The sequence below is a fragment of the Manganibacter manganicus genome, from assembly GCF_002075885.1.
GTDB lineage: Bacteria > Pseudomonadota > Alphaproteobacteria > Rhizobiales > Rhizobiaceae > Mesorhizobium > Mesorhizobium manganicum.
This window is the reverse complement of sequence record NZ_MDET01000004.1, coordinates 55,800-111,259: the sequence shown is the minus strand read 5'-3', so window position 1 is coordinate 111,259 and position 55,460 is coordinate 55,800. Positions and strand designations below refer to the sequence as shown.

General features: G+C 60.8%; 57 protein-coding genes (2 of these 57 cut by a window edge). 32 read left to right on the top strand and 25 right to left on the bottom strand.

Annotation, left to right across the window (positions count from 1 at the left end; all coding sequences use genetic code 11):
* Both BFN67_RS04165 and BFN67_RS04160 read left to right on the top strand, forming a co-directional pair.
* Nucleotides 1–915: the 3' portion of a Na/Pi cotransporter family protein gene (locus BFN67_RS04165; protein ID WP_080918346.1), read on the top strand. The gene continues 750 nt to the left of window position 1, outside the view; the window shows 915 of its 1,665 coding nt (coding positions 751–1,665); the start codon falls outside the window, past its left edge; the stop codon is at nt 913–915.
* Between the two features lie 41 nt (nt 916–956).
* On the top strand, nt 957–1,472 hold the full coding sequence (locus BFN67_RS04160) for a DUF1801 domain-containing protein (RefSeq protein ID WP_080918344.1): 516 nt from the start codon (nt 957–959) through the stop codon (nt 1,470–1,472).
* A 24-nt stretch (nt 1,473–1,496) separates the two neighbouring features.
* Here the strand turns inward: BFN67_RS04160 and BFN67_RS04155 are convergent, their stop codons facing one another.
* Nucleotides 1,497–1,946: a GatB/YqeY domain-containing protein gene (locus BFN67_RS04155; RefSeq protein ID WP_080918343.1), complete on the bottom strand. Its 450-nt coding sequence runs from the start codon at nt 1,944–1,946 to the stop codon at nt 1,497–1,499.
* A 218-nt stretch (nt 1,947–2,164) separates the two neighbouring features.
* Between BFN67_RS04155 and carA the strand changes: the two genes are divergently transcribed.
* Entirely contained in the window at nt 2,165–3,367 is a 1,203-nt protein-coding gene (carA, locus tag BFN67_RS04150; protein WP_080918342.1) for a glutamine-hydrolyzing carbamoyl-phosphate synthase small subunit, read from the top strand.
* Between the two features lie 120 nt (nt 3,368–3,487).
* Here carA and BFN67_RS04145 read toward each other — a convergent pair whose 3' ends face one another.
* Nucleotides 3,488–4,738: a TCR/Tet family MFS transporter gene (locus BFN67_RS04145; protein ID WP_080918341.1), complete on the bottom strand. Its 1,251-nt coding sequence runs from the start codon at nt 4,736–4,738 to the stop codon at nt 3,488–3,490.
* A 127-nt stretch (nt 4,739–4,865) separates the two neighbouring features.
* Entirely contained in the window at nt 4,866–5,768 is a 903-nt protein-coding gene (locus tag BFN67_RS04140) for a LysR family transcriptional regulator (protein WP_080918340.1), read from the bottom strand.
* A 90-nt stretch (nt 5,769–5,858) separates the two neighbouring features.
* Here BFN67_RS04140 and BFN67_RS04135 point away from each other — a divergent pair, with 90 nt between their 5' ends.
* Complete coding sequence (locus BFN67_RS04135; protein WP_080918339.1) at nt 5,859–6,428, top strand: NAD(P)H-dependent oxidoreductase; 570 nt, start codon at nt 5,859–5,861, stop codon at nt 6,426–6,428.
* Nucleotides 6,429–6,442: 14 nt separating this feature from the next.
* On the opposite strand, the gene ypfJ is transcribed toward BFN67_RS04135, so the two are convergent.
* The 3 genes from ypfJ to mntR all read right to left on the bottom strand — a co-directional run bounded on the left by ypfJ (nt 6,443) and on the right by mntR (nt 8,252).
* Nucleotides 6,443–7,357, bottom strand: coding sequence for a KPN_02809 family neutral zinc metallopeptidase (ypfJ, locus tag BFN67_RS04130; protein WP_080918338.1), 915 nt, complete (start codon nt 7,355–7,357; stop codon nt 6,443–6,445).
* A gap of 163 nt (nt 7,358–7,520) precedes the next feature.
* Nucleotides 7,521–7,709 carry a hypothetical protein gene (locus tag BFN67_RS04125; protein ID WP_080918337.1) on the bottom strand — a complete coding sequence of 63 codons (189 nt, stop codon included), beginning with the start codon at nt 7,707–7,709 and terminating at the stop codon, nt 7,521–7,523.
* Nucleotides 7,710–7,802: 93 nt separating this feature from the next.
* A complete protein-coding gene (mntR, locus tag BFN67_RS04120; protein ID WP_080918404.1) occupies nt 7,803–8,252 on the bottom strand; it encodes a manganese-binding transcriptional regulator MntR in 450 nt (149 codons plus the stop codon).
* Nucleotides 8,253–8,467: 215 nt separating this feature from the next.
* Between mntR and BFN67_RS04115 the strand changes: the two genes are divergently transcribed.
* The 3 genes from BFN67_RS04115 to BFN67_RS04105 all read left to right on the top strand — a co-directional run bounded on the left by BFN67_RS04115 (nt 8,468) and on the right by BFN67_RS04105 (nt 11,494).
* Nucleotides 8,468–9,832 (top strand): Nramp family divalent metal transporter, encoded by a 1,365-nt coding sequence (locus BFN67_RS04115; protein WP_080918336.1) that lies wholly within the window; start codon nt 8,468–8,470, stop codon nt 9,830–9,832.
* 50 nt (nt 9,833–9,882) lie between these two features.
* Nucleotides 9,883–10,716 carry a protein-L-isoaspartate O-methyltransferase family protein gene (locus BFN67_RS04110; RefSeq protein ID WP_080918335.1) on the top strand — a complete coding sequence of 278 codons (834 nt, stop codon included), beginning with the start codon at nt 9,883–9,885 and terminating at the stop codon, nt 10,714–10,716.
* 91 nt (nt 10,717–10,807) lie between these two features.
* Nucleotides 10,808–11,494 carry a dihydrofolate reductase family protein gene (locus tag BFN67_RS04105; RefSeq protein WP_080918334.1) on the top strand — a complete coding sequence of 229 codons (687 nt, stop codon included), beginning with the start codon at nt 10,808–10,810 and terminating at the stop codon, nt 11,492–11,494.
* Between the two features lie 63 nt (nt 11,495–11,557).
* On the opposite strand, the gene BFN67_RS04100 is transcribed toward BFN67_RS04105, so the two are convergent.
* Nucleotides 11,558–12,733, bottom strand: a complete 1,176-nt coding sequence (locus BFN67_RS04100) for an MFS transporter (RefSeq protein WP_080918333.1) — start codon at nt 12,731–12,733, stop codon at nt 11,558–11,560.
* A gap of 196 nt (nt 12,734–12,929) precedes the next feature.
* Here BFN67_RS04100 and BFN67_RS04095 point away from each other — a divergent pair, with 196 nt between their 5' ends.
* From BFN67_RS04095 to BFN67_RS04075, 5 genes are all read left to right on the top strand, one after another.
* Nucleotides 12,930–13,268, top strand: a complete 339-nt coding sequence (locus BFN67_RS04095) for an ArsR/SmtB family transcription factor (protein WP_080918403.1) — start codon at nt 12,930–12,932, stop codon at nt 13,266–13,268.
* Between the two features lie 235 nt (nt 13,269–13,503).
* Nucleotides 13,504–17,004 (top strand): carbamoyl-phosphate synthase large subunit, encoded by a 3,501-nt coding sequence (gene carB, locus BFN67_RS04090; protein ID WP_080918402.1) that lies wholly within the window; start codon nt 13,504–13,506, stop codon nt 17,002–17,004.
* Between the two features lie 10 nt (nt 17,005–17,014).
* Nucleotides 17,015–17,176, top strand: coding sequence for a type II toxin-antitoxin system HicA family toxin (locus BFN67_RS04085; RefSeq protein ID WP_080918332.1), 162 nt, complete (start codon nt 17,015–17,017; stop codon nt 17,174–17,176).
* A 29-nt stretch (nt 17,177–17,205) separates the two neighbouring features.
* A complete protein-coding gene (locus BFN67_RS04080; protein ID WP_080918331.1) occupies nt 17,206–17,415 on the top strand; it encodes a type II toxin-antitoxin system HicB family antitoxin in 210 nt (69 codons plus the stop codon).
* A 381-nt stretch (nt 17,416–17,796) separates the two neighbouring features.
* Entirely contained in the window at nt 17,797–18,213 is a 417-nt protein-coding gene (locus BFN67_RS04075) for a hypothetical protein (RefSeq protein ID WP_139789022.1), read from the top strand.
* Nucleotides 18,214–18,270: 57 nt separating this feature from the next.
* On the opposite strand, the gene BFN67_RS04070 is transcribed toward BFN67_RS04075, so the two are convergent.
* On the bottom strand, nt 18,271–19,104 hold the full coding sequence (locus BFN67_RS04070; protein WP_245295147.1) for a lytic transglycosylase domain-containing protein: 834 nt from the start codon (nt 19,102–19,104) through the stop codon (nt 18,271–18,273).
* Nucleotides 19,105–19,271: 167 nt separating this feature from the next.
* Between BFN67_RS04070 and BFN67_RS04065 the strand changes: the two genes are divergently transcribed.
* On the top strand, nt 19,272–19,853 hold the full coding sequence (locus tag BFN67_RS04065) for a methylated-DNA--[protein]-cysteine S-methyltransferase (protein ID WP_080918329.1): 582 nt from the start codon (nt 19,272–19,274) through the stop codon (nt 19,851–19,853).
* A 12-nt stretch (nt 19,854–19,865) separates the two neighbouring features.
* Here BFN67_RS04065 and BFN67_RS04060 read toward each other — a convergent pair whose 3' ends face one another.
* Entirely contained in the window at nt 19,866–20,306 is a 441-nt protein-coding gene (locus BFN67_RS04060) for a hypothetical protein (RefSeq protein ID WP_342587434.1), read from the bottom strand.
* 143 nt (nt 20,307–20,449) lie between these two features.
* Here BFN67_RS04060 and BFN67_RS04055 point away from each other — a divergent pair, with 143 nt between their 5' ends.
* On the top strand, nt 20,450–20,662 hold the full coding sequence (locus BFN67_RS04055) for a cold-shock protein (RefSeq protein ID WP_080918328.1): 213 nt from the start codon (nt 20,450–20,452) through the stop codon (nt 20,660–20,662).
* A 222-nt stretch (nt 20,663–20,884) separates the two neighbouring features.
* Here BFN67_RS04055 and BFN67_RS04050 read toward each other — a convergent pair whose 3' ends face one another.
* Nucleotides 20,885–21,496: a glutathione S-transferase family protein gene (locus BFN67_RS04050; protein WP_080918327.1), complete on the bottom strand. Its 612-nt coding sequence runs from the start codon at nt 21,494–21,496 to the stop codon at nt 20,885–20,887.
* Nucleotides 21,497–21,571: 75 nt separating this feature from the next.
* Nucleotides 21,572–22,441, bottom strand: coding sequence for an EAL domain-containing protein (locus BFN67_RS04045; RefSeq protein WP_080918326.1), 870 nt, complete (start codon nt 22,439–22,441; stop codon nt 21,572–21,574).
* A gap of 227 nt (nt 22,442–22,668) precedes the next feature.
* Between BFN67_RS04045 and BFN67_RS04040 the strand changes: the two genes are divergently transcribed.
* Nucleotides 22,669–23,871 carry a pyridoxal phosphate-dependent aminotransferase gene (locus tag BFN67_RS04040; protein WP_080918325.1) on the top strand — a complete coding sequence of 401 codons (1,203 nt, stop codon included), beginning with the start codon at nt 22,669–22,671 and terminating at the stop codon, nt 23,869–23,871.
* Nucleotides 23,872–23,925: 54 nt separating this feature from the next.
* On the opposite strand, the gene BFN67_RS04035 is transcribed toward BFN67_RS04040, so the two are convergent.
* Together BFN67_RS04035 and BFN67_RS04030 are read right to left on the bottom strand one after the other, a co-directional pair.
* Nucleotides 23,926–24,321, bottom strand: coding sequence for a (R)-mandelonitrile lyase (locus BFN67_RS04035; protein WP_080918324.1), 396 nt, complete (start codon nt 24,319–24,321; stop codon nt 23,926–23,928).
* Between the two features lie 64 nt (nt 24,322–24,385).
* Nucleotides 24,386–25,972 carry an ABC transporter substrate-binding protein gene (locus BFN67_RS04030; RefSeq protein WP_080918323.1) on the bottom strand — a complete coding sequence of 529 codons (1,587 nt, stop codon included), beginning with the start codon at nt 25,970–25,972 and terminating at the stop codon, nt 24,386–24,388.
* A 250-nt stretch (nt 25,973–26,222) separates the two neighbouring features.
* On the opposite strand from BFN67_RS04030, the gene BFN67_RS04025 reads away from it, so the two are divergent.
* On the top strand, nt 26,223–28,274 hold the full coding sequence (locus tag BFN67_RS04025) for an elongation factor G (RefSeq protein ID WP_080918322.1): 2,052 nt from the start codon (nt 26,223–26,225) through the stop codon (nt 28,272–28,274).
* An 899-nt stretch (nt 28,275–29,173) separates the two neighbouring features.
* On the opposite strand, the gene BFN67_RS04020 is transcribed toward BFN67_RS04025, so the two are convergent.
* Nucleotides 29,174–30,064, bottom strand: coding sequence for a LysR family transcriptional regulator (locus BFN67_RS04020; RefSeq protein ID WP_080918321.1), 891 nt, complete (start codon nt 30,062–30,064; stop codon nt 29,174–29,176).
* Nucleotides 30,065–30,129: 65 nt separating this feature from the next.
* A complete protein-coding gene (gene trxB / locus BFN67_RS04015) occupies nt 30,130–31,104 on the bottom strand; it encodes a thioredoxin-disulfide reductase (RefSeq protein WP_080918399.1) in 975 nt (324 codons plus the stop codon).
* A gap of 259 nt (nt 31,105–31,363) precedes the next feature.
* On the opposite strand from trxB, the gene BFN67_RS04010 reads away from it, so the two are divergent.
* Complete coding sequence (locus BFN67_RS04010; protein ID WP_080918320.1) at nt 31,364–31,843, top strand: Lrp/AsnC family transcriptional regulator; 480 nt, start codon at nt 31,364–31,366, stop codon at nt 31,841–31,843.
* 62 nt (nt 31,844–31,905) lie between these two features.
* Here BFN67_RS04010 and BFN67_RS04005 read toward each other — a convergent pair whose 3' ends face one another.
* A complete protein-coding gene (locus BFN67_RS04005) occupies nt 31,906–32,475 on the bottom strand; it encodes a D-sedoheptulose-7-phosphate isomerase (RefSeq protein ID WP_080918319.1) in 570 nt (189 codons plus the stop codon).
* A gap of 13 nt (nt 32,476–32,488) precedes the next feature.
* Nucleotides 32,489–33,982 (bottom strand): D-glycero-beta-D-manno-heptose-7-phosphate kinase, encoded by a 1,494-nt coding sequence (gene rfaE1 / locus BFN67_RS04000; protein ID WP_080918398.1) that lies wholly within the window; start codon nt 33,980–33,982, stop codon nt 32,489–32,491.
* Nucleotides 33,983–34,139: 157 nt separating this feature from the next.
* Here rfaE1 and waaC point away from each other — a divergent pair, with 157 nt between their 5' ends.
* On the top strand, nt 34,140–35,126 hold the full coding sequence (gene waaC / locus BFN67_RS03995) for a lipopolysaccharide heptosyltransferase I (protein ID WP_080918318.1): 987 nt from the start codon (nt 34,140–34,142) through the stop codon (nt 35,124–35,126).
* A 22-nt stretch (nt 35,127–35,148) separates the two neighbouring features.
* On the opposite strand, the gene greA is transcribed toward waaC, so the two are convergent.
* Together greA and BFN67_RS03985 are read right to left on the bottom strand one after the other, a co-directional pair.
* Nucleotides 35,149–35,622, bottom strand: coding sequence for a transcription elongation factor GreA (gene greA / locus BFN67_RS03990; RefSeq protein ID WP_080918317.1), 474 nt, complete (start codon nt 35,620–35,622; stop codon nt 35,149–35,151).
* Between the two features lie 183 nt (nt 35,623–35,805).
* A complete protein-coding gene (locus BFN67_RS03985) occupies nt 35,806–36,156 on the bottom strand; it encodes a DMT family protein (RefSeq protein ID WP_192856760.1) in 351 nt (116 codons plus the stop codon).
* A gap of 163 nt (nt 36,157–36,319) precedes the next feature.
* Here BFN67_RS03985 and BFN67_RS03980 point away from each other — a divergent pair, with 163 nt between their 5' ends.
* The 4 genes from BFN67_RS03980 to BFN67_RS03965 all read left to right on the top strand — a co-directional run bounded on the left by BFN67_RS03980 (nt 36,320) and on the right by BFN67_RS03965 (nt 40,126).
* Nucleotides 36,320–36,745, top strand: a complete 426-nt coding sequence (locus BFN67_RS03980) for a DUF3775 domain-containing protein (protein WP_080918316.1) — start codon at nt 36,320–36,322, stop codon at nt 36,743–36,745.
* Nucleotides 36,746–36,843: 98 nt separating this feature from the next.
* The gene (locus tag BFN67_RS03975) at nt 36,844–37,743 is read left to right on the top strand and encodes an extensin-like domain-containing protein (protein ID WP_139789021.1); all 900 of its coding nucleotides are present in this window, start codon (nt 36,844–36,846) and stop codon (nt 37,741–37,743) included.
* Between the two features lie 96 nt (nt 37,744–37,839).
* Nucleotides 37,840–38,751 carry an extensin-like domain-containing protein gene (locus BFN67_RS03970; RefSeq protein WP_080918315.1) on the top strand — a complete coding sequence of 304 codons (912 nt, stop codon included), beginning with the start codon at nt 37,840–37,842 and terminating at the stop codon, nt 38,749–38,751.
* 61 nt (nt 38,752–38,812) lie between these two features.
* On the top strand, nt 38,813–40,126 hold the full coding sequence (locus tag BFN67_RS03965) for a hemolysin family protein (RefSeq protein ID WP_080918314.1): 1,314 nt from the start codon (nt 38,813–38,815) through the stop codon (nt 40,124–40,126).
* Between the two features lie 72 nt (nt 40,127–40,198).
* On the opposite strand, the gene BFN67_RS03960 is transcribed toward BFN67_RS03965, so the two are convergent.
* The gene (locus BFN67_RS03960; RefSeq protein WP_080918313.1) at nt 40,199–40,804 is read right to left on the bottom strand and encodes an NADPH-dependent FMN reductase; all 606 of its coding nucleotides are present in this window, start codon (nt 40,802–40,804) and stop codon (nt 40,199–40,201) included.
* A gap of 87 nt (nt 40,805–40,891) precedes the next feature.
* Here BFN67_RS03960 and BFN67_RS03955 point away from each other — a divergent pair, with 87 nt between their 5' ends.
* Complete coding sequence (locus BFN67_RS03955; protein WP_080918312.1) at nt 40,892–41,263, top strand: winged helix-turn-helix transcriptional regulator; 372 nt, start codon at nt 40,892–40,894, stop codon at nt 41,261–41,263.
* A gap of 12 nt (nt 41,264–41,275) precedes the next feature.
* On the opposite strand, the gene BFN67_RS03950 is transcribed toward BFN67_RS03955, so the two are convergent.
* A complete protein-coding gene (locus BFN67_RS03950) occupies nt 41,276–41,671 on the bottom strand; it encodes an acyl-CoA thioesterase (protein WP_080918311.1) in 396 nt (131 codons plus the stop codon).
* 180 nt (nt 41,672–41,851) lie between these two features.
* Here BFN67_RS03950 and BFN67_RS03945 point away from each other — a divergent pair, with 180 nt between their 5' ends.
* The 3 genes from BFN67_RS03945 (at nt 41,852) to BFN67_RS03935 (ending at nt 45,168) form a co-directional block, all read left to right on the top strand.
* Complete coding sequence (locus BFN67_RS03945) at nt 41,852–43,468, top strand: GMC family oxidoreductase (RefSeq protein WP_080918310.1); 1,617 nt, start codon at nt 41,852–41,854, stop codon at nt 43,466–43,468.
* Nucleotides 43,465–44,676 (top strand): mandelate racemase/muconate lactonizing enzyme family protein, encoded by a 1,212-nt coding sequence (locus tag BFN67_RS03940; protein ID WP_080918309.1) that lies wholly within the window; start codon nt 43,465–43,467, stop codon nt 44,674–44,676. Before BFN67_RS03945 ends, BFN67_RS03940 begins: the two co-directional genes overlap by 4 nt.
* Before the next feature lie 234 nt (nt 44,677–44,910).
* Nucleotides 44,911–45,168: a SemiSWEET family sugar transporter gene (locus BFN67_RS03935; RefSeq protein WP_080918308.1), complete on the top strand. Its 258-nt coding sequence runs from the start codon at nt 44,911–44,913 to the stop codon at nt 45,166–45,168.
* Here the strand turns inward: BFN67_RS03935 and BFN67_RS03930 are convergent.
* Nucleotides 45,088–46,200: a CapA family protein gene (locus BFN67_RS03930; RefSeq protein ID WP_080918307.1), complete on the bottom strand. Its 1,113-nt coding sequence runs from the start codon at nt 46,198–46,200 to the stop codon at nt 45,088–45,090. The two genes, BFN67_RS03935 and BFN67_RS03930, sit on opposite strands and share 81 nt — an antisense overlap.
* Nucleotides 46,201–46,371: 171 nt before the next feature.
* Here BFN67_RS03930 and uvrB point away from each other — a divergent pair, with 171 nt between their 5' ends.
* From uvrB to BFN67_RS03915, 3 genes are all read left to right on the top strand, one after another.
* Nucleotides 46,372–49,425, top strand: coding sequence for an excinuclease ABC subunit UvrB (uvrB, locus tag BFN67_RS03925; protein WP_080918306.1), 3,054 nt, complete (start codon nt 46,372–46,374; stop codon nt 49,423–49,425).
* Nucleotides 49,426–49,526: 101 nt separating this feature from the next.
* The gene (locus tag BFN67_RS03920; protein WP_080918305.1) at nt 49,527–49,955 is read left to right on the top strand and encodes a VOC family protein; all 429 of its coding nucleotides are present in this window, start codon (nt 49,527–49,529) and stop codon (nt 49,953–49,955) included.
* A gap of 9 nt (nt 49,956–49,964) precedes the next feature.
* Entirely contained in the window at nt 49,965–50,318 is a 354-nt protein-coding gene (locus BFN67_RS03915) for a DUF1428 domain-containing protein (RefSeq protein WP_080918304.1), read from the top strand.
* Between the two features lie 33 nt (nt 50,319–50,351).
* Here the strand turns inward: BFN67_RS03915 and BFN67_RS03910 are convergent, their stop codons facing one another.
* Nucleotides 50,352–51,986, bottom strand: a complete 1,635-nt coding sequence (locus tag BFN67_RS03910; protein ID WP_080918393.1) for a tetratricopeptide repeat-containing sulfotransferase family protein — start codon at nt 51,984–51,986, stop codon at nt 50,352–50,354.
* A gap of 1,154 nt (nt 51,987–53,140) precedes the next feature.
* Here BFN67_RS03910 and BFN67_RS03900 point away from each other — a divergent pair.
* The 3 genes from BFN67_RS03900 (at nt 53,141) to BFN67_RS03890 (ending at nt 54,587) form a co-directional block, all read left to right on the top strand.
* On the top strand, nt 53,141–53,353 hold the full coding sequence (locus tag BFN67_RS03900; RefSeq protein ID WP_080918303.1) for a cold-shock protein: 213 nt from the start codon (nt 53,141–53,143) through the stop codon (nt 53,351–53,353).
* A gap of 358 nt (nt 53,354–53,711) precedes the next feature.
* Nucleotides 53,712–53,924: a cold-shock protein gene (locus BFN67_RS03895; RefSeq protein WP_006202521.1), complete on the top strand. Its 213-nt coding sequence runs from the start codon at nt 53,712–53,714 to the stop codon at nt 53,922–53,924.
* Nucleotides 53,925–54,185: 261 nt separating this feature from the next.
* Complete coding sequence (locus BFN67_RS03890) at nt 54,186–54,587, top strand: BA14K family protein (protein WP_080918391.1); 402 nt, start codon at nt 54,186–54,188, stop codon at nt 54,585–54,587.
* An 88-nt stretch (nt 54,588–54,675) separates the two neighbouring features.
* On the opposite strand, the gene BFN67_RS03885 is transcribed toward BFN67_RS03890, so the two are convergent.
* Together BFN67_RS03885 and BFN67_RS03880 are read right to left on the bottom strand one after the other, a co-directional pair.
* The gene (locus BFN67_RS03885; RefSeq protein ID WP_080918302.1) at nt 54,676–55,320 is read right to left on the bottom strand and encodes an MBL fold metallo-hydrolase; all 645 of its coding nucleotides are present in this window, start codon (nt 55,318–55,320) and stop codon (nt 54,676–54,678) included.
* A 118-nt stretch (nt 55,321–55,438) separates the two neighbouring features.
* Nucleotides 55,439–55,460, bottom strand: the 3' portion of a protein-coding gene (locus BFN67_RS03880; protein WP_080918301.1) for a hypothetical protein. It continues 290 nt past the right edge of the window; only the last 22 of its 312 coding nucleotides appear in the window; its start codon lies beyond the right edge, outside the window — the gene reads right to left on this strand; its stop codon occupies nt 55,439–55,441.

The following is a 55,460-nucleotide window of genomic DNA, read 5'->3' as shown; positions in this document are numbered from 1 at the left end:
ATGGGCTCGATCGTCATGCTTGTCTTGTTCATGGTCTTCCGGCCGCATATCGGCTTTCTCGGCGCTACAGCATCGGACCAGATCGTCAACGCTCATATCCTGTTCAATGTCATCATCCTGATCGCTGGCCTGCCGCTGGCCGGTGTCGTCTACAAGGCGTCAGAAAAGATCGTGGCGCTGGGCACCAGGCCGGAACCCGCCGAATCTCTGCAGGCGGTCGAACTTTCGGCACTCAACGAGGCAGCGCTCGACAATCCCGCCCAGGCGCTCGCCAACGCCACCCGCGAAGTGGTGCGCGTATGCGAGACGGTCGAGATCATGCTCAAGCGCATCATCGAGCTTTACGAGGATGCCGACGCGGAGAAGATCAAGGCGCTCGCCGCCCTCGACGACCGGGTGGACCGCCGGCATGCCGCCATCAAGATCTATCTCGCCAAGGTCACGCGCAATGTCATGACCGAGGACGAGGCGCTGCGTTGCCAGGAACTGATCGGCGCCTGCGTCAAGCTGGAACAGGTCGGCGACATCATCGTGCGCAACATGCTGGTGCATGTGAAGAAGAAACTCGACCAAGGACTTGAGTTCACGCCGGAAGGCTGGCGCGACCTGTCGGCCTTTCACGCCTCGGTGCTGGCCAATGCGCGGCTTGCCTTCAACGTGCTGGTGTCACGCGACCCGGCCGCCGCCCGCGAACTCGTGCTTGAAAAGGACCTCCTGCGCGACCGCGAGAAGGAGGCCAGCCACAGCCATTTCCTGCGGCTGCGCGACGGGACGTCGAAATCGATCGAGACCAGTTCGATCCATCTCGACACGATCCGCGACCTGAAGCAGGTCAACTCATTGCTGACCTCGATGGCCTATCCGGTTCTGGAGGAACGCGGCCTGCTGCGCGGCTCGCGGCTCAAGGCAGGCTGACCGGCTTGCGAAGCTCCGCCGGAGCAGCCACTATTCAAGCCATGTCTGAAAATATTGCCGTTGAACGTCCGGCAAAGATAGCAAGCGGGAACGCTGTGAAGAGCGCGCGAAACACGGCCAATTCAAAACCCCCGGAACAGGCTGGAGCGGCCAGCGAGCCCGTTCTGCTCTCAGGCGGCAATCCCCAGATCGCAAAAGGCTATGGCGATGCGCCTGTGCAGGCCTATATCGCCGCCATGCCGGGCTGGAAAAGGTCAGTCGGCGAGCGTCTGGACGCACTGATCGCCCACACTGTTCCAAACGTAAGCAAGGCCGTGAAGTGGAACTCGCCCTTTTACGGGCTTGATGGCCAAGGCTGGTTTCTCAGCTTTCACTGCTTCGACAAATACATCAAGGTAGCGTTCTTTCGCGGCGCCAGCCTGGACCCGCCACCGCCCGTCGCCTCCAAACAGCCGGAGGTGCGCTATCTCCATATCCAGCAGGGCGCAGAGATCGACGAGGCCGAATTTGCCCGCTGGGTGAAGCAGGCCAGCCAGTTGCCGGGCGAGAAAATGTAACACATGCGGGCCGGACTGGGATTCCTAGCCCAGCAGGCCCTTCACGACGCCGCTCGCTTTGCCGAAGTCCATCTCGCCGGCATGTTTTTCACGCAAAGCCGCCATCACCTTGCCCATGTCCCTGATGCTGGCCGCCCCCGTCTCGGCAATGACGGCGCGGATCGCCGCTTCGGCCTCGGCCGGTTCCATCTGCCTGGGCAGGAATTCGCGGATCGTCACGATCTCCTGGCGTTCCTTGGCCGCAAGTTCCGGCCGCCCGCCGTCCTCGAACGCCTTGGCCGATTCCTCGCGCTGTTTCACCATCTTGGCCAGCAACTGCACGATTTCGTCATCGGTGGCCGCTTCCTTTCCGGCGCCGCGATTGGCGATATCGCGGTCCTTGATCGCCGCCTGGATCAACCGGAGCGTCGAAAGGCGCGGCTTGTCGCCTGCCTTCATCGCGGTCTTGACTTGATCGGCAAATTTCTCGCGCATACCCGTGCTCCTGCTTGAATTCCGGCCGATAAATATCCTCTGAGCCCATCTACGGCAATTGACCATCGCCCGGCCATCCCCTATGTGCAGGCCTTGCATGCATTGAGTTCAGATCGTGCGCGGAGGCAGCGATTTCGCCGCACCGTGCCTTTTGCTGCGCAAACGCCACCGCATGCGGAACAACGCGTAGCTCGCGCTATGCAATATGGAGAGCCGCCATGGCCACGACCGCCCCCTGGTCCATCGAAAAGCCCACCGCCGTTCTGGTTCTGGCCGACGGTACCGTGGTCGAGGGACGCGGGCTTGGCGCAACCGGATCGGCTGTCGCCGAAGTGTGTTTCAACACGGCACTCACCGGCTATGAGGAAATCCTCACCGACCCCTCTTATTCCGGCCAGATCGTCACCTTCACCTTCCCGCATATCGGCAATATCGGCGCCAATGACGAAGACATCGAAGACCTCCACCCGGCCGCCCGCGCCGGTGCGGTGGGCGCCATTTTCAAGGCCGATGTCACCGACCCGTCCAGCTACCGCGCCAGTGAGCATCTCGACCACTGGCTGAAAAGCCGTGGTATCGTGGCGCTCTGCGGCATCGACACGCGCGCGCTGACCGCGCTGATCCGCGAAAAGGGATTGGCCAACGCCGTCATCGCCCATGCGCCGGACGGCAGGTTCGACATTGCCGATCTGAAGCGGCAGGCGGCGGAGTGGCCGGGTCTGGTCGACCTCGATCTCGCCAAGGACGTCACCTCCGGTCAGTCCTCGGTGTGGAAGGAAAAGCCCTGGGTGTGGAACGAAGGTTATCGCGAGCAGGACGAACCCACCATGCACGTCGTCGCCGTCGATTATGGCGTCAAACGCAACATATTGCGCCTGCTGGCCGGGCTAGGCGCCAAGGTCACGGTGGTGCCGGCCAAGACCAGTGCGGAAGACATCCTGGCCATGAAGCCGAATGGCGTCTTCCTGTCCAATGGCCCCGGCGATCCGGCCGCCACCGGCGAATATGCCGTGCCGGTGATCCGCGACCTGCTCAAGACCGAACTGCCGATCTTCGGCATCTGCCTCGGCCACCAGATGCTGGCGCTGGCCGTCGGCGGCAAGACGATGAAGATGCACCAGGGCCACCATGGCGCCAACCATCCGGTGAAGGACCACACCACCGGCAAGGTCGAGATCGTGTCGATGAACCACGGCTTCGCGGTGGACGCGAAATCGCTTCCGCAAGGGATTGAGGAGACTCATGTTTCTCTGTTCGACGGCTCGAATTGCGGCATCGCCATCACCGGCAAGCCGGTGTTTTCCGTGCAGCATCATCCCGAAGCCTCGCCCGGCCCGCAGGATTCGCACTACCTCTTCCGTCGCTTCGTCAATTTGATCCGCGAGCGTAAAGGCGAGCCGGCACTAGCTGAGCGGGCGTAGAGCATCGGACCGAAAAGTGGAACCCGGTTTTCGGGTTATTCCGATGCTCCATCAAAGTGTCAGAGCGTCCTTTGTGCGTTCAATTGAACGCACGGCGCTCTAACAGAGCGGCTCCGTCTCTTACGCCTCCTGCGCGACCGATGGCGGCTCGTCCTTGGCCGAACGCTTCACCTTGGCCACGAACACGCCGAGCGCCAGCGCCAGGAAGACGCCGCCCAGCACATAGGGCGCGCCGGCAAACACCACCGGCGCATCGGGCGCGGTAAACCAGGCGAAGACATTAGTATAAAGCAGCGGCGTGATGATCGAGGTGATCGAAAACACGCTGGTCATCGCGCCCTGCAATTCGCCCTGCGCCGAAGGCGGCACCTTGGCGGCGGCAAGGCTCCTGAGCGGCGGATCGGCCAGCGATTCCAGGCAAGTCGCGGCAATCACCACATAGACCATCCAGCCCTGCGAGGCGAACGCGAAACCGAAGGCGCCGGCGACCGTAAAGGCCAGGCCGATGACCACGGTGCGCCATTCACCCAGCCTGGGAATGATGCGCGGCAGGACCAGCCCCATCACGACCGCGCTGCCGAGGCCATAGGCACCCAGCGAAAGGCCGATCGCGGTCTGGTCCCAGCCATAGCGATAGGCGCCGACAAACGCCCAGACGGCCGGGTACATCATGTGGCCGAGCGTCATCAGGAAGAACACCAGCCCGATCCAGCCAATGCCGGGATAGTTGCGCATCTGCCTGAGCGCGCCGAGCGGATTGGCGCGTCGCCAGTCGAATCGGCGGCGATGCTGCTGCGCCAGCGTCTCCGGCAAAAGGAAGCAACCGACGAGGAAATTGCAGAAGGCCAGCCCCGCCGCGAAATAGAACGGCACGCGCGGCCCGAACTCACCCAGCAGGCCGCCGAGCACCGGGCCGATAATGAAGCCGACGCCGAAGGCGATGCCGATCAGGCCGAAATTCCTTGCCCGGTTCTCGTCCGTGCTGACATCGGCGATCAGGGCGGACGCCGTCGAATAGGACGCGCCGCTGATACCCGCCAGCACGCGGCCGATGAACAGCATCGGATAGGACCAGGCGATGGCGCAGATCAGATTGTCGATGGCGAAGGTGAAGACCGAGGCAAGCAGGATCGGCCTTCGCCCGAAACGGTCGGACAGATTGCCGATCAGCGGCGCGAACAGGAACTGCATGGCAGCATAGGCGAAGAACAGCCAGCCGCCCTCTATGGCCGCCTGGCTGACGCCGACGCCAGAAAGCTCCTCAAGATAGGCCGGCAGCACAGGCATGATGATGCCGAAACCGATAATGTCGAGCAGCAGCGTCGTGAAAACGAGCGCGAGTCCGCGCCTTGCGATAGCAGCGTCGATCATGGCGAATTGTCCTACCCGTGGCCGCCGACACCAGCGGGACGTCCTTATAGGGGAAGACATTCCGCAGAACAATCGCGGAACAGATCAAAAATCTTCATGCTGACAGGTGCTGCCAGGAATGGATCGTTCACTCACCGGACGACAAAAGCGCCCGCAGGTTCCCGGCGACATGCTGGACACCGGCATCACGGTCGCGCCTCGCGTGCCAGGCCAGATGCAGCGGAAACCCCTCCACAGCGATGGGCGGCTCGAACACGGCAAAGCGGCCGGCAGCGTCCGCCGGAATGCAGCGGCTGGGCAAAAGCGCGATCAGGTCGGATGCTTCGAGCAGCGGCGGCACGATAAGAAAGCTTGGCACGACCATGCCGACCCGCCGCGCGCGGCCAAGCACCGCGAGCGCCTCATCCAGCGCACCCCGGATCTGGCCGCGCCCCGATACCAGCACATGCGGAAAGGCAAGCCAGCTTTCGAGGTCGAAGTCGGCCGCCGCCGGATGGTTCCTGCGCATGGCGACTACATAGGTTTCATGCAGCAAGGTTTCCCGCCGAAACACCTCGCCGGGGTCTGGAAAAACCGAAACCGCAAGATCGGCCTCGCCTTTCTCCAGCGCCTCCTGCGCGGCCGCCGCGCCCACCCATGGTACAATGACGAGATCGATACCGGGCGCGGTCTGCGCCAGATGGCGGTGCATGGGGCCGGCAATCACCGCCGCGGGAAAATCCGACATGACGATGCGCACCGTCTGGCGAAGATCGGCAAGATCTATTACCGGCGGGTCGAGCAGTTTCACCGTATCGGCAAGCAATGTCTTCAAGGGGCCGCGTAACGCCTCTGCTTTCGGCGTCAGCCGCATGACGCCACGGCCACGCAGCAGCAGCGGATCGCCGAACAGGTGCCGGCAGCGTTCCAGCGCACTCGACGCCGCCGGTTGCGACAAAGCGAGCCGCTCGGCCGCGCGCGAGACATGCGCCTCATCAAGCAGCACGTCGAGCACCACCAGCAGGTTGAGATCGATCAACCTTAAATTCATGAAATCTATAATATCATATATCAACTATCGATTGTGATAATTTCATCGGCGCGCGCATGCTCGGGCATTCCAACCAAGGAGACATCCGCCATGAAGACCCTGATCCTTTCGTTCCATCCCGAGCCGCGGCACTCCGTCACCAACGCCGCGCTTGCGAGGGCCGCGAACGCGCTCGACGGCGTCGAGGTCATCGACATGCAGACGCTCTATCCCAGCGGCCATATCGACATGTTCACCGACGGCGCTGTCGAAGCCGAACGGTTGCTGTCGGCTGACCACATCGTGCTGCAATTCCCGGTGCAGTGGTACTCCGTCCCGACGCTCATGAAAGCCTGGATGGATGCCGTGCTGACCCGTATGTTCTACCTATTTCACGAAACCGAGGGCGCCCACCTCGAAGGCACGCCGGTCATGCTCGCGGCCACCGCCGGCAACGTGCCGGAAGCCTACACGCCGAAGGGACAGAACCTGATCCCGCTGGTCAATCTTCTCAACCCGCTGCGCGCCATGGCCTATCGCTGCAAGCTGCGATGGGAGGAGCCGTTTCTCGTCTATCGCGCCGGCAAACTCAGCGAGGCGGAACTGGCCGAAGCCGCGACCCGCTACGCCGAAACCTTGCGCGCATGGGCGGCAAGGCCGGTTGAGGCGCTGGCTGCATAGCAGCTAAAGCGACCTCAGAGCGGGTTGTTGAAGGTATCGCAATCGGAAAGCTTGCCGCTCTTGAAACCGGCGGCAAACCATTTCTGCCGCTGCGCCGATGTGCCATGGTTGAAGCTTTCCGGCACGACATAGCCTTGCGTCTTTCTTTGCAACGTATCGTCGCCGATCTGCTGGGCCGCATTCAGTGCCTCCTCGGCGTCGCCCTGCTCCAGAATGCCTTTCTGGGCAGTGTAGTGGCCCCACACCCCTGCGAAACAGTCGGCCTGCAATTCCACCTGCATCGACATATGGTTGGCGTCGGCCTGGCTCATCGACTGGCGCACCTGGTTGAACTTGGGCAGCACGCCGATCAGGTTCTGCACATGATGGCCGACCTCATGCGCGACGACATAGGCCTGCGCGAAATCGCCCGACGCGCCGAACTGCTGCGAAAGCTGCTGGAAGAAATCCATATCGAGATAGACCTTGTGGTCGTTCGGGCAATAGAACGGCCCGGACGCCGCGCTTGCAAAACCGCAGGCGGAGCGAATCTGGCCCGAAAACAGCACCAGCTTGGGGTCCTCATAGGTCATGCCGCTGGCCTTGAAGATACCGCTCCACACATCCTCGGTCTCGGCCAGAACCGTGGCCACGAACTGCTTCATCTCGTCATTGGCCGGCGCGCCATTGCCCTGGCTGCTGTCCTCGGTGATCTGGCCGCCTCCATCGCCCAGCATGCCCCCACCACCCAGAACCTGCATCGGGTCGATGCCGATCGCCTTCAGGACGAAGAACAGGACGACCAGGATGACGATGCCGGAAATGCCGCCGCCACCCATCCTGCCGCCGATCGGGATGCGGAACTGGCCCCGGCCGCCACCGAATCCACCGCCACCCTGGCCGCGCTGATCCTGAATGTTGTCACTCTGACGACGGCCTTTCCAGAGCATGGCGAATCCTCGTGCTTTCCTGCAATGCGCGCGAGCAGGATGGCGCCGCGCGGGCACCTGACAATTAACCTAATGGTTGCAGCGAGTCATCGGCATTTTTCATGGCTCGACGAAACCCGCCGCTCGAGAGCGGCGGTCGCCAGTGTGAAATGCCGATATGGTTTCAATCGCGCTGTTTGGCCCCGGCACTCTTGCCGTCGGAGCTTTTCGACAATTGCTCGAAACGCGCCGCCCCCTTTTTCAAGGGCTTGCCGGTTTCCGCCTCGGTCTTGCGTTCATTTTTCGCCGCTGCTGCCTTGAGTCCCTTGGCCGCCGCCTTACCTTTTACCGTTGGTGCCTGTTTGACGCCCATGACCTTTTCTCCCGAAGATCGCCCGCATGGCGCGGAGCAAGGCCGCAACGCCGCCGCCGCGACATGGTTCCCGGATGGGTGAGAGGCTGGGCTTTATTCCGCCATCGCCCGACGAAACGCCTCCAGCGTCTCGGCGCTGACATGGTGCTCGATGCCCTCGGCGTCGATGCGCGCCGTCTCGGCGCTGACGCCGAGTGAACGCAGGAAGGCTTCGACCGTCTGATGGCGGTCGCGGCTCTCACGCGCCATCTTGCGGCCTGCATCGGTCAGGAACACGCCGCGATAGGGTTTTCGCGACACCAGCCCATCCGCCGCCAGCCGGGCCAGCATCTTGGCCACCGTGGGCTGGGCGACGCCGAGCCTCGCCGCGATATCCACCTGCCGCGCCTCGTTGCCGTCCTCGATCAGATCGGCGATCAGTTCGACATAATCCTCCACCAGCGCGCTGCGCTGCGCCTCGCGCGTCTGCCTGAAACCCTGCGAATGCACATCGGCATCCGGCAGTGGTTCGTCACGCAAAATCGAGCGGTTTTTCGGTGCCACTACGCCCTTCTCCCCAAAATCGACCGCTTCCAGCGCGGCGAGTTTGAATCGCCGTGACACCTTATAGCACAGGCTTCGATTTTTCCGCCCGCTTTATGTTCCCTGTATTTCACACACCTTCATGCAAAGCTTACACAATGAAATATAGCCTATTGCATAATGTTGAGCCTTGGCATAAATAGCGACACGAAGCCATCTTCCAGCAGGAAATATCCATGCCAGAAGCCGAAGCCACATTGTCCGTTCGCCCCGCACGGCATTTTCTGCAGCATGAGAATGGCGAACGGCCGAGCCTGTCGGAAGTGCATGCCACCATCGCCGTGCCCACCACCGGAAGCTGGCTGAGGCGGCTGTTCGCCTTCATGGGGCCGGGCTACATGATCTCGGTCGGCTATATGGACCCCGGCAATTGGGCCACCGACCTCGCCGGCGGCGCACAGTTCGGCTACACGCTTTTGTTCGTCATCATGCTCTCCAACCTGATGGCAATTCTGTTGCAGGCGCTGTCTGCCCGGCTCGGCATCGCCACCGGCCGCGATCTGGCGCAAGCCTGCCGCGCCTACTACCCGCGCCCGGTCAATTACCTTCTGTGGTTTGCCTGCGAACTTGCCATCATCGCCTGCGACCTCGCCGAAGTGATCGGCACGGCCATCGCGCTCAATCTGCTATTCGGCATTCCGCTGATCGGCGGCGCTCTGCTCACCGCGCTCGACGCCTTCCTCGTGCTGCTGCTGATGAACAAGGGGTTTCGCTATCTCGAAGCCTTCGTCATCGCGCTGCTCATCATCATTTTCGGCTGTTTCGCCATCCAGGTCTTCGCCGCCGCCCCGCCGCCCGGCACCATCCTGCATTCTATGTTCGTGCCCTCTTCGCAGATCGTCACCAACCCGGCCATGCTCTACATCGCCATCGGCATTATCGGTGCGACGGTGATGCCGCATAATCTCTACCTGCATTCCTCCATCGTGCAGACCCGCGCCTATGAACGCACCGACGCCGGCAAGCGCGAGGCGATCAAATGGGCGACCACCGATTCCACCATCGCCCTGATCCTGGCGCTGTTCGTCAACGCCTCCATCCTGATCGTCGCCGCCGCCGCCTTCCACGGCACAGGCCATGAGGATGTCGCCGAAATCGGTCAGGCCTACGAACTGCTTTCGCCGCTGCTCGGCCTCGGCATCGCTTCAGTTCTGTTCGCTGTCGCCCTGCTGGCGTCGGGCCTCAACTCGACGGTGACGGCAACGCTCGCCGGCCAGATCGTTATGGAAGGCTTCCTGCACCTGCGCATGCCGCAATGGGCGCGACGTCTTCTCACGCGCGGCCTCGCCATCATTCCGGTGGTGGTGGTGACGGCAATCTACGGCGAAAAGGGCACCGCCGAATTGCTGGTCTTCAGCCAGGTGATCCTGTCGATGCAACTGCCCTTCGCGGTCGTTCCGCTGGTGATGTTCGTCTCCGACAGGAAGAAGATGGGCAGTTTCGCCATCTCGCGTGGCATCGTCGTGCTGGCATGGGTCGTCGCCCTGCTGATCCTCGTCCTCAATTTCAAGCTGCTCTACGACACCATTCTCGGCTTCTGATCCGCCAATCGGGCGAGACAAAAGCCGCCGCCGCACTATTTTCATGTCCCATGAGCACTCCTGCCGAAGCCCGTCGCGCTTACGCAAAACATTTGGCCGCGCTGGTCGGGCTGCCCGATCCGCGGATCGATGAGGCCTTCGCCACCGTACCGCGTGAAGCTTTCCTCGGCCCCGGTCCATGGACATTGATTGAAGACGGCGGGTTTGTCGCCACACCGGACGCCGACCCCATCCACATCTACCGCAATGTTCTGGTGGTGCTGGAAGCCGAAAAGGGCATCAACAATGGCGAGCCGCTGCTGCATGCCATGTGGATGGCCCGCATCGCACCGCAACCGGGCGAAACGGTGATCCATATCGGCGCCGGCAGCGGCTACTACACCGCTTTGCTTTCCCTGCTGGTGACGCCCGGCGGCCATGTCGCGGCCTATGAAATCAATGCCGGTCTTGCCGCCCGTGCTCGCGCCAATCTGCACTCATACGCCAGCGTCAGCGTTATTCACGGCGATGCGACAACCGCCGCCCTTCCCCGCGCCGACATCGTCTATGTCAATGCTGGTGTCACGGCACCGCCGCCCGGCTGGCTGGAGGTGCTGAAACCGGGCGGTCGTCTCATTTTCCCGTGGCGGCCGGCGGAGCGAGTCGGGTTGGCCGTCGCCGTCACGCGCACCGCTTATGGCTATGCCTGCGATCCTTTCATGCCGTCATGGTTCATCGCCTGTATCGGTGCTTCCGCCACCACCGCTGCAAACCTGATCCCCTCGCCCGAACAGGCGGCGCGCAGCCGCTCGATCTGGCTTGCCTGCGAGCGGCCGCCTGACGACACCGCCACAGCGATCTTTCCTGACTTATGGTTCTCGGATTGCCCGATTCCGCATAGCTGACGTGAACTCTCTACAAATTTTGTCACGCCTGTCGGAAAGGCCGGCGCTGGCGCGTCCTTGCGGCATAACCATCGATCACGGGAGACTGAAAATGCGAAAGATCGTTGTCACAGCCTTTGTCAGCCTTGACGGCGTCATACAGGCACCCGGCGGACCGGATGAAGACACGACCGGCGGGTTCGAATATGGCGGCTGGACCACGCCCTATGGAGACGAAATGCTCGGCGCGGCCATTAACGAAGGCATGTCGAAACCGTTCGACCTGCTGCTTGGCCGCAACACCTACGACATCTTCGCGGCCCACTGGCCCTATATCGCAACCGACCCGTCAGCCGACAATTACGATGAAGGCGACGCGGGCATCGCCCGGCTGTTCAACGGCACGACCAAATATGTCGCCACACATGAGCCCGATACGCTGAACTGGCAAAACAGCAAATGGCTCGGCAAGGACGTGGCCGCCGCGCTGCGTGACCTGAAAAACGAGGATGGCCCGGTTCTCCAGATCTGGGGTTCGAGCAAACTGATCCAGCAATTGCTCACCGCCGACCTGATCGACGAGTTCCGGTTGCTGATCTATCCGGTGGCCTTCGGCAAGGGCAAGCGCCTGTTCGGCGACGGCACCATGCCTGCCGCCTTCAAGCTGGAAAGCTCGCAAGCCACCACCAGCGGCGTCATCCTCGCCAACTATAAGCGCGACGGCGAGATCAGAACCGGCTCCTACGCGCTTGCCGAACCAAGCAAGGCGGAACTCGAGCGGCGCAAGAAGCTGAAATAAGCGCAGACTTACAGGCAAAGGGCGGCAGCGGGCCGCCCTTTGCCTATACATAATCCCACTTGCCTATTCCGCAGGGATCGCCGCCGAGCGGGTCGACAGCCGCGAGACGGCCAGCACGCCCAGTGCGGCCAGCGAAAACAGCGCGCTGGCAATGCCAAGGTCCGCGGCCGTGCCGAATTTCAGCACCAGTCCGCCAACCACTGCGCCCAGCGCCACGCCGAAATAGAGCGCCGAACCGTTGAGCGAGAGCACCAAAGGCGCGGCCTCCGGCGCCAGCCGCACGATGCGGCTTGCTTGTGCCGGCGGGAACGCCCAGCCGACCACGCCCCAAAGCGCGGTCAGCGCAAACAGGGCGGGCGCCGCCAGCACATGCGGCAAAAGCGGCACCGCCGAATAGAGCGCAAGGATCACGGCGAGCAGCCCCAGCGTCCAGCCAACGGTGCGAGCCGCACCAAAACGGTCGGCGGCCTGTCCGCCTGCAATGTTGCCGATCACCGCGCCGACGCCGAAGGCCAGCAGCAGGCCGGGCAGCGCCATTTCGCCGAGACCGGCCGTTTCAGCCGCCAGCGGTGCGATATAGGAGAAGATGGTGAAGGCGCCGGTCAGGCACAAAAGCGTCGTCGCCAGCATTGGCCGCACGCCGGGTCGCATGGCGGCGGCAAGGCGCGTCCTCAGCGACAGGCGGGTACCGGAAAGGCCGCGCGGCAGCCGCCACGCCAGCACTGCGCCGGCAAGCGCGCCGAAAATGGCGATGGCATAGAACGTGCCGCGCCAGCCGGCGAATGCCGCCACCAGCGCGCCGAGCGGCGCACCGGCCGCAACCGCAACTGTGGTGCCGCCCACCACAACCGCAATGGCGCGCGCCCGATGATGCTCGTCGACCAGCGCAACGGCGGTCGCCTGCGCAGTCGCGGCAAACAAGCCAGACGACAGCGCCATGACGATGCGGGCCAGCATCAGCATGGCAAAGGAAGACGAAAGCGCGGCCACCACATTGCCGAGCACGAAGAAGCCCAGCGTCCACAGGATGACACGGCGGCGATCCCATTCGCCGGTCAGCGTGGCCAGCACAGGCGCGCCGATGGCATAGGCAAGGGCAAAGACGGTGATAAGGCTGCCGGCGAGCGGCAGCGAAATGCCGGCATCGGCCGCAATATCGGGAAGCAGGCTGGAAATGACGAAGCCTTCGGTCGAAATGGTGAAGGATCCGACCGCCAGCCAGATGAGGCGCTTGTCCATGGGATTATCCTTAGTTCAAAATCAATTGAACAATTGGATATAAGGTGGCGGCAAGTCAATGCGCCGGGAGATAAATAATCCATGGCTCCTGACAGGCTCGTGTCAGCACGGCTTGCGGTCCGGCAGGGTGATGCAATCTTGCCGCGAAAGCCGTAACGTTGAAATCGAGGGGAATTGTGCTTAATTCGTGGGCATCATGTTCCTTCCGCACCCCCATGCCGACCAGATCGCACTGCCCAATGTGCTCGCGGTGCTGGGCGATCCGACACGGCTCGCCATTGTCGCCGAGCTTGCCCGCAAGAACGGCGGGCCGGTCCCTTGCGGCCATTTCATGGATTTGTGCTCGTCGAAAACCAATCTGAGCTACCACCTTGCCAAGCTGCGCGAGGCCGGCATCACCCGCACCGAGGCGGTCGGCACCAGCCGCTTCACCACGCTGCGCCGCGAGGAACTCGACCGGCTGTTTCCCGGCCTGCTCGACAGTGTCATCGCAGCCGCCGGCAAACCGGCGCTGGCGACCGAACCCGTCCGCTGACCCGGCCCCGTGAGCGGCCCCTTGAGCGGCCCCTCGACCGGCTTTGCACAGGCGGGGCAAATTGCCCCTATTTTCGGGGTTACATCGCGCCGCATCCTCCCCTATAAGGCGCGCTTAGCCTGACACTTTGAAACTCCCTGTGCACCGGCCGGACCTCCGCCGCGCATTTTGCGCGAAATGGAGATACCGCGCGCCGGAATTTTGCGTAGGGCCAATGACGACGAACGGACCCGCCATGCCAAAACGCACCGATATCAAATCCATCCTGATCATCGGCGCCGGCCCCATCGTCATCGGCCAGGCCTGCGAGTTCGACTATTCCGGCACCCAGGCCTGCAAGGCGCTGCGCGAGGAAGGTTTTCGCGTCATCCTGGTCAATTCCAACCCGGCCACCATCATGACCGATCCGGAACTGGCCGACGCCACCTATATCGAGCCGATCACGCCGGAAGTCGTGGCCAAGATCATCGCCCGCGAACGCCCCGACGCGCTCCTGCCCACCATGGGCGGGCAGACGGCGCTCAACACCGCGCTGTCGCTGCGCCGCATGGGCGTGCTGGAACGCTATGGCGTCGAGATGATCGGCGCCGATGCCCAGGCGATCGACAAGGCCGAGGACCGGGCGCTGTTTCGCGAGGCGATGAAGAAGATCGGACTGGAGACGCCGAAGTCGATGCTGGCCAACGCCACCGACGTCAAGGACGCCGACCGCAAGACGCATGAGGCCGAGCGCGCCGCGCTGAAGGCTTCCGGCGCCTCCGACACCGAACTCGACGCGCTGGAGACACGGTGGAATCTCGGCGAAGGCGACCGCAAGCAGCGTTATGTGACGCATGCCATGGGCGTGGCGGCCACCGCGCTCGACATTGTCGGCCTGCCGACCATCATCCGCCCCTCCTTCACGTTGGGCGGCACCGGCGGCGGCATCGCCTTCAACCGCGAGGAATTCTTCGCCATCGTGCAGTCGGGCCTCGACGCCTCGCCGACCACCGAAGTGCTGATCGAGGAGAGCGTGCTCGGGTGGAAAGAATACGAGATGGAGGTGGTGCGCGACAAGGCCGACAATTGCATCATCGTCTGCGCCATCGAGAATGTCGATCCGATGGGCGTACACACCGGCGATTCGATCACCGTCGCGCCGGCGCTGACCTTGACCGACAAGGAATATCAGATCATGCGCAACGCGAGCATCGCGGTGCTGCGCGAGATCGGCGTCGAGACCGGCGGCTCCAATGTCCAGTTTGCCGTCAACCCGGCGGACGGCCGGCTCGTCGTCATCGAGATGAACCCGCGCGTATCGCGCTCGTCGGCGCTCGCCTCCAAGGCCACCGGCTTCCCGATCGCCAAGGTCGCTGCCAAGCTCGCTATCGGCTACACGATGGACGAGTTGGAGAACGATATTACCGGCGGCGCAACCCCCGCCTCCTTCGAGCCGTCGATCGACTATGTCGTGACCAAGATCCCCCGCTTCGCCTTCGAGAAGTTCCCCGGCGCCGGAACCACGCTGACCACGGCGATGAAGTCGGTCGGCGAGGTCATGGCCATCGGCCGCACTTTCCAGGAGAGCCTGCAAAAGGCGCTGCGCGGGCTGGAAACCGGCCTCAACGGCCTCGATGAGATCGAGATCCCCGGCATCGCGCCCGAGGGCGCGGACAAGTCCGACGACCGCAACGCCATCCGTGCTGCCCTCGGCACGCCGACGCCCGACCGGCTGCGCATGGTGGCGCAGGCGATCCGCATGGGTACCTCGCTCGAAGACGTGCACGCCATGTGCAAGATCGATCCGTGGTTCCTCGAGCAGATTGCCGGCATCGTCGCCATGGAAGGCCGCGTTCGCGAGCATGGCCTTCCCGGCGATGCAATCAACATGCGCATGCTCAAATCGATGGGTTTCTCCGATGCCCGCCTCGCCTCGCTCACCGGCGGCACCGCCAAGGAAGTGGCGCATCTGCGCAACGGGCTCGGCGTTCACCCGGTCTACAAGCGCATCGACACCTGCGCCGCCGAGTTCGCCTCCCCCACCGCTTATATGTATTCCACCTATGAAGTGCCCTTCGCCGGGGCGCTGGCTGACGAGGCGCAGGTCTCGGATCGTAAAAAGGTCGTCATCCTCGGCGGCGGCCCCAACCGCATCGGCCAGGGCATCGAGTTCGATTATTGCTGCTGCCATGCGGCCTTCGCGCTACGCGACGCCGGCTATGAAGCGATCATGATCAACTGCAATCCCGAGACGGTCTCGACCGACTACGATACCTCCGACCGGCTCTATTTCGAGCCGCTGACGGCCGAGGACGTGATCGAGATCCTGAAGATGGAGCAGACGCGCGGCGAACTCGTCGGCGTCATCGTGCAATTCGGTGGCCAGACGCCGCTGAAACTGGCCGAAGCGCTGGAGAAGAACGGCATCCCGATCCTCGGCACCTCGCCCGACATGATCGACCTTGCCGAAGACCGCGACCGCTTCCAGAAGCTGTTGCACAAGCTCGACCTCAGGCAGCCGAAGAACGGCATCGCCTATTCGGTCGAGCAGGCGCGCACCGTGGCCGGCGAACTGGGCTTCCCGCTGGTGGTGCGGCCTTCCTATGTGCTGGGCGGCCGCGCCATGCAGATCATCCATGACGAGGCCATGCTGCAAACCTATCTGCTCGACACCGTGCCCGGCCTGGTGCCGGAGGACATCAAGCAAAAGTATCCCAACGACAAGACCGGCCAGATCAACACGCTGCTCGGCAAGAACCCGCTTCTGTTCGACACCTACCTGACGGGCGCCGTCGAGATCGATGTCGACTGCCTGTGCGATGCGGCCCAAGGGGGCGAAAACGTCTTCGTGTCCGGCATCATGGAACATATCGAGGAGGCCGGCATCCATTCCGGCGACTCGGCCTGTTCGCTGCCGGTGCATTCGCTTGCCCCCGAAACCGTCGCGGAACTGGAGCGCCAGACCGCGGCCCTTGCCAGGGCGCTTCACGTCGGCGGCCTGATGAATGTGCAATATGCCATTCAGAACGGCACCATCTATGTGCTGGAGGTCAATCCGCGCGCTTCCCGCACCGTGCCCTTCGTGGCCAAGACGGTGGGCAAGCCGATTGCCAAGATCGCCGCGCGCATCATGGCCGGCGAGGCGCTCGACGACGCCTTTGCGCACTATGGTGCAAAGCCCGACCCGCGCAATCCCGGCCACATCGCCGTCAAGGAAGCGGTGTTCCCATTCGCCCGCTTCCCCGGCGTGGACACGCTGCTCGGGCCGGAAATGAAATCGACCGGCGAGGTGATGGGGCTGGACCGCGACTATGCCATGGCCTTCGCCAAGAGCCAGTTGGGCGCCGGCATCGACCTGCCACGCTCCGGCACACTGTTCGTCTCGGTGCGCGACGAGGACAAGGCCGGTATATTGCCCGCCGTGAAGCGCCTTGCCGAACAGGGTTTCAAGGTTCTGGCGACATCGGGCACTGCTCGCTTCCTCGGCGAAAACGGCATCGAGGCGGAAAAGATCAACAAGGTGCTGGAAGGGCGTCCGCATATCGAGGACGCCATCCGCAACCGCCAGGTGCAGATCGTCTTCAACACCACGGACGGCCAGAAGGCGCTGTCGGACTCCAAATCGCTGCGCCGCGCGACACTGATGCAGAAAGTGCCCTATTACACGACGCTTGCCGGCGCCGCCGCCGTAGCGGAAGCGATTGCGGCACTGCGCGCGGGGAGCCTGGAGGTACGGCCGCTGCAGGCATATTTCTGAAAGCTGATTGATGCTGAAGGATAGCCGCGATATCATCAAGCGGTTGCAGAAGGATGGCTTTGCGCTGGCATCTGCGCGTGGCTTCCATCACAAATATCGCCACGCCGATGGGCGGACGATGATCGTGACACATCCTCGCAAGGATATACCTGCCGGCACGGTGCGTTCTTAGCACAGGCCGGATGGCCGAGGGATTGGCCAATGACCCACTATATCGCCCTCATCCATAAGGACGCGGACAGCGGCTATGGTGTGTCCTTTCCCGATGTGCCAGGTGTCACCGCCGTCGCCGATACGCTCGATGAGGCGCTGCGGGAAGCCTCAGTCGCCCTCGCGTTTGCCTTTGAAGATTGGCAAGGCCACCTGCCTTCCCCGCGCACGCTCGACGTCTTGCGGCAGGATGCGGATTAAGCGCGGAATCGGATAGAAAATCCAGAGCCCCCGTCATCAATACGGGGATAAAAATATCGTCGACATCAATTAAAAGTATTTTGTATCAATATCTTACGAAATTGTTTTTTCTTTCCGCCGCCTTTTTATCCACACCCGGCATCCTTCCCCCATAATCCGTCGCAGCAGCTTGCCAGCGGGAACGGGTGTGCACACTCGAGCATCCAGGCAAGTGTGGCGCCGGGTGCGTTATCCGTTGCAGTGAACGGAACCGCCCGGCCCGAACCGGACTTGAGATGCTCGCGTCCTTTCATTCAAGGGCGATGGGCCGGGAAAGGTAAGGGTAGAAACGCCGGCGGCGCATGGCGGAGCGTCACTACTTAATCAATCAGGCGCAATGCCATGCGTCGCTTCCCGCAACCCGGCGCGAAAACGCCGGGAACGCCGAACTGCGCCCGAAATCCGCGCAGCCGGCTTAACCCCAAACCTTCAAGCTTGAAAGGAAAATACGTGTCAAGAAAATCAAAATCGGAATTCAAGCCCAATCCCGAAGCCGATGCCGCGCTTGGCCGTATTACCGATCTCATCCATCAGCTCGCCGGGGAACTCGCGGGCGAACCACTGACCAGCGACGGAACGGTAAAGGGCTATCGCAGTGTACCACTGGCACTCGCCATGTTTTATTGCCTGTTCCTGATCCCACATCGAGACCTTCATGCGCTCTTCTTCACCGAAGGCTCATGCAAAAATTTCAAATGCAAGCCTTATGAACCCGGTCGTTTCAAGGACAGCCAAATCCTGTCTATTTTCAGGACCTGACGGCAAAGCATCGGTGGAAAAGCCAACAACGAGACGCGAGGTCATGATCGCCCGCGCTCAGGCGCCCGGCGTCGTGGAAACGAAGGCCGGCACCGGCGCTGTCACAGGCGTGACCGGCACATCGATCTGCCCGGCCACTGGAATAAGGCTGGTCGTGTCAGATTTCATGCGGTGGCGGTCCCGGCCCAGTCCGGTTTCGTCCAGCAGGCCCTTGCGCTTGGCGGCATAATAATACCCTGTCTGGTAGAGCCGGTCGGCGCGGCCGGCATCACCACCCGCCACCAGCCAGGCCCCGCGCAGATATTTCACCGCATATTTCAGGTTGGTTTCAGGATCGAGCAAGCCTTTTGCCGGCCCGTCATAGCCCATGCCGCGCGCCGTCGCGTGCTTGATCTGCATCAGCCCCCAATGGCCGCGATTGTAAGCGGTCGGATCGAAGGTGCTTTCGCGCTTGACGACATGGCGCACCAGTGTTTCAGGCACATCGTAAAGCGCGGCATATTTGGCGATCAGCCCGTCGATGACACCATGACTTGCGCCTCCGGCAGCGGCTTCGGGCGCGGCCATGGTCGGAGTTGCCGGAAAAGCGGCCAGTTGCACGCCGGCATCCGGCGTCGACCCGGCAAAGGCGGCGGGTGCGGGAATTGTCGCGGCCGCCGGCTGCGCGGCGGCATCATTGCGCGCCACGGCAACCGCACCCGCGACATCGAGACCGGAAGACGTGGGCAGCACGGCCACGGTTTCAGGCAGAGACAGCGTCGACCCGGCATCTTCACCGCCATTGGGAGCGAAACTGGCCTCGGTCTTGACCGGCATCGTCGAGGTGCAGCCGCCAAGAGCCACAGCAGCCAGGAGCGCGCAGATCGGAAATATGTGCTGTCGTGCCGGCAAGCTGCGCTCGGGTTCGTTGGTGGGGTCGTGAAAACTTCCTTACATGAGCCGGTTGAATCCGGCAATCGGGGGGCGGGCTTTGAGGAAATGCTTTGCTTTCGGGTGGTGAAACCGGGCTGTTCATGCCATACTGTTCCCGATTTGTACCGGAAAAATGGAGACCGGACATGAGCGATGCAGGAACCAGCGGCGGCGAAACGCTCGGCACGGCGGTATTCGAGACGGCGCTTGGCTTCATGGGCCTTGCATGGAGCGCGGCGGGCCTTACCCGGCTTTGCCTGGCCGAGTGGAAGCGCGAAAACGTCGAGCGCAGGCTCATGCGCATGACCGGAATTACGCCCGGCACTGCCGCAGAGCCGGAATGGGTCGCGAGCCTGATCGCATCCATCAAGGCCTATGCGCGGGGCGAAGCAGTGGATTTCTCGGGCGTTCCGGTCGATCTGGCCGGGATCGATGATTTCCGGCTGGCGGTCTATACGGCCGCGCGCAAGCTCGGCTTCGGCGAGGCGGTCACTTATGGCGAACTGGCCAGCCGCGCCGGCCATGCCGGCCTTGCCCGCGAGACGGGTGCCGCGCTTGGCGCCAATCCGGTGCCGCTGGTCGTGCCCTGCCATCGCATCCACGCGACCGGAGGCAAGATCGGCGGTTTTTCCGCGCCTGGCGGCTCAACCGCCAAAGAGAAAATGCTGGCGCTGGAAGGCGTGCATCTCGGCCCGCCGCCCTCGGCGCAAACGGCATTTGCCTTTTGATGGCGTTTCAGGTCAAGGCCGCAGGAAGCGGCGGAAACGGTCGTGCGGTTCATGAACCTTGCATTTGAAGACCGGGCAAGCCCTGGCGTCCGCGCTTGGCACGAAGGCGCGATCCAGAACCTCGCCCCCGTTGCAGAAGCGGGCGCTGGCGACATAGCGGTCATAAAGCGTGAGGCTCGGATTGCGCGGCGAAGGGTAACGCAGGATCACCGCGCCCTCGCTGGCAATGGCCGCATGGACCCGATCACAGCTCGTGCGCGTCGGGTCATGGCGCGAAATCGCCAGGGCCTGGCCGGCCATCACGCAGAGACAGGCGGTCAGCACTGCGGTTTTAACGGCAGGAGATTTCATCGGCATATGCTTTGCTCTGTGATGTTCCGGCTCAACGCGCCGCACCGGCAACAGTTGCACGGCGCATTCGGCTTCGGCCTTGTTTTTGGCGTAAAGGGCCATTATATGGGCTTCATTGATATTTCGGCCGATCGATACGGGCCACGCGTTCTTCGCGTTTGCTGACGTCTATCTCCAAAATCTCGATACCCGTCGGAAGGGCTGTGGCCCGACCACAAACAAGGCAGACACGAAGGACTATCGAAATGGCAACAGGAACGGTCAAGTGGTTTAATGCCACCAAGGGCTTCGGCTTCATCCAGCCCGACGCCGGCGGCCCGGACGTTTTCGTCCACATCTCCGCTGTCGAGCGCGCGGGCCTCGGCTCGCTGGTCGAAGGCCAGAAGATCAACTACGAGATCGAGCAGGACCGCCGCACCGGCAAGTCGTCCGCTGGATCTCTGAGCAAGGCAGCCTGATTTTGCAAAGGGCGCGCGTCGGGCGATAGCTCGGGGCGTGCGGCAAGTCACGGATGTACTGGCGGTCGTGCGTAAAGCGCGCCGGAGTGTGAAGGAACCGACAAGCCGAAGCAGCAGATTGCCTGCCGGCCCGACCCAATCGCTCCCATCAGGCTACCAAGCCTTGTTCGAAAGGCGGGAAATTTCCCGCCTTTTTTGATTCCCGAAAGTTGGGTGGACGGCTCAGGGAAGCCATTCCAGTGGCACATGGCCTGGATCGGCCCTCACCCGCTTCAGCCATTCCGCCACCGCCGGATAGGTGTCGAGCTGAAAGCCGCCCCGCTCCGCGGTATGTGAATAGGCATAGAGCGCGATATCGGCCACGCTGATGGCGTCGCCAGCAAAGAAGGCATGATCGGCAAGATGCCCGTTCATCACGCCAAGCGCCTTGTTGCCGCGCTCCAGTGTCGTGGCAAGCCGTTCCGGCGTCGCATCCCTGGCTCGTTCGGGAACGGTCAGAAGCATCTTGCGCACCGCGATATAGGGCTCGTGGCTGTACTGCTCGAAGAACAGCCATTGATGGACAAGCGCCCGCTGATAACTGTCGGCCGGGACAAACCGGGTGCCTTCGCCGAGATAAAGCAGAATGGCGTTGGACTCGGCCAGACGGCGCCCGTCGTCCAGTTCCAGCAGCGGCACCATGGCGTTGGGATTCTTGGCGAGATATTCCGGCTTGCGCGTGCCGCCGGTATGCGAGTTCACCTCGACATGGGTAAACGGAATGCCGAGCTTGGCCATCAGAAGCCGTGGCTTGTAGCAATTGCCGCTATCGGTCATTCCGTAAAGCTTGGTCATGGGTCGCCTCCTGATGCGGCGCCACTATTGCGCTGGCGCCATGGCCCGATCCAGTCAATTCTTGTGAGGTGTCGATCAACGAAACTGGCGTTTTCGCCGCAGCGGAACGACATTGTCGCCTTCCGCCAAGATTGCCGCGATTTCCAATGCGTCGTCGCGGAAAATGGTGCCGGCAAGTGCCGGTCGCGCCATCAAAAAGCCCTGCAACAAATCCGCGCCGCTATCAAGCGCCAGCCGCAATTGCGTGGGTTCCTCTATGCCCTCCACCAGCACCTTGGCGCCCTGTCCATGCAACAGCGCAACCAGCGAACCGAACAATCTGCCGGCCGCCGCGTTGCCGCACAGTTGCGCGAACCAGTGTCCGTCGATTTTGACGATGTCGGGCTCGACAAGCCGAAGTCTCTCGTCGGTCGAATGGCCAGCACCGAAATCGTCCACCGCGATACGAATGCCGTGGCGGCGCAATTCGTGCACCAGCGCACGCAACACACCGGCATCCGGCGCACCTTTTTCGGTGATCTCGCACACCAGCATGTGCGGATGCAGATCATACTCCTCAAGATGATACGCCATGAAACGGATCTCGGCGAGCGCCCGCCGCGGATCGTCGTTGACACGCGGATCGTAGTTGAAAAAGAGATCGAAGCCCTCGGCGCCGACATTGCGGAAATTGTGCAAATGCAGGGTTCGGCACATGTTTTCGACGAAGAGACGATCGGCTGGCTCAATTCCGGCAAAGAATTCCGTCGCCGGCGTAGCCTTGCCGGCAATATGCGGCTCGATCAAAGCTTCGACCGCAACCGGAACCAGTTGTCCACCACATGGCCTGAATATCGGCTGATAGGCACTACGCAGCCGAAACGGATCATAAATGCCATACTCGAGCCCTATCTCGTCAGCAAAGATCGCATCGGCAACATTATGGCGTCCGCGCCGGTTTCTCATGCCTGGCTCTCTCCAGCCAATCCTGCGTGTGGGCTCGATACCAAGCGGCAAGATACCCTCTTCCGACAATCGGCAATTCGGGATCCTACGCAGATAACATTTTACCGCCCGTTAATGCCCAGGCATCCGGCTGGAACAAGCGACAATACTTGCACTGACGCCATCGATGGGACAATAGAAACCGCGCAGCCGCTTTTGGCCGCGCCATCCTCAGGAGACGAACAGTCATGGCCTTTCTCGCCGATGCCCTTTCGCGCGTAAAACCCTCCGCGACCATCGCGGTCACGCAGAAGGCGCGCGACCTGAAAAACGCCGGACGCGATGTGATCGGGCTGGGCGCCGGCGAACCGGATTTTGACACGCCGGACAACGTCAAGAACGCGGCCATCGAGGCGATCCGCCGTGGCGAGACGAAGTACCCGCCTGTTTCGGGCATCGTGCCGCTGCGTCAGGCAATCGCGGCAAAGTTCAAACGCGAGAACAATCTGGACTACAAGCCGGAGCAGACCATCGTCGGCACCGGCGGCAAGCAGATCCTGTTCAACGCCTTCATGGCAACGCTGAATCCCGGCGACGAGGTCATCATTCCGCGCCCGTACTGGGTCAGCTACCCCGAGATGGTGGCGATCTGCGGCGGCACTTCCGTATTTGCCGATACCGGAATTGAAAACGGCTTTAAGCTAACGGCGCAAGCGTTGGAAAAGGCGATCACGCCGAAGACAAAATGGCTGTTGATGAACTCGCCGTCCAACCCGTCTGGTGCGGCCTATACCGAGGCCGAACTGCGCGCGCTGGCCGACGTGCTGCTCAAGCACCCGCATGTGTGGACGCTGACCGACGACATGTACGAGCACCTGACCTATGGCGATTTCGTCTTCAAGACCATCGCCGAGGTCGAGCCGAAACTCTACGAGCGCACGCTGACCATGAACGGCGTGTCGAAGGCCTACGCCATGACCGGCTGGCGAATCGGCTATGCTGCCGGCCCGCTGCCACTCATCAAGGCGATGGACATGATCCAGGGTCAGCAGACATCGGGAGCCTGCACCATCGCGCAATGGGCATCGGTGGAAGCACTCAACGGCCCACAGGATTTCGTCAGAAAGAACAAGGCGATTTTTCAGGCGCGCCGCGACCTCGTCGTGTCGATGCTGAACCAGGCGCGCGGCATTACGTGCCCATCACCCGAGGGTGCCTTCTACGTCTATCCGTCTTGTGCGGCGCTGATCGGCAAGAAGACCGCGCAGGGCAAGGTCATCGACAATGATGAGACCTTCGCTGCGGAGCTTCTGGAAGCTGAAGGCGTGGCGGTAGTGTTCGGAACGGCGTTCGGACTCGGCCCGAATTTCCGCATTTCCTACGCCACCTCGGAGGCGCTGCTGGAGGAAGCCTGCACACGCATCCAGCGCTTTACCGCAAGCTTGACGTAAAGTTGGCGGCACGAAGAAAGACTCAAAAAAGCCCGGCTCGAGCCGGGCTTTTTCTCATCCGCCATATTGATCGTCGGTAACCTTTTCCAGCCAGTCCACCGGGCTGCCATCCAGCGCCTCCTGCATGGCGATATGCGTCATGGCAGTGTCCGGTCCAGCCCCGTGCCAGTGCTTTTCGCCCGGCGAAAACCATACCGTATCACCGGCCCTGATCTCGCGGATCGGTTCACCCCATACCTGCACCCTTCCTGCACCCGAAGTTACGTAAAGCGTCTGGCCGAGCGGGTGCGTATGCCAGTGCGTGCGCGCTCCTGGCTCGAAACTGACCGAAGCTGCACGCAGCCGCGCCGGCGCCGCCGCGCTGATGATCGGGTCGATCCTGACCCCACCTGAGAAATAGCTGCCTGGGCCGACAGCGCTTGGCACGCTCCCGCAAGGGATGATTTTCATGGCGACTGACCTTTCTTTCCACCGGGCCCGCACAACCTGCCGGCCCGCGCGACGACCTGCCTGCCTATGCTTTCACCCAACATTTGATGAGCGCGTAGCTGCCCATCAATTCGCCGTTGGGATCGTCCACCCAGCCACCGACCTTCGGCCCGCTGGCATCAAGATAGTTGTTGAACATGGGCACGATCACCCCGCCCTCGTCGCGCAGGATCATGCCCGCTTGCCTATACATCGCCTTGCGCTCGACCTGATCCAGTTCACCGCGCGCACCAATGATCAGCTTGTCGAAATCCGGCCGGAAGAAGCGTGTATCGTTCCACTCGGCATTGGAAAGATAGGCCAGCGAATAGACCTGATCCTGTGTCGGGCGGCCTGTCCAATAGGACATGGAGAACGGTTTCTTGTTCCACACCTCCGTCCAGTAACCATCCCCCGGCTCGCGCTTGATGTCCAGCGTGATGCCGCATTTGGCGGCGCTTTGCTTGTATAGCAGCGCGGCGTCGACTGCGCCGGGGAAAGCCACATCGGAGGTACGCAGCAGGACCGGTCCCGAATGGCCGGACTTCTTGTAATGGAAGGCCGCCTTGTCGGGATCGTATTTGCGCTGCTCGATATCGTCTGAAAACAGCGGGTAACCAGCCGTCACCGGCATGTCATTGCCGACTGTGCCGTAGCCAGCGAGAATGCGCTTCACCAATTCCTCGCGGTCGACCGCATATTTCAGCGCCAGCCGCAGATCGTTGTTGTCGAACGGGACGGTATTACAGTGCATGATGAAGACATAATGCCCCTTGCCCGGCACGTTGCGAATGGTCACGCCGGGCACGCGCTTCAACAGTGAAACGATCTTCGGCTCGACCCGGTTGATGAGATCCACCTGCCCGCTCTGCAACGCGGCCGAGCGCGCCGTAGCATCGTTGATGACCGTAATCTCGATCCGATCGGCATGGCCGCGCTCATCGCGCCAATAACCTTGGTATTTCTCTCCGACATGCCGCACGCCGGGTTCATTGACCGTAACCTTATAAGGACCTGTGCCGATGCCTTCGGTCGGATTGTCCTTGCCGCCGTTAGGCTGGATCATCAGGTGATAGTCCGCCGCCACATAAGGCAGATCGGCATTCGGGTTCTTCAGGACAATGACAACATTGTCTCCATCGGCCTTTATGCTTTCGAATTCCGTGAGGAAGGGCAGCGCCGCAGATTTCGACTCGGCATCGCCGTGGCGCTCGAATGTGGCCACGACATCCTGCGGCGTCAAATTCTTGCCGTTATGAAACGTCACGCCCTTGCGGATCTTGAAGGTCCACACCTTGGCATCAGGCGAGGAACTGTATTCCTCCGCAAGCTTGGGCTCGACGCCGCCGTCCGGCCTGACGTCGAGCAACTGCTCGCCCCAGCAGCGGCCTAATGTATAGGGGATCTGATTCGTCCAGCTTCCCGGATCGAGGCTGTCGGTTGCCCCGCCGCCCACCATACCGGCACGAAGTGTGCCACCCTTTTGCGGTCCTTCAGCCATCGCCGCTCCTGAAAGCAACGCGTTGGCACCAAACGCACCGACCCCGAGCGCGGCAGCCCGGCCAAGGAAATCGCGTCGCGATAATTTGCCTTTGGCGGCGAGACGGCTGAGATAATCGAGTTCTGCTGACATTCGGGATCGTTCCTCTCGGCTGCTGTTATGACCCATATGATTGCGCCTTTTGGTCAGCCTACGGCATACGATGCCATTTTTGAAACATATGTTCTTCCGCCCGAAGGCGTGAAATGCTCCTGCCAGGATGCGTTTCTATTTCTCTTGCCCCCTATGCCAAGCCGTGTGACGATATCTCAGGGCGGGATAGGGCCGCCCGCGACGGTCGCCGGACCGGCCGCCGCTCCAGCAAACTGAGTGGAGGTCAGTCATGGGTAATCGCGCCGGCGGACGACGCTCGGGACCGAAATACATCGCCATCGTCGGTCCCTTCTCGAGCGGCAAAACGACACTTCTTGAAGCCATTCTCGCCCGAACAGGCGCAATCTCTCGTCAGAACGCAGTTTCTTCCGGTAACACGGTCTCCGATTACAGTTCCGAAGCGCGGGCGCATGCCATGAGCGTGGAGGCGTCTTTCGCCACCACTGAATTCATGGGCGAAAGCCTGACGTTTGTCGATTGCCCCGGATCTGTCGAGTTCGCATTCGAGGCTGATCCGGTACTTGCCGCTAGCGATGTCGTCGTCGTCGTTGCGGAAGCCGATGAGAAGAAGGTGCCTGCACTACAACTCATCATGCGGCGGCTCGACGAACTCGGCGTGCCGCGCATCCTTTTTCTCAACAAGATCGACAAAACGGCGGCGGGCGTGCGCGATACGCTGAAGATGCTGCAACCAACCAGTAAGGCTCCGCTTCTGCTGCGGCAGATTCCGCTGCGGAAGGATGGGATCGTCATCGGCTCCATCGATCTGGCTTTGGAGCGCGCTTACATCTACCGCGAATATGCAGAAAGCGAGGTCGCTGAAATTCCGGACGACGAGAAGGCCCGCGAGATCGAAGCTCGTTTCTCCATGCTGGAGACCCTTGCCGACCAGGACGACCAGTTGATGGAACAACTTCTGGAGGAGATCGAGCCGCCGAAAGATAGCGTCTTCGACGATCTTGCTGCCGATTTGCGTACCGGCGCAGTAACCCCTGTGCTGATCGGCGCGGCGGAAAAGGGCAATGGCATCCTGCGTCTGCTCAAGACGATCCGGCATGATGCGCCGGGTGTCGAGGCAACGCGGCAACGCCTCGGCGCATCTGAAAACGGCTCGGCCGTTATTCAAGTAATGAAGACAATCCATACCGCCCACGCCGGCAAACTGTCGGTATCGCGTATTCTTTCCGGCGAGATCGGCGATGGCGCCGAACTCTTTCTCTCCAATGGAGAGTCCAACAAGATCTCCGGCATTTATCGTCTGCTCGGCAAGGATCAATCCAAGCTCGGCACCGCGCAGGCGGGCGATACGGTGGCGCTCGGAAAACTGGACGGCGCGTATACTGGCCAGACACTAACCACGGCAAAAGGCGGCATGGCATCCCTGGTCACGCTCACGCCACCACAACCGGTATATTCCTTTGCGCTGCGTCCCAAGGATCGTAAGGACGATGTCAAGATGTCGGCTGCCATTCAGAGGTTGGCAGAAGAAGACCCCTCACTCACCCTCACGCACAACCAGGATACGGCCGAAACCATATTGTCGGGGCACGGTGAAATGCACCTTCGTGTGGTTCGGGAACGTTTGGAGGGCAAGAACCAGATTGCGGTGGAAGGCTATACACCAGCCATTCCTTACCGCGAAACCATCCGCAAACCCATCGAGCAGCGCGGCCGCCACAAGAAGCAGTCGGGTGGCCACGGCCAGTTCGGCGACGTCGTCTTGCAGATCAAGCCATTGCCGCGCGGTTCCGGCTTCCAGTTCACGGATACGATCACCGGAGGTGTGGTTCCCAAGACCTATATCCAGTCTGCCGAAGCCGGTGCGCGCGATTACCTGAAATGCGGTCCGCTCGGCTTCCCGGTCGTCGATGTCGCCGTCAATCTGTCAGACGGATCCTACCATTCGGTCGATTCGTCCGACATGGCCTTCCAGATGGCAGCCCGGCTCGCCATGAAGGAAGGCATGGCGCAGTGTTCGCCGGTTCTGCTGGAACCGATCATGAAAATTCGAATCGCCACACCTTCCGATGCGACGGCAAAGATCATCGCTCTTGTACCGCAGCGGCGCGGCCAGATTCTCGGCTATGACGCACGGGCGGACTGGGCGGGCTGGGATATGGTCGAGGCGACAATGCCACAGGCGGAGATCGCCGACCTCATCATTGAACTGCGTTCAGCGACAGCCGGTGTCGCCAGTTATGAAGCCAGCTTCGACCACATGGCCGAACTGACCGGGCGACTTGCCAACGATGTGATGAATGCAGCCGGCAAGGCTGCATGAAACAGAAATGAGCCCGACCGATGAAAATTGAAAACGCAAGCGTGGCGCGGTCCTTCACACTCGCTTGCAAATGCATGATCTTGCGCGCGTCCTTATTCCAGAACCGAATCCGCTTCCGGATACACGCTCTATGACAACGGCGCCCGGCTCGGCCGGACGCCGTTGTTGCGGACCGTTTCCGAGGGAGGAACGGCAGGTCCGCCGCGTCGTTCCGCCGGCGCGCAGCGCTGCAGCGGAAAACAGGCTGGACGCGGCCGCCGCCTGAGCCCGACCCAGCGAGTGATGCCCCCATCCCCCGATAGATCAGACCGCGTCCTAGTCATCCTGTAGCCGAGATCAGCCGCTCGCATCATGTTACCCGAGGTTACACGTCACGGTTACGCGTGAATTTATCGAATTGTAGGAAAGAAACTGAGAGCGATACCAGCAGTGACGCGCTCGGCCAACGGCAATGTCTGAGGCGTCCCTCCAAGGACGGATGCACCCATCAGCCTGGAAACTGAAGGCCCCTATCAAACAGAGGAGAGCAACAAAAAAGCCGGATCCAAGAAGACCCGGCCAAGTTTGTTGGAAGTGCCCGCTAGGGCTAAACCTCCAGAGGGGAACACTCGAGGGCGCTAATGGGAGGAGAACGCGCCCTGGAGATAAATGATATATGTGCTCTCCCCTTCCGATAAACAAGCACCTATTTTGCATTGCACGCATGCATAAAGGTTGAGGCTGTGGTCCAATACCTTTTTGCAAGAAATAGAGCCAGAAACAGACGATAAATCGGTTAAGTCGCAGTTAAGCGCGTCGCGATCTTGCAGAGCGTGCCTAAATGGGATTTGTCGCACCCTCATGCCCATGGCACGCAGGCCTGCGACTGACGTGAAACAGGCGGCAATTTCGCGTCTTGTTCAATAGGCCCAATTGCGAGCCTTGGCAAACATGAAGTCACGGAAGGCTTTCAACTTGGCCTGATTCTTCATGGCATCGGGGTAGACGAAGAAAGTATCAAAGGACGGGCCCTCAAGTTCCGGCAGGATCGATACCAGACCGGCATCGGCCATATAATCGGGAAGCATCGCTATGCCGACCCCGCGCTTGATTGCCCGACGAATCGACATCAGGTCGTTGATTTGCAGTACCGACGGGCGTTTGAAGCCGTCCGGCCGGCCAACTGTCTCCAATGTATTCAGGCCGGCGAGATAAGGCGGCACCGGCTCGCCAAAGGTAACGATGCGGTGGCGGTCCAGGTCAGCGGCGGATTGCGGCGTTCCGTGCTTGTCGAGATAATCCTGGGAGGCAAAGACGTGCAGATGCACGGTGAACAGCCGCCGCTGAATCAGATCCGGCTGTTGTGGTTGGCGCAGCCTGACCGCACAATCCGCCTGCCGCATTGTGAGGTCGAGTTCCTCGTTGGTCAGTACCAGTTGCAGATTGATTTCCGGGTAGAGGTCGAGGAATTCCTTGGAGCGTTCAGTCAGCCATCCGGTGCCGAGGCCGACGGTGGTGGTTACACGCAACACGCCGGTGGGCGCGTCCTTGCCTTCCGTCAATCGGAGGCGAATATTTTCCAGTTTCATCAGCACGTCATGGGCGGTGCGAAAAAGCATCTCCCCTTGCTCGGTCAGCACCAGTCCCCGCGCATGCCGGTTGAACAGCGGCACGCCGACATCGTGCTCCAGCGCGCTTACTTGTCTGGAGATTGCCGATTGCGACAGATGCAGCGTCTCCGCCGCATGCGTGAAGGAGCCGGCCTCCGCCGCAGCGTGAAATACGCGCAATTTGTCCCAGTCTAACGCCATGATTCCCCTCGTTTCTTCTGGCGACCAGTCGAAGGATCAAGCCAACGGCCGGGGCACTCTACGGCTTATTCCGCCGCTTCCCTGTGAACCTCTATGCCAGCCAGATATTTTTCCGCTTCAAGCGCCGACATACAACCGAGCCCAGCCGCGGTGACGGCCTGGCGATAGATATCGTCGGTCACGTCGCCGGCGGCAAACACGCCGGGTACGTCGGTGGCCGTCGAATCGGGAGCCGTCCACAAATAACCATTCGGCTTCTGCTTAAGCTTGCCGGCGAACAGTTCCACCGACGGCGCATGGCCGATCGCCACGAACACACCGTCCACCACAAGCGACGTTTCCTGCCCGCTCGTCACGTTCTTGAGTTTCAGCCCTTCAACCGAAGGTGGCAGCGGGGTCTTGCCCGGTCGCCCGGTGATCTCCTCCACCACGCTATCCCAAATGACGCGCACATTTTCCTTGGCCAACAGCCGCTCGCGCAGGATGCGTTCAGCCCGGAACTCACTGCGGCGATGAATGACGGTGACGCTTTTGGCCAGATTGGAAAGATAGAGCGCCTCTTCCACCGCGGAATTGCCGCCGCCCACCACCGCCACGTCCTTGCCGCGATAAAAAAAGCCGTCGCAGGTGGCGCAGGCCGAGACTCCGAAGCCCATAAAAGTCTGCTCGGAAGGAATGCCGAGCCATTTGGCCTGCGCCCCGGTCGCGATAATCAAGGCATCGGCGGTATAAACCGTGCCCGAATCGCCGATGGCACGGAACGGCCGAACATCAAGATCGACTTGGGTGATAATGTCGTTGACGACATCAGTGCCGACATGCTCGGCCTGTTTCAACATCTCTCCCATCAGCCACGGCCCCTGGATCGGATCGGCGAAACCGGGATAATTTTCGACGTCGGTGGTGATCATCAACTGTCCGCCCTGCTGCAAGCCCGCTACCAGCCGCGGCTTGAGCATAGCTCGTGCAGCGTAAATCGCGGCCGTATAACCGGCTGGGCCGGAGCCGATGATGAGAACTGGCGAATGCTTGGCGATCATGGAGCAGCCTTCCGCGACGGGCCGCTCAAGCGGCCTTCCAAAATGGTTCTGGATACGCAAGGCAATGTAGGTGCTTGCCGCCGGGCCAGCAAGGCGACTTGCAAAGTGTCCCCGGAAAGCTGCGGCGATTTCACCGGGCCAACATACCGTGAACGCAGCCGAACCGAACCTTTTTCGTCTGGAAAGGGGATGGCGGCAGGTAAAAAGTCGTTTAAATGGCGGGAGCTGCGAAAGAATCTTGCGCACCGTAGGGATATCCATGCTGCAAAAGGCCGATCTCGATGCCCTCGACTGGAAAATACTGCGCGAGTTGCAGAATGACGGGCGGATGACCAATGTTGAATTGTCGCAACGTGTCGGCATATCCGCCCCGCCTTGCCTGCGGCGGGTGAGGCAACTGGAAAAAGCCGGTATCATTCGCGGCTACCGCGCTTTACTCAACGCGCCGGCACTTGGCTACGATGTCGTTGCCTTCTGCCTCATCGGCTTGAAGCATCAAGCAGACGCGGAATTGAAAGTGTTTGCGGAGCGCACCCGCAATTGGCCGATCGTGCGTGACGCCTGGATGGTTTCAGGCGAGTCCGACTTTCTTCTGCATTGTGTGGCACCTGACCTTGGCACCTTCCAGGGCTTTGTGATCGAGGATCTGACCTCGGCACCCAATGTCGATACGGTGCGCACGGCGCTGACCATTCGCAAGGTGAAGGAAGAAGGACTGGTGCGTATAGGTCAAAGTTAGATTTTGGCCCGAGGCGTCTGGCAAATCCATCCGTCATTGAAGGACATGGCAGACTTTGGTTTCTATCCACACAGCCGCGCTTCCACCACTTCGCACAGATGGTGATAAAGGCACAAATGGCCCTGCTGGATGATCGGCGTCTCCGCCGAAGGCACATTGAGCAGAATATCCGCCAAAGGCTTCAGCCTGCCACCCGTATCGCCTGTCATGGCAATCACCGCCATATCCATCTCACGCGCCTGCTCGGCGGCTGCCAATATGCTCGGCGAATTGCCGCTGGTCGAAATTGCAAGCAACACGGCCCCCGGTCCGCCATGCGCCTCAACCTGACGTGCAAACACCGTGTCGAAGCCGTAGTCGTTGCCCCAGGCAGTCAGCACCGCGGCATTGGCCGGCAGCGCGATCACATTATAGGCCTTTCGTTCACGCAGGAAACGCCCGACCAGTTCCCCGGCAATATGAAATGCGTCACTTGCCGAACCGCCATTGCCGCAAACCAGCAGCGCCTTGCCTTGCGACAGCGCAGACACGATAGCCGCGATGGCCCGCTCCATCTCATCTGAGAGATCCCGCTCAGCGATTGCGGCAAGGGCTGCCGCGGAGCGGTTGAGATAATGGTTCAGTGCCGACATGAGTGCTCCGATTTCATGGCGCGGTCGGTTCGCCGCGCAGCTTGCCGATGGTTCCGGTTGTGCTGCGGCCATCGACCAGGTCGACCAGCACGACGCGTCCGCCATTTTTTTGCACCGCGTCTGCGCCGACCACCTGGTCGAGGCTGTAATCCGCGCCCTTGAAGAGAAGATCGGGCAGCAAGGCCTCGATCAACCTGATTGGCGTATCGTCATCGAACACCACCACAGCATCGACGGAAGCGAGCGCGGCCAGCACACAGGCCCGGTCGCGCTGATCGTTGACCGGTCGTCCCGCCCCTTTCAGGCGGCGCACAGAAGCATCGCTGTTCAGACCCAGGATCAGCCGGTCGCATTGGCTGCGGGCGCTGTTGAGCAAGCTGACATGGCCGGCATGCAGGATATCGAAGCAGCCATTGGTGAAACCAACGGACAGTCCTTCCTTTTTCCAGCCGGCGGCCAGGCGCACGGCCCCGTCCAAATCGAGGACGGCATCGCGATGCGCCACCGGCCCGTGTGTTCGCAACAGCGCGCCGAGTAATTCGTCGGCGCTAAGCCGCGCCGTTCCGCGCTTGCCGACCACGACGCCGGCCGAGGCATTGGCGATGGTTGCTGCCATCGCACGTGATGCGCCGGCTGCCAGCGCCAGTGCGAAGGAGGCGATGGCCGTATCGCCCGCACCCGTCACATCGAAAACTTCGCGCGCCTGCGTGGAAAGATGCCGCGCATCCTCTGCGCCGACCACGCTAATGCCCTTTTCACTACGCGTGGCGACGACAAACTCGAAATCATGTGATGCAATCAATTCACGCGCGGCCGCTTCGATTTCTGTATCACTGAAAACAGAGCGGCCAACCGCCTCGCCCAACTCCTTGCGGTTGGGGGTAATCGCTGTGGCGCCGGCATAGTGCCGATAATCGCGCCCCTTGGGATCGACCAGAACCGGCTTCCCGGCTTGTCGGGCAAGCGCAATCAACTCCGCCGCCACACCATCGAGCAACACGCCCTTGCCATAGTCCGACAGGACAACGATGTCTGCCGTTACAAGAGCCTCCGAAAAGCGTTCCAGCAGCAAGCGGCGCGCATCAGCGCCAAGGGGCCGGATCTCCTCCTCATCGAAGCGCAATATTTGCTGGTTAAGTGCGCTGAAACGACTCTTGCGCGAGGTTACGCGACCCTTCTCGCGCAAAACCGCCTCAATACCGATGCCGAGTCCGGCCAGAACCTCGAGGAGGTTCGAACCTGCCGCGTCCTCGCCTACCGCCGAAACGGCAATGGCGCTGCCCCCTAGGGAAACGATATTGGCCGCGACATTGCTGGCGCCGCCAGCTGCCAGCGTTTCACCGCGGGCATGGAGCACGGGAATTGGCGCCTCGGGCGAAATGCGTTCTATGGCTCCATTGACGAAGCGATCGAGAATGAGGTCCCCTGCAACCAGCACGGTCATGCCGGAAAAACCGGAGACGACACGATGCAAGCTTTCGGGCAGCGAAAGAGGCCGTTCGTTCATGTCAGCCGCAATGCCTCCAGGCTCCGCATCCGATTCAGGTTCATGTGCGATGGCGATATACTGCAAATGGCGCCGCCGCAATAATTTGGGGGCTGCCGTTGCCCTGATGCAACTGTTTTATCGACAGTCACTATGGCCTTCTTTATAAGCGCCCCGCATGAAGGTGCTCGTCGTCAAGACGTCGTCGATGGGCGACATCATCCACTCCTTTCCGGCCATTGAGGATGCGCGCCAGGCGCGACCCGACATCACTTTCGACTGGTGTGCCGAGGATGCTTTCGCCGGTATTGCCGCGCTGCATCCGGCTATCCGCATCGTCTACAAGGTCGCGCTGCGCCGCTGGCGCAAGGCGCTTCTCAACGGCGACACCTGGCGCGAGGCAGCAGGCCTGCGCAAGGCGCTGCGTGCCGAAAACTATGACCTCGTCATCGACGCGCAGGGCTTGATGAAATCAGCATTCATTGCCAAACAGGCAACCGCGCCAATAGCGGGCTACGACCGGCCAAGCGCCCGCGAGCCGTCGGCCGCGCTGTTCTACGACCGCCGCTATACCGTTTCACGCGACCTCCACGCTATCGAGCGTACACGCCGCCTGTTCGGGTTGGCTCTCGGCTACGAGCCGGACCTTTCGCGGCTGGATTCCGGCATTATGTCCCCCAGCCTCCAGACTGACGCACTGCCTCAAAGAAGCGTGTTCCTGCTGCATGGCACCAGCCGCGAAGACAAGAAGTGGCCTGTCGAAGATTGGATTGAAGCTGCCCGCCTTCTTGTCGAGCGCCAGATGATACCTGTGGCCACATGGACCGATGAGCGCGAACATGGCGTTGTCCAAGCTATCGTCAACGCCATACCGCAAACAATTCTCGTGCCAAAATCGCCACTTATGGAGATTGCAGCCAAGCTCGGCCAGGCGGCGCTGGTGATCGGCACGGATACCGGCCTTACTCATCTGGCCAATGCTTACGGCCTGCCGACAGTCGCCGTATTCCTGACGACCAAGCCCAGTCTCGCCGGCCCGCTCGGTCCCTTTTCGTCATCGCTGCTCGCAGGCCCGGACGGACGTGTCGCCCCCGCCGCAGTCATTGCTGAAGCCGACCGCCTTGTGGCGCTCAAAGCGAAGGCCCGTGCTAAAACGGCCGGCTGACAAGAAGGCCTCTCAAGGCCGCTCAGACCCAACGCACCTTGACGATCTCATAGCCTCGCGCGCCGCCCGGTGCATTGACCTCGATGGCATCGCCGACTTCCTTGCCGATGAGCGCGCGGGCGATGGGTGAGGAAATCGAGACACGCCCCAGTTTCACGTCGGCTTCCTGATCGCCAACGATCTGATAGGTCTTCTCTTCTTCGGTGTCCTCGTCGACCAGCACGACAGTCGCCCCGAACTTGATCTTGTCGCCGCTGAGTTTGGAAACGTCGATGATCTCGGCGCGTGCAACGAGGTCTTCCAATTCGCCGACCCGGCCTTCGTTGAGACTCTGAGCTTCTTTGGCGGCGTGGTATTCGGCATTCTCGGAAAGGTCGCCATGCGAACGGGCCTCGGCAATCGCCTCGATGATGCGTGGCCGCTCTTCCTGCTGGCGCCAGCGCAACTCTTCCTTAAGCGTTTCGAAACCCCCACCCGTCATCGGAACCTTATTCATAACCTCACCTTTCCCGCGGCAATCCCGCCCCTGGCGGCTGCAACCCGTAATGGAGTCAAAAAGAAAACGGCCCCATAGCTTGCCGCCAATGGCACCGTCTTAATTCGGTTTCACCTGAATATAGCAATCTTTATGCGCTTTTCACGCTTTAAAAAATTGTTTGCGACGATTCTCCTTTGTAACTCAGCCCTTGAAAATAAACGCCGCCCCACCGGCAATCAGTGCGAAACCAATGGCGTGGTTCAAGGTCAGTGGCTCCTTCAGGTAGAGCACGGAAAAGATTGCAAACACCGTCAGTGTCACCACCTCCTGGATGGTCTTCAATTCGGCCGGCGAATAGGCATAGCTGCCGATGCGATTGGCGGGAACCGCAAACCAATACTCAAAGAAGGCGATCATCCAGCTTACGATCACCGCGAGATAGAGCGGCGAGGCGCGAAAACGCAGATGACCGTACCAGGCGAAGGTCATGAATACGTTCGAGCAGACGAGCATCAGAATCGGCAGAACTCGGGGCGACATAAGCATGGCCATGGGAGAATCCATTGAAGGAAAGTCAGTGCCATTTCATGCCAATCGGTTCACCTGTCAATCAGCCCTCGATCTATGCCTCCTGCAATCAAAATTGCAGCAGTGACGGCAGCCGCAAATCGGCTATCATCCATCCGTCTGAGATCGCGAGTGGAAGGATCGCGGCGTGCACCGACATACCGAACCGCAATGGGATCTTTCGATCGGCCCCGACACGGTTCGCCTTTTCATCCTGAAGGCGAAAGCCATCGGCGCCGCGCTTGGCGACACCCATGCCGACGGCAGCGAGCATGAGGTGGAATTCGACGGAGACGGCCACGACAACCACCACCATGACGGGCTTGCCGAGGAAGAAGTGGAGAACCTAACCGGCGAGGAATTGCGCGAACTGATCGAGGACCTCAACATCGATGAGAAGGCGGAACTGATTGCACTCGCATGGATTGGTCGTGGCGATTACAGTGCGTCGGAATGGGGCGACACGCTGGCCGCCGCGCGCGAGCGGGTAAACCGGCGCAGCACCCATTATCTGCTCGGCATGCCTCATTTGGCGGAATGGCTGGAAGAAGGCCTCGAAGCCATCGGTGCGTGACGATGGCGTTGTACTTCCAAATTGTAATCTTACTTAACTCATTGTGATCGTTTCACTTGTTCACCTCTGCAACCCTACCCTCCTTTCACCGTTGATGGATGATGGCGGCGTTTCAGTTTTTTCCTCCCGTATCGTTTACTTGGCTTATCGTCATATTGGGTGCCCTGCTTCTGCCCGCGCCAACTTCAGCGAAAACGTTAAAGCTGCCGGCTTCGGCGCCCATTCCCGAAATGAACCAACAACCAGAGTCACTGCCTCGGGAACCGCCTTTGCCTCAAAAGCGTCCGGCGGGCGAGGATAACCTGATTCGGACGCCCGAAGCCGCGCCACAACCGCCCGAGCAGCCGAAAGCGGAGCGCCCGGAAGAGCCACCGCCTCGTCCTGAAGCCAAGCCGGAGTCAACAAAGCAAAAGCCTTCCGATCCTCGTGCGCTTGAAATCCCTGCTGCAACCATGCCAGCAAAGGAGACTGCCTGTCGCGAGCACCTGAAGGCATTGGGGGTCGAGTTCGAGGAGAGAAAGGCTGAACATGATTCGAAAGTCGGATGCTCGATCCCCTATCCCATCCTCGTAGAGACCCTTGGCGCATCGGTGGAAATCAAGCCCGCGGCGGAGCTGAACTGCCTGATGGCAGAGACAGTGGCCCGGTTTCTCGTCGATATCGTCCAGCCCGCGGCAAAGGATGAACTCGATGCGGAGGTCAAATCGGTGAACCAGGCATCCGCCTATGTTTGTCGTCCCCGACACGATGGAGGCAAAATTTCCGAACACGCATTCGGCAATGCGCTCGACATAGCCGCATTCAACCTCACGGATGGAGCGCGGGTGGAGGTCAGCCCCGTGCCGCCGAAAAAGCATGGAAAATTTCTAGACCGTGTGCGCAAGGCCGCATGCGGCCCATTCAAGACCGTACTCGGCCCCGGCGCCGACTCGGATCATGCGCAGCATTTCCACCTGGACCTGGAACCACGACGCAATGGCGGCACATTCTGCCAATAGGCGCTGCCGCATTTCAGCCGCAGCCATGAATAGCGGCGCAGAGCTTTCTTTACCCTTGGCGGCTAATCTCTGGTCCCAGGACAGGGATTTTGACGAATGGCCGTATTGTTTCGCGCCGTCCACAGCGCGCCGCAACAACAAAGCGCCAAGCGAAGGGCCGGCCTAGGCGCCGTCACAGGTCTTGTGATTTGCGTGGTTTCGGCCTGCACTACCGGCAACGTATTCACGCTGGAACCAGCCGTCGATGTCGGCACAACGACCGCCGCCGTGCCCGACTTCGCGCCACCGACCGCCCCCGAACCTGTCGTCACGGTAGCCTCAATATCCCCTGCACCCGCCACCCCCGTCGTACCGGCACCGATCGCGGCGCAACCGGTGCCCATCAACGAGCCGGTCGTGATCGCTGGTTATCCGCATATCGACAACCCGGCCACTCCTCCTGTCGAACCCCGAATCGAAGCGCTTCCGACCGAAGAGATCGATTGCCGCAAGGAATTGAAGCGACTACGTGTCACCTATACCGACGTTGCCCCGATCCACGGCTCCGGACAGTGTGGAATTGCGCATCCAGTCAAGGTTTCGGCCATCGGCAGTATCGAGATGAAGCCCGCCGCGACACTCACCTGCGCCATGGCGGTCAGTTTCGCCTCATGGACCCGTGATGAACTGGTACCAGCCGCGCGCTGGCGCTATTTTTCCGGCGTCAAGACGATCCATCAGGGGTCGAGCTACTCCTGCCGCAAGATTGCTGGCGAGCGCACGCTGTCGGAACATGGCAAGGGCAACGCCCTCGACGTGATGAGCATCGATCTTACCAATGGCAAGGAAATCGACGTGCGCAAGCCCGGCCTGTTCGCCTTCCGCACGCGCGGCTTTCTCAACACTGTGCGCGCCGACGGTTGCCAGTATTTCACCACGGTGCTCGGCCCGGGCTACAATTACGATCACCGCAATCACTTCCATTTCGACATCAAGAACCGCCGTAACGGCTACCGCGCCTGCCGTTGAAGGCAAAAGATGCGGGATGCGTGCACCTTCCGATACGCCGCGCGGAATGCTATGAGCGCCGATGCTTTATATTGAAATTGCCATTGTGGTCGTGCTCATCTGTGTGAACGGCCTGCTTGCCATGTCGGAGCTCGCCATCGTGTCGTCACGGCCGGCACGGCTGAAGGCGATGATCGATCGCAACGTCACTGGCGCGGCAAGCGCCCTGAAACTGGGCTCCGACCCCGGCAAGTTCCTGTCATCGGTGCAGATCGGCATTACGCTGGTCGGCGTCTTGTCAGGCGCCTTTTCCGGCGCGACGCTGGGCGCTCGGCTGGCACAATTGCTGAGCACGCTGGGCGTGGCGCAAAACATCGCCGACCCACTCGGCGTCGGCGTTGTGGTGGCAGTCATCACCTATTTTTCGCTGATTGCTGGTGAACTGGTGCCCAAGCAGATCGCGCTGCGCAATCCCGAGCGTGTCGCGGCCAAAATGGCGCCAGCCATGGCGACGCTGGCCATGATCGCGGCACCGCTGGTTTTCCTGCTCGACATTTCCGGCCGTGGCGCGCTCTGGCTGCTTGGCCAAAGCGGTGAAACCGAGGAAAAAGTCACGGACGACGAGATCAAGATGCTGGTGGCGGAGGCCGAGCATCATGGCACCATAGAATCCGACGAACGCCGCATGATCGCCGGCGTCATGCGCCTTGGCGACCGTGCCGTTCGGGCGGTGATGACGCCGCGCACCGATGTTGACTGGCTGAACCTTCAGGCCGACGAAATCACCAATCGCAAGCTGCTGACGGAAACCCATCATTCGCGCCTGCCCGCCGGCGATGGCAGCGTCGATGCCATGGTGGGGGTTATACAGACGCGTGACGTGCTGGCCGCCATTTTACGGGGCAAGGCCTTCGATCCGCGCCAGCATGTACGTCCCGCGCCTATCGTGCACGATCAGGCCGATGCGCTCGACGTATTGGCCAAACTCAAGGAATCCGACGTGCCGATGGCTCTCGTCCATGACGAGTACGGCCATTTCGAAGGATTGGTTACGCCGGCCGACATTTTGGAGGCCATCACCGGGGTGTTCCGCTCCGATCTCGACGCAGATGACGAAGAAGACAGCGCCATGCAGCGTGACGACGGCTCATGGCTGCTTGCCGGCTACATGCCAGCTGACGAAATGGCCGATCTGCTCGGCTTCGATCTGCCGGACCATCGCGATTATGAAACGGTTGCCGGCTATGTCCTGTCACATCTGCATCATCTGCCGATAACCGGTGAAACAGTCGACGCGCAGGGTTGGCGCTTCGAGGTCGTTGATCTCGACGGCCGCCGCATCGACAAGGTGATCGCCAACCGACTTGTCAGCAGCCACCGCAAAATGGCGCGATAAACAGTTTCCTCAGGTAAGCCCAAAAAGGGCGGCATCGCTGCCGCCCCTACCAACATTATCCCTGCACAAACTTCATGCAGCCTTCACTTCGCCTTCCACAGCTTCCGCCTCACGCGCCGCCTTGAGTGCGGCTGCCCACCAGACAACGTCACTGACCAGCGCCTGACCGGCCTGGTTGAGATGCTCGAAGTCGCCAAGAGCCTTGCCGCCTTCCTTGGCCGCGAGATAGTCGGCCCAGGCGATATGAACAGCCGAACGCACCGGCGCCATCTGCAATTCGACCGCGTGCAGGCGAAGCTGCTCAATTGCGCGGGCCGCTCCGACACCGCCATAACCGACGAAGCCGGCCGGCTTCTTGTTCCATTCGGTATAGGCATAATCCAGCGCGTTCTTCAGCACCGCAGTCGGCCCATGCGTGTATTCGGCCGCAGTGAAGATGAAACCGTCAAATCCGGCAACTGTCTTCTGCCAGCGTTGTGCTACTTCACTCTGCGAGGGCGCCCATAGCGACGATGCGACTTCTTCAAAGAAGGGCAGCTGGAAATCGCGCAAATCGATGATCTCGACCTCGACACCGGCATGCTGCCGCGCAATTCCGGCGATCCACTCCGCCGGCTTGTCGGCGAAGCGCACGGTGCGTGTGGAACCGAGCACGATCGCGATCCTGAGTTTTGACATTCAGCTCTCCTTGATGGAATTCATGGTATACATTCGATACTCGCGCTATATGTGATACCGTCAACTCGACCGCAAGGAGGCACTTTTATGAAACCAGAGCACCTTCATGGCACCGAGGATTGCCGCGCGGTTTCGCAAATCCTGCAGCGCATCGGCGACAAATGGTCGTTGCTGGTCGTGCGCCGGCTCGGCGACGGGCCGATGCGCTTCAACGAATTACGTCGTGCCATTGGCGGCATTTCGCAAAAAATGCTGACGACGACGCTGCGCACATTGGAGCGCGACGGCTTTGTCACGCGTACGATCTTTGCGACCGTCCCGCCCCGTGTGGACTACGAGTTGACCGATCTGGGGCGTGAACTGGAAATACCGGTCAAGGGACTGGCCGAATGGGCGATCGTCAATAGCGGACGCATCAACGAGGCAAGGCGGCGTTTCGATGGTGAGAACGCGGCGTGATCGGCTGGCGCCTCAGCTTTCCGGCGGCACCGGCTTGGGTTTCCCCGACTCGTCCAGCGCCACCATGACGAACTCGGCATGAGTGACCTTTTCCATCAACTCGGAAAGATAGCGCTGCGCCCAGGCTTCGACCGTCAGCGTCATCGACGTGCGGCCGACGCACTCGACATGAGAATAGACGCACAGCGTATCACCGACCTTCATCGGCTTGGCGAAAGCCATCTCCTTCACCGCCGCCGTTACCACCCGCCCCCTGGCGCGCTCGGCGGCGCGAATACCGCAGGCAAGGTCCATCTGCGCCATAACCCAACCACCGAAAATATCGCCCGCCGCATTGGCATCGGCTGGCATGGCCAGTGTCCTCAGTGTCAGTTCGCCGTGCGGCTCCCCATTGGCGTATCGCACCATGCTTGCAGCCCTTTTTCAGTCAGCTATTTTATCCCGTAGTCGCATAGAGAACCGATAAGAGCCCGCAACCATATTGTCACGACAAGCCGTCGCATTTTTCACAAGCGATGCCGGTAGTCCTGATGACGGTGGCCCCCTGTCCCAGCTAGGCTCGCGCAGTTTTCGAGGCGGCCGGCAAACATGCAGACATATGACTTCATCATCGTCGGCTCCGGCTCCGCCGGCTCGGTCGTGGCCGAGCGGTTGTCCGCATCCGGCCGATTTTCCGTTCTGGTACTGGAGGCAGGCGGCACCGATCGCCGCTTCTTCGTCCAAATGCCGCTCGGCTACGGCAAGACCTTCTTCGACCCCGCCGTGAACTGGAACTATAAGACCGAGCCTGACCCCGGCCTCGCCGGGAATGCCGATCACTGGCCACGCGGTAAACTGCTCGGCGGCTCCAGTTCAATCAACGCCATGGTATGGATACGTGGCGCGCGCGAGGATTTCGACGCATGGGCAGCCGCCGGCAATCCCGGCTGGAGCCATGACGATCTCCTGCCTGCCTTCAAGGCGATCGAAGACAATGAGGCCGGCGCTGATCAATGGCGCGGGCGCAACGGCCCGGTGCACATCACCGACAACCGGCGTTTCGTCCACCCGCTGACGGAGCGCTATCTCAAGGCCGCCGAAGAGGCCGGGCTACCGATCAATCCGGACTTCAACGGGGCCTCTCAGGAAGGCGCCGGAATCTATCAGATCACCACCAGGGATGGACGGCGTATGTCCGCGGCGCGCGCCTTTCTGCGTCCGGCAATGAAACGGTCCAATGTGCGCGTCGAGACCAACGCACTGGCGACACGGATTCTGTTCGACGGCAAACGCGCCACCGGCATCGAATACCGGCAGAACGGAAAAACCAGAACCGCAATGGCCGGCCGCGAGGTGATCGTCTCGACCGGTTCGATCAACACACCGCAACTCCTGCAACTGTCCGGCGTCGGCCCGGCAGGATTGTTGCGGGACCTCGGCATCCCGGTCATCCATGCGCTGGAGAATGTCGGCCGCAATCTGCAGGACCATCAGGGCATCAATTATAGCTGGAAGGGCAAGGTGCCGACGCTGAACCAGATCCTGCGTCCATGGTGGGGCAAGGCGCTGGTCGGCGCACGCTATTTGCTGCTGCGGTCCGGGCCTCTCTCCATGTCGATGAACCAGGGCGGCGGCTTTTTCCGCACCGACCCGGATCAACCGCGTCCCAATATGCAGCTCTACTTCCAGGCATTCTCGACCGTTCTTCCGAAAAGCGGCGAGCGTCCTATCCTTTCGCCCGACCCATGGCCCGGTTTTTCCATCGGACTGTCCAATTGCCGACCGTCGAGCCGTGGCGAAATCATGATCCGCTCGTCAAACCCGCTGGAACAACCGCGCATCAGGCCCAATGCTTATTCAACCGAGAAGGATGTTCTGGAAATGCTGGCGGCGGTGAAATTCCTGCGCCGGATCGCCTCAATGCCGGCCATCGCCGAGATCGTCGAGGAAGAAGTTTTGCCTGGCACCTCAATCACTTGCGACGACGATCTGATTCAGGATTTCAGGAAGCGCTCGGGCACCGTCTATCATCCGGTATCAACCTGCCGCATGGGGCCGGACGCAACGCGCGCCGTTGTCGATCCGCGCCTGCGCGTGCACGGCCTTGGTGGCCTTCGGGTCATCGACGCGTCGATCTTCCCTGATAATGTGACCGGCAACACCAATGCCGCATCCATCATGACGGGCTGGAAAGGCGCCGAAATGGTGCTGGAGGACAGCAAATGAAAATCACCGATGTGAAAACCTTCGTCGTCGGCAACCCACCGCCCGGCATCGGCGGTAAATATTTCATCTTCGTCAAGCTGATGACCGACGGCGGTGTGGTCGGCTACGGCGAGGCCTACAACGCCACCTTCTCCGCGCATGTCACGGCGAAAATGATCGAGGACATGGCAGAGCGCTATCTCGTCGGCCACGATCCGCACGATATCGAGAACTTCTTTCGCCGCTGCTATTCTTCCGGCTTCACCCAACGCCCGGATGTTTCCGCGATGGGCTGCTTCTCGGCGCTCGAAATCGCCTGCTGGGACATTATCGGCAAGGAAGCCGGACAACCGGTCTATCAACTGCTCGGCGGCAGGGTGCACGAAAAGCTGCGCAGTTACACCTACCTTTATCCGCATAGTGGCTCCGTCCACTCGGAAGATGCACATGGAAGGAATGTCTACAACGATCCCGACCTCGCTGCCGAATGTGCAGCCCTCTATGTCGAGCAAGGCTTCACGGCCGTAAAACTCGACCCCGCCGGCCCCTACACTGCATTCGACGGCCATCAGCCGCGCTTGATCGATATCGACCTATCGGTCCGCATGCTGAAGGTAATCCGCGCGGCGGTCGGCACCAAAGCCGATATCCTGTACGGCACGCATGGCCAGTTCACCGCTTCGGGCGCGCTACGGATGGCAGGGGCCATCGAGCCCTACGATCCTCTATGGTTCGAGGAGCCCGTGCCACCCGACATGCCCGAAGTCATGGCGGAGGTGGCGCGAGGAACGAAAATTCCCATTGCTACCGGCGAGCGCCTGACGACGAAGTTCGAATTCGCGCGTGTCATTGAAAATCGCGCCGCTTCGATCCTGCAACCGGACCTCGGCCGCTCCGGCGGCATCTTTGAGACCAAGAAGATCGCGGCGATGGCGGAGGCGCATCACATCCAGATAGCCCCACATTGCTATTGCGGTCCGATCGTCGGAGCAGCCAATATCCAACTTGCCGTGACGCTGCCCAACTTCCTGATACTGGAATCGCTTAAGCAGTGGGACGGCTTTCATGCACAGTTGCTGAAGACAAAGATCGAATGGCAGGACGGTTATGTCGTTCCCCCAGGTGAGCCGGGATTGGGCGTCGAACTCAATGAAGCCGTCTGCGAGGCACATCCCTATACCGGCAAGGCCCTTCATCTCGAAATGGCGCAGACGCCGCTGCTGCCGTGAGCAGCAAGCCCTGTCATTTCAGCTCTTTACGTTCGACCGCGGAATCAATCCGGAAGGTCCCTGATCCAAAACCTCAACATTGGCACCGCCAATGGATGGGACGAAGACCAGTCGCTGTCACAACGAAAAAATCGCCGCGGCGCACAGGCAGCCACTTCACAGGAATTCTGCGTTCTGGCATAGAGGTTTGCGCCGCATTGACGGCGTTCGTGGAAAGTTTCCGCCCGTATCCCAATGCATCCAGCAATCGAAATCATCGGCGCAGTCGCTGCGCTCATAACCACGCTCGGCTGGGTGCCGCAGGTCGCCAAGATGGCCCGTGAGCGCAAGGCTGGAGACATTTCGCTCATTGCCACGGGCTCGATTGCGACCGGCGTGTTGCTATGGGTCGTCTACGGGCTGCTGATTGGCTCATGGCCGTTGATCCTGGCCAATGGAATCACCTTTCTGTTCGTCGTCGCTATTGTCGGCATGAAACTGCGCTTCGGTTAAACCGGCCCCGTATATCGCGCTCAACCGTGTAACGACGCGCTGCCGCAGTGATCCCTCCAGCGCCTCGATCGGCAGCAGTCGCTCATGATCGCCGTCCCGCATGCGGTAAAAGAACTGCATGCGGTAGGCCGCAATCTTGGCGCACAGACCCTCACTGGCGCAGACATCCACGACGAGGATTGCTCCGATGCGTCCCGGCCAAGGCTGGCGGGCAAAAGCCGTGCCAAGGAAATCGCCGAGTCCATAGGCGACCATTGCGCCCCCAATCATCTCGACCGGCTGGACTACATGAGCATGGCCACCGACAATCAGGCTGGCGCCATGCTCGGCAAAGCGACGCGCCAGCACCCGGCTTTCAGTGCGAGGAAAATGCCTAAACTCCCAGTCCCAATGCGGCAGGACGCACAACATATCGACGGCACCCCCGCAGCCCGGCATTCCCGATGGGTCGAGCGACATCGCAACCTTGCCGGCGAAGTCCGCCGCGGCACCGTTTCGCCACTGCGTAAAGGCGGCAAAGCCGATTGCAAGCAGCCCGACCTGCCGTGTCACGATCCCCGAATCGGCCTTGCCGACAACACTGATCCCTAGCCGATCTAACGCCGCCAACGTCTGGGAAAAACCATCGGCACCCTGGTCGAGCGCATGATTGTTGGCAATCGAAAGAACCAGCTTTTCACGCACGATGCCGGCCGCCGCCAGCGACCCGGCCAGAAAGCCTTCCCGCATCGCATGCCGGGTGCCGATAAAGGTGCCCCATCGCGCACGCGTCCGGTTCACCACGGGGCTTTCGCAATTACCGATGACGAGATCAGCCGAGGCAAGCAAATCCCGAATCGCAGGATCAACTTTCGGAGGACGGCGGTTGGCCACCGCAGAAATATCACCAACAAAAGCCAGTCGCGCCTGGATCGTTAGGGGGCGCGCAATGGTAGCGGCAGCCGGCGCGAAATCGCCGGGATTGCCATCCAGCGACGGTCTCAGAAAGCGCGGCAGCCACGACAATTTGTAGGCGAGCGGATAGTTGGACACTTCGGCACCCCTGTTCCAGGCTCACGCTTAGCAGAAGCGCGTAACTGACTGGTATGCAGCAGCACACTTCCTGACACCTTGATGTCAGGAGCACCTCATCCGTAACGCAAGTTGGCGTGTTTCAGGCCCCCACCTCTTTCTATTTCACCGCAATTCTCCCATATTCGGGCCATGGCCAAAGTCCCTGACAGGAAATCGCCCTCGCAGGCAGAGGGCAAACGTGTCGCGCCACGCAAGCGCGGCAATGCCGTGACCGATTATCTGGACGCATCCGAACCGCTGGAGCGCAAAGGCTTTTCCGAAGCGCCTCAGGCCGGGTTTACCGGCACGCCGCTGTCCGGCTCGATTTCGGATTGGGCCGAACAGATTTCGCGGGAAGCCGAGCGCGAAGGACAGGTGGTCGAAGAGCGTCCGTCCAAGCCGAAACCATCGAAGAAAGTCCCCGAGCGTTCGGCCTCCCCCACGCGCACCGCGCGCGGCACCTCCATGGGCGGCGCGGCTTCTGCCAAGGAACGAGCGGCGGCTGGCCTGAATCCTGTCGCCGGTCTCGATATCTCGCTGGAGGACGCCGAAACGCTGTCCAACACCGGTGTCACCGCCACGGTCAAGGCGCTGGCCGATTTGATCGAAAGCGGCAATCCGCTGCACAAGAACGGGGTATTGTGGACGCCACACCGTCCAGAACGCCCGGAAAAGTCCGAAGGCGGCATCGCCATCAGGATGGAGTCGGATTTCGAGCCGCGCGGCGATCAGCCGACAGCGATCAAGGACCTTGTGGAAGGCATCGCCAATGAGGACCGCACGCAGGTGCTGCTTGGCGTCACCGGCTCCGGCAAGACGTTCACCATGGCCAAGGTGATCGAGGAGACGCAGCGCCCAGCCCTGATCCTCGCGCCGAACAAGACGCTTGCGGCCCAGCTTTACGCCGAATTCAAGAAGTTCTTCCCCGAAAATGCGGTGGAATATTTCGTCTCTTATTACGATTACTACCAGCCCGAAGCGTACGTTCCGCGCTCCGACACCTATATCGAGAAGGAAAGCTCCATCAACGAGCAGATCGACCGCATGCGCCATTCGGCAACGCGCTCGCTACTCGAACGCGACGACGTCATTATCGTCGCCTCGGTTTCCTGCATCTACGGTATCGGTTCGGTCGAGACCTATACGGCGATGACCTTCCAGATGGCGATCGGAGACCGTCTCGACCAGCGCCAGCTTCTGGCCGATCTGGTCGCTCAGCAATACAGACGCCAGGACATCAACTTCGTGCGCGGCTCGTTTAGGGTGCGTGGCGACACGATCGAAATCTTCCCCGCTCACCTCGAAGATCGCGCATGGCGCATTTCGCTGTTCGGCGATGAGATCGAGTCGATCACAGAATTCGACCCGCTTACGGGCCAGAAGACCGGCGATTTGAAATCAGTCAAAATCTATGCCAACTCGCACTATGTCACGCCGCGCCCGACGTTGAATCAGGCTATCAAGTCGATCAAGGAAGAGCTGAAGCACCGCCTGCAAGAACTTGAAAAATCGGGCCGCCTGCTGGAGGCGCAGCGGTTGGAGCAGCGCACCCGTTTCGACCTCGAAATGCTGGAGGCGACCGGCTCCTGCGCCGGCATCGAAAACTATTCGCGCTATCTCACAGGCCGCCAACCAGGCGATCCCCCGCCGACCCTGTTCGAATATGTGCCGGACAATGCACTCATCTTCGTCGATGAAAGCCACGTCACCATCCCGCAGATCGGCGGCATGTATCGCGGCGACTTCCGCCGCAAAGCGACACTGGCCGAATACGGCTTCCGCCTCCCGTCCTGCATGGACAACCGCCCATTGCGCTTCGAGGAGTGGGACGCCATGCGGCCACTCTCGGTGGCGGTCTCGGCAACGCCCGGCAGTTGGGAAATGGAACAGGCAGGCGGTGTTTTCGCCGAGCAGGTCATCCGCCCGACCGGCCTGATCGACCCGCCGGTCGAAGTGCGTCCCGCCAAGAGCCAGGTCGACGACGTCCTGGGCGAGATCCGCGAGACGACGAAGAAGGGCTATCGCACGCTGTGCACGGTTCTCACCAAGCGCATGGCCGAGGATTTGACCGAGTACCTGCACGAGCAGGGCATCCGCGTGCGCTACATGCACTCCGACATCGACACGCTGGAGCGCATCGAGATTCTGCGCGATCTGCGGCTTGGCGCGTTCGACGTGCTGGTCGGCATCAACCTCCTGCGCGAGGGCCTCGACATTCCCGAATGTGGTTTCGTCGCCATCCTCGATGCCGACAAGGAGGGTTTCCTGCGCTCCGAAACCTCGCTCATCCAGACCATCGGCCGCGCCGCGCGCAACGTAGATGGAAAAGTCATCCTCTACGCCGACCAGATCACCGGTTCTATGGAACGCGCCATGGCGGAGACCAACCGTCGCCGCGAAAAGCAGCTCGAATACAACGCGGCCAACGGCATCACGCCGGAATCGGTCAAGTCGCGTATCTCCGATATTCTGGATTCGGTCTATGAAAAGGACCACGTCCGCGCCGACATCTCGCAGTTCACCGACGATGCCGGCCAGATGATGGGGAACAATCTCAAGGCCCATCTGGAGCATCTGCAAAAGAAGATGCGCGATGCCGCAGCCGACCTTAATTTCGAGGAGGCGGCGCGGCTGCGCGACGAGGTCAAGCGGCTCACCGAAATGGAATTAGCCATTTCCGACGATCCGCTGGCAAAATATGCCGAAACCGAAAGCCCGGTTTCCGGCCGTGAGAAAGGCAAGCACAACAAGGGCCGCCAGCGGCACAAAACTGTGGAGGAAGAGGCACAGCCACTCTTCGCCAAGCCGTCCCTCGAAGAGATGGGCCGGGCGGGCGATCATTCAAAGCCGATTGGCTCAGGTTTCAAGAAACCGTCGCTGGACGATATGGGTCCGGGTACCGATATGCCGACGCCGGCCGGAGCCATATCCCGCTCGCTCTTCAAGAAGCAGTCGGCACGCGAGGCGCATGGTTCCGACTTCGGCATTCCCGACAAAAACAAACCGTCGCTATTCAGGAAGAACTCGCTTGACGAAATGACGGTGCGGCGCACCGAAAAGCCGGTGGAAGGCGTCAAGCCGTCAAAGCCGGAAGAGGTGAAGCCGATCCGCCGCGAGCGCATCGGTATCGGTTCCTATGAAGACCCGCAGGACGAGCACCGGAAAAAACGCCGGCCGGGAAAGACCGGGCGACCGGGACATTAAATTCCGGCGATTCGAGAAAAATCTTGATTCGCTTGTCGGATCGGCCCGCCTGCATGCGTCCTTGGACGGTAATCAAGCCAGATCCTGTGCAGGAGGACCCAATGAACGACCAGACCGCAAAGCAGGCCTCGCCGAAAGTCCTCGGCGGACTGACGCCTTATCTCGGCATCGACGGCGCGACGAAAGCCGCTGAGTTCTACAAACAAGCCTTTGGCGCAGAAGAAGTCTTTGCCATCCCGCCCGACGACAAGGGCCGGACCATGCACATCCATCTCTACGTCAACGGCTCAAGCCTGATGCTGGGCGATTTTTATCCCGAGCATGGCCACGCCGCAAAGCCGGTGCAGGCATGCACCATGCAACTCCACCTCAACAACGACAACATCGATGAATGGTGGCAGCGCGCCATCGAGGCCGGCTGCGAAGTCACCACCCCCTTGCAGGTGATGTTCTGGGGCGACCGCTGGGGTGCGCTGCGCGATCCTTTCGGCGTCGAATGGGCAATGAACGCACCAACTCCCACGAAATAGGAGAGAGCCATGTCTTATGTCGATGGATTCGTTCTGGCCGTACCGAAAACCCGGCTGGAAAACTACAAGGCAATGGCGCAAAGAGCGGGCGCCGTCTGGATGGAGCATGGCGCTCTCGCCTATGCCGAGTGTATCGGCGACGATGTTCCCTACGGCGAACTGACCTCCTTTCCCCGCGCCGTGCAGGCAGGGGAAGACGAAGTCGTGATCTTTTCCTGGGTCACTTATGAATCGCGCAAGGACCGCGACGAGATCCTTGCCAAGGTCATGGCCGACCCGCGCATGCAGTCGGATATGCAGAACATGCCGTTCGACGGCAAACGCATGATCTATGGCGGCTTCGAGGCCTTCATGGAATTGTAGAAAAGCAGGCTCCCGCCCTCGACGGGAGCCTGTCTATTTCAGCCGCTCCACCAACGGCTTTAGTTTGTCGCCATAGCGCGTCCACAGATCGACCGAGCCCTTATACATAGGTTGGCGCACCTGCGCGGCCGAAGCAGTGCGCACCGGGCGATCCGTCTCGTGGAACGCCAGCACCTTGTCGTTCCATGGCAGACCGAGCTGTTCGATCAGCGCCCGTGTCTGACCTTCCTGATCGGCGACGAAATCCTCATAATGCACATCGTGCACCACACCCGGCAGCACCTGGTGCCAATGTGCCATCATGTCGGTGTACAGATTATGGAAGTCGGCCAGTTCGGCGAGATCATAGGAATAGAGATGGCCGTCGCCGCGGAAATGCGTCTTGAAGATCGATAGGCAGGTGGCCGCCGCATTGCGCGCGCAATGTACGATCTTCGCTTTCGGCAGCATCATGTGCAGGAAACCGACCAGTAGGAAATTGCCGGGCATCTTGTCGGTAACATGACGCTGGCTGCGGAAGGCCTTGTGCAGCATGTCGAGATAATCCTGGCCGGCATCGGCAAAGGCCTTGTCCGGCATGTCGCGGATTCCAGCCGGAAAACCACCCTTCATGTCGAGTGGAAACCCCTTGCCGACTGCGGTCTTCAGGATATTCAACTCGCCGGCGCCATAAACCTGCGGATGGCTGGCTATGATCTGCTCGATCAGCGTGGTGCCCGAGCGCGGCATACCGACGACGAAGATCGGCGTATCGTCGACGATATCACTTGGGCGGTGCTTCTCGAAGAAAGCCTTGTCGAAAGTTGCCTTCATCGCCTCGAACTCGGCGCGCGTCTTCGCAGCGTCGTAAGCGATGCCCTTGCGGCGAATGGCATTGCCTTCGGCAAAATAGTCGAAAGCCCGCTCATAGGCTTTGAGGTCGTCATTGGCCTTGCCGAGCCCGAAGGAAATCTGCATGCGCGCCATACTGTCTACTGGCGCCCGCAAATGCTCGGCCTGCATAGCGGTTAATTCTGCATCGGGCTCTTTCTGCCGCTTGACCTGCGCCAGTAACAGCCATGCCTTGGCCATTCCAGGGCTAGCCGCCAGCGCAGCGCGCGCCATCGCCGCAGCGCCGGAAATATCTCCCTTCTCCATCAACGCCACGCCGAAAGCAGCCAGAAGTTCGGCATCCTTCGGCCGGATCGCCAGCGCCTCGCGAAATACCGCAATCGCCTCGTCCAGCCGGGCCATCTCCTGCAAGGTCTCTGCAAGCCCGATGCGCGCGCGCATGTTGAAAGGATTGCGCCCGATCGTTCCGCGATATGTCGTTTCGGCCGCATCGAACAGGCCCATCTGTTTTTGCAACGAGCCGAGATTATCGCGCGCCGCGAGATGGTCCGGCTTCAACGACACAGCCTTGCGGAATTGTTCAGCCGCGGCATGCCCATTCGCCAAATCACGCAACACAGTGCCGTAATTGTTGAGGAAATCGGCGTTTTTGGGCTCCGCACGCACCGACTGCTCAACCAGCGGCAATCCCTCGGTGCCGCGCCCGGTCTGATGCAGCAAAAGCCCCAGAAAGTGTGCGGCGGCAGCATGAGACGGTCGCGCGGCCAGTGCCTGCCGATAGAGCGCTTCGGCATCCCGAACACGACCTGCCTGATGCAAAGCCAGCGCCTGCCGCACGGCTTGGTCGGGTCCACCGCCTTGCGGCGGCTGACCGCCAGCCTTTGCGCCTTCTCGTCTTCTCAAAGCCCGGTTGATGGGAGACCTGCCATGTTCGCGTGAAGTTTGAACCAAGCTCTAAGCCATGGCCAGCAGAGGTTCAAGGTCGTTAGTTGTGGTCGCCGCGACGTAAGGATGCACGGAAAGGGGCGGACCTTAAGCCCGCCTCCTTTCTTTAAAATTTCGCAACGTCTGTCGATGGTGCTACCGGCAACTCCCCTGGCGGATCACACGGTAATTGGCGGCACGTGCCGTGCAGGCATTGCCAAAGCTTCGCACGGAATTGCCGCGTTTTGCACAGACGGGCCGGTATTCACGCGTGCAGACCTTCGGCCGATCCGGACGATTGGACCAGTCGGGTCGATCAGGGCGATGGGGCCGGTCGGGACGGGCGTCCCATCCGCCGCCACGGCATTGGCCCTGGCCGATAATGCGGTAGCCGGCACTTCTTGCCCCGCAGGCATTGGAAAAGGTCCGGCGTTTGCCATGACGACTGGCGCAGACCGGCATATATTCCATGGTGCAAGCCTGCGGTCCTGGACGCGGCGGCAGCGGCCTATAACCCGGTCCCTGATCGACCGCAACATTGCAACCAGCAAGCGTCAGCGCCGCGAAGACGACCGCAATGGCAGGCGACGATATGCAGCCAGAAAAAAATTTCATCATCCCTCTCCTCTCACCTCACGCCAAAAGCTCGCGTGGGGCCTTTGACACAACATGATGATCCCGTCTCCGCGCACAATGGCAAGTGCATTTTTTTGCCCACATCTACCTCTGTGCCTATCATTGGATGGTTCTGGCTGATGTTCTTGGCATTGTCAGGGAATACCGGAAACTCAACGTGGGATCCGCGCCGTAAACGCCGCTCGCGAGCGGCATCTTGCAACATTCACATTTTCGTGCCATGTTTTCAGCGTTCGGGCATTTGCGACCCGGAGACTGGAACGTTTTTGCGCGACCCTTTCCCCGAAAATTGTGAATATCTGACAGCCCCGTTTTTGGCGGGGGGTTTTGTCATGCGCGAATGCTTGGCCCGCCATGCAACCACTGGCTCTTGTATCCGACCCAAGGCGGCGGGCAGGACCTAAGACTGACAGGGTGAAGGAGTTCCCCAAATGGCCCAGACCGGCACCGTTAAATTCTTCAATTCCACCAAGGGCTTCGGCTTTATCACGCCCGACGGCGGCGCCAAGGATGTGTTCGTCCATATTTCCGCTGTCGAGGCTTCCGGCCTGCGTACGCTGGTGGACGGCCAGAAGGTTTCGTTCGACGTGGAGCCAGACCGCATGGGTAAAGGACCTAAAGCGGTCAATCTGAGCGCTGAGTAAGCGCATTTATTGGCGGATCGGCGTCCTTGATTCAACAGAAGCGCGGCGTTTTCGCCGCGCTTTTTTATTCCAAACAGAAATCGGGCTATGCGGACTCCGCGCCTCCTGACATGCGCCCACGCCACCGCCGCGGCGAGTGAAACAATGCCGGCAGCGAAACTTTTGCTTGCTGATGCGGTCAAAATAAACGACAAATTCCCGCTTCGGGCATTTGCCGGCCCGGAACTGGACGAGAGCATCAGACCGAAAAGCGGCTACCGGTTTTCGGATTATTTTGATGCTCCATCAAAGTGTTAGAGCGTTCCTTTGTGCGTTCACGGTTGAACGCATGGCGCTAGTGGGATCAGAGGAGCTTCCCATGCCGCAGACCGGCACCGTCAAATTCTTCAATCATGCCAAAGGCTTCGGATTCATCACGCCGGATGACGGAGCAAAGGATGTTTTTGTTCATATCTCCGCCGTCCAGGCGTCAGGCCTGCCCGGCCTCGAAGACGGACAGAAGGTGACCTTCGACACCGAACCGGACAAGCGCGGCAAAGGGCCAAAAGCGGTAAATTTATCAATCGGTTGACTTATGCCGCCCAAGCATCGGTTCTACCTGACAACCGATGATGGCATAGGCGGCGTTCGCTTTTCCGCGAAACCTTCATCGTCGACGAAAATTGGAACAATCTTCCTGTATCAGCGTTCGCGCAGATGGACGCGATGTGCTGTCCTGAAGAATTTCAAGATTGTGTTCGTTCAGCCTGCGTTCAGCCACGGTTGGCAATTATCTCCAGCGAAACCCGGCAGTCCGCTGAAAATCCGGCAGGCCGGCATGAAGGAGACCATCATGAACCGAGTCCTCAAAACCGCTTTTGTTTCCGTTGCCATTGTTGCGACTGGGGCGGCGACCCTCCCGGCAGCCAATGCCGGCGACTGGGGCCATCACCGCTACTATCGTCACCATCATTCGCATGGCGGAGATGCTTTGGCTGCTGGCGTCGTTGGCCTAGCTGCTGGCGCCCTGCTCGGCGGCGCTCTCGCTTCACAGCCGCCACCGCCGCCACGCTACTACGAGTATGATCGGCCAGCCTATGTCGTGCGCCGTGCACCGGTGCGTTATTACGGGGGGATCGAGCCCTGGACGCGTGATTGGTACGAATATTGTTCAGACCGCTACCGCAGTTTCAACGCCCGCACCGGCACCTTCACCGGCTATGATGGCGAGCATCATTTCTGCGTCGCGAACTGACGGCGAAGCAAACAGTCCCCTGCCCTGTCGAAAAGGCGCGACCGCAAGGCCGCGCCTTTCACTTTTTCAATACCTCGAACCCGGCTAATCAGCCGATCAGGAACGGGTTGGTGCGCCGTTCCTCGCCAAAATTTCCGCCCGGACCGTGACCACACAGGAATCCGATATCATCGCCGAGCGGCAGGAGTTTCTCCTTGATGGAACGGATCAGTGTCGCATGATCTCCTCCGGGAAGATCAGTACGGCCGATCGACCCGTGAAAAAGGACATCGCCGACATGGGCGAACTTCGCGGCGCGATCATAAAAAGCGATGTGACCAGGTGCATGGCCTGGACAATGCAGCACCTCAAAATGATGACCGCCAAATGATACCGTCTCGCCCTCGTTCAAAAAGCGATCGGGTGTGCAATTGCGTATGTCCCCCGTCAGACCGAAACGCCGCGCCTGCTCCTCGAGGTTTTCGAGTAGGGTGCGGTCGGCCTCATGTGGACCGAGGATTTCCACGCCGAGCGCCTCCTTGAGCGCCATGGCCCCGGCAGCGTGGTCGACATGCCCATGAGTGATCCAGATCGCGTGGGCGGCAATGGCGTGATCTTTCAGCGCAGCCAAGATGCGCTCGACATCACCGCCCGGATCGACAACCACGCCGATCTTGTCCTCGACATCGAACAGGATGGTGCAGTTCTGCTGAAACGGTGTCACAGGCACGATACCGGCGTTGAGTTGGCCCATCAGGCAATCTCTTTGTCAGATTGACGTTCGTGCCTACGTAACAGGATATTCTTTATCTTCAAGAAATGGGCAGCCAAAGGGCTGCCCATTGAGGAACGCAAAAAGATTCGAGGCGCCGCTACTTCTTCATAGCACTCATG

Coding starts and splice junctions, on each gene's coding strand:
- BFN67_RS04160 (WP_080918344.1), top strand. CDS start 957: ATGTCTGAAAATATTGCCGTTGAACGTCCGGCAAAGATAGCAAGCGGG.
- BFN67_RS04155 (WP_080918343.1), bottom strand. CDS start 1,946: ATGCGCGAGAAATTTGCCGATCAAGTCAAGACCGCGATGAAGGCAGGC.
- carA (WP_080918342.1), top strand. CDS start 2,165: ATGGCCACGACCGCCCCCTGGTCCATCGAAAAGCCCACCGCCGTTCTG.
- BFN67_RS04145 (WP_080918341.1), bottom strand. CDS start 4,738: ATGATCGACGCTGCTATCGCAAGGCGCGGACTCGCGCTCGTTTTCACG.
- BFN67_RS04140 (WP_080918340.1), bottom strand. CDS start 5,768: ATGAATTTAAGGTTGATCGATCTCAACCTGCTGGTGGTGCTCGACGTG.
- BFN67_RS04135 (WP_080918339.1), top strand. CDS start 5,859: ATGAAGACCCTGATCCTTTCGTTCCATCCCGAGCCGCGGCACTCCGTC.
- ypfJ (WP_080918338.1), bottom strand. CDS start 7,357: ATGCTCTGGAAAGGCCGTCGTCAGAGTGACAACATTCAGGATCAGCGC.
- BFN67_RS04125 (WP_080918337.1), bottom strand. CDS start 7,709: ATGGGCGTCAAACAGGCACCAACGGTAAAAGGTAAGGCGGCGGCCAAG.
- BFN67_RS04115 (WP_080918336.1), top strand. CDS start 8,468: ATGCCAGAAGCCGAAGCCACATTGTCCGTTCGCCCCGCACGGCATTTT.
- BFN67_RS04110 (WP_080918335.1), top strand. CDS start 9,883: ATGAGCACTCCTGCCGAAGCCCGTCGCGCTTACGCAAAACATTTGGCC.
- BFN67_RS04105 (WP_080918334.1), top strand. CDS start 10,808: ATGCGAAAGATCGTTGTCACAGCCTTTGTCAGCCTTGACGGCGTCATA.
- BFN67_RS04100 (WP_080918333.1), bottom strand. CDS start 12,733: ATGGACAAGCGCCTCATCTGGCTGGCGGTCGGATCCTTCACCATTTCG.
- BFN67_RS04095 (WP_080918403.1), top strand. CDS start 12,930: ATGTTCCTTCCGCACCCCCATGCCGACCAGATCGCACTGCCCAATGTG.
- carB (WP_080918402.1), top strand. CDS start 13,504: ATGCCAAAACGCACCGATATCAAATCCATCCTGATCATCGGCGCCGGC.
- BFN67_RS04085 (WP_080918332.1), top strand. CDS start 17,015: ATGCTGAAGGATAGCCGCGATATCATCAAGCGGTTGCAGAAGGATGGC.
- BFN67_RS04080 (WP_080918331.1), top strand. CDS start 17,206: ATGACCCACTATATCGCCCTCATCCATAAGGACGCGGACAGCGGCTAT.
- BFN67_RS04075 (WP_139789022.1), top strand. CDS start 17,797: ATGCGTCGCTTCCCGCAACCCGGCGCGAAAACGCCGGGAACGCCGAAC.
- BFN67_RS04065 (WP_080918329.1), top strand. CDS start 19,272: ATGAGCGATGCAGGAACCAGCGGCGGCGAAACGCTCGGCACGGCGGTA.
- BFN67_RS04060 (WP_342587434.1), bottom strand. CDS start 20,306: ATGGCCCTTTACGCCAAAAACAAGGCCGAAGCCGAATGCGCCGTGCAA.
- BFN67_RS04055 (WP_080918328.1), top strand. CDS start 20,450: ATGGCAACAGGAACGGTCAAGTGGTTTAATGCCACCAAGGGCTTCGGC.
- BFN67_RS04050 (WP_080918327.1), bottom strand. CDS start 21,496: ATGACCAAGCTTTACGGAATGACCGATAGCGGCAATTGCTACAAGCCA.
- BFN67_RS04045 (WP_080918326.1), bottom strand. CDS start 22,441: ATGAGAAACCGGCGCGGACGCCATAATGTTGCCGATGCGATCTTTGCT.
- BFN67_RS04040 (WP_080918325.1), top strand. CDS start 22,669: ATGGCCTTTCTCGCCGATGCCCTTTCGCGCGTAAAACCCTCCGCGACC.
- BFN67_RS04035 (WP_080918324.1), bottom strand. CDS start 24,321: ATGAAAATCATCCCTTGCGGGAGCGTGCCAAGCGCTGTCGGCCCAGGC.
- BFN67_RS04030 (WP_080918323.1), bottom strand. CDS start 25,972: ATGTCAGCAGAACTCGATTATCTCAGCCGTCTCGCCGCCAAAGGCAAA.
- BFN67_RS04025 (WP_080918322.1), top strand. CDS start 26,223: ATGGGTAATCGCGCCGGCGGACGACGCTCGGGACCGAAATACATCGCC.
- BFN67_RS04020 (WP_080918321.1), bottom strand. CDS start 30,064: ATGGCGTTAGACTGGGACAAATTGCGCGTATTTCACGCTGCGGCGGAG.
- trxB (WP_080918399.1), bottom strand. CDS start 31,104: ATGATCGCCAAGCATTCGCCAGTTCTCATCATCGGCTCCGGCCCAGCC.
- BFN67_RS04010 (WP_080918320.1), top strand. CDS start 31,364: ATGCTGCAAAAGGCCGATCTCGATGCCCTCGACTGGAAAATACTGCGC.
- BFN67_RS04005 (WP_080918319.1), bottom strand. CDS start 32,475: ATGTCGGCACTGAACCATTATCTCAACCGCTCCGCGGCAGCCCTTGCC.
- rfaE1 (WP_080918398.1), bottom strand. CDS start 33,982: ATGAACGAACGGCCTCTTTCGCTGCCCGAAAGCTTGCATCGTGTCGTC.
- waaC (WP_080918318.1), top strand. CDS start 34,140: ATGAAGGTGCTCGTCGTCAAGACGTCGTCGATGGGCGACATCATCCAC.
- greA (WP_080918317.1), bottom strand. CDS start 35,622: ATGAATAAGGTTCCGATGACGGGTGGGGGTTTCGAAACGCTTAAGGAA.
- BFN67_RS03985 (WP_192856760.1), bottom strand. CDS start 36,156: ATGGCCATGCTTATGTCGCCCCGAGTTCTGCCGATTCTGATGCTCGTC.
- BFN67_RS03975 (WP_139789021.1), top strand. CDS start 36,844: ATGATGGCGGCGTTTCAGTTTTTTCCTCCCGTATCGTTTACTTGGCTT.
- BFN67_RS03970 (WP_080918315.1), top strand. CDS start 37,840: ATGGCCGTATTGTTTCGCGCCGTCCACAGCGCGCCGCAACAACAAAGC.
- BFN67_RS03965 (WP_080918314.1), top strand. CDS start 38,813: ATGCTTTATATTGAAATTGCCATTGTGGTCGTGCTCATCTGTGTGAAC.
- BFN67_RS03960 (WP_080918313.1), bottom strand. CDS start 40,804: ATGTCAAAACTCAGGATCGCGATCGTGCTCGGTTCCACACGCACCGTG.
- BFN67_RS03955 (WP_080918312.1), top strand. CDS start 40,892: ATGAAACCAGAGCACCTTCATGGCACCGAGGATTGCCGCGCGGTTTCG.
- BFN67_RS03950 (WP_080918311.1), bottom strand. CDS start 41,671: ATGGTGCGATACGCCAATGGGGAGCCGCACGGCGAACTGACACTGAGG.
- BFN67_RS03945 (WP_080918310.1), top strand. CDS start 41,852: ATGCAGACATATGACTTCATCATCGTCGGCTCCGGCTCCGCCGGCTCG.
- BFN67_RS03940 (WP_080918309.1), top strand. CDS start 43,465: ATGAAAATCACCGATGTGAAAACCTTCGTCGTCGGCAACCCACCGCCC.
- BFN67_RS03935 (WP_080918308.1), top strand. CDS start 44,911: ATGCATCCAGCAATCGAAATCATCGGCGCAGTCGCTGCGCTCATAACC.
- uvrB (WP_080918306.1), top strand. CDS start 46,372: ATGGCCAAAGTCCCTGACAGGAAATCGCCCTCGCAGGCAGAGGGCAAA.
- BFN67_RS03920 (WP_080918305.1), top strand. CDS start 49,527: ATGAACGACCAGACCGCAAAGCAGGCCTCGCCGAAAGTCCTCGGCGGA.
- BFN67_RS03915 (WP_080918304.1), top strand. CDS start 49,965: ATGTCTTATGTCGATGGATTCGTTCTGGCCGTACCGAAAACCCGGCTG.
- BFN67_RS03900 (WP_080918303.1), top strand. CDS start 53,141: ATGGCCCAGACCGGCACCGTTAAATTCTTCAATTCCACCAAGGGCTTC.
- BFN67_RS03895 (WP_006202521.1), top strand. CDS start 53,712: ATGCCGCAGACCGGCACCGTCAAATTCTTCAATCATGCCAAAGGCTTC.
- BFN67_RS03890 (WP_080918391.1), top strand. CDS start 54,186: ATGAACCGAGTCCTCAAAACCGCTTTTGTTTCCGTTGCCATTGTTGCG.
- BFN67_RS03885 (WP_080918302.1), bottom strand. CDS start 55,320: ATGGGCCAACTCAACGCCGGTATCGTGCCTGTGACACCGTTTCAGCAG.